The sequence below is a fragment of the Streptomyces sp. NPDC003697 genome, assembly GCF_053587115.1.
This window is the reverse complement of sequence record NZ_JBSFNN010000034.1, coordinates 1-57,297: the sequence shown is the minus strand read 5'-3', so window position 1 is coordinate 57,297 and position 57,297 is coordinate 1. Positions and strand designations below refer to the sequence as shown.

Here is a 57,297-nt window from a genome sequence, read left to right as displayed (position 1 = left end):
TGATGCCGGAGATGGACGGATACGCGACGACCACGGCGATCCGGCGGATGCCGCAGTTCGCCGGGCTGCCGATCATCGCGCTGACCGCCAAGGCGATGAAGGGCGACCGGGAGAAGGCGATCGAGTCGGGCGCCTCCGACTACGTCACCAAGCCCGTCGACCCGGACCATCTGCTCATGGTGATGGAGCAGTGGATGCGGCAGGAGTGAGGAAGGGGTCCGGGGCCCTGGGAGGGGCCTCGGCGGGGCCCTTCCGGGGTGGGGCTCCGGCAGGGTTTCGGAGAGGTCTCTCCGGGGCGGCCGGCGGCCCTGTCCCGAGCCGTCGCCCCGGCGGTCGCGCCGTCCGGACGCCGGCCTCGGACGATCCGGAAGGACCGGGAATGCCGATCGTTTGTGTGCAGTTGCCGAGTGAATATGGCCGAGGCTGTGCGCGAGTACGGTGCGAAGCCGTGTAGAACGACGGGATTCGGGGAACTTTCAGGTCTCCCGCTGCGTTTCCTCTACGTGCACAGTGACATCGCAGTGACAGGGTGTGGCGACGAGCGGGGTACGGCTACGATGACCGGCACAAGGACGGACGACGCAAGGGAGTCGTCCGCTGGGGCGGCACCCGCAAGTGTCGCCCCGGTTCCTGCGGACAGGGGCGGCCCCAAGCCGGGGCGAGGAGGGCGGGCCATGGTGCAGAAGGCCAAGATCCTCCTGGTCGATGACCGGCCGGAGAATCTGTTGGCGCTGGAGGCCATCCTCTCTGCGCTGGATCAGACACTGGTGCGGGCATCGTCCGGGGAGGAAGCGCTCAAGGCGCTGCTCACGGACGACTTCGCGGTGATTCTGCTGGACGTCCAGATGCCGGGCATGGACGGATTCGAGACGGCCGCCCACATCAAGCGGCGGGAGCGGACCCGGGACATCCCGATCATCTTCCTCACCGCGATCAACCACGGTCCCCACCACACCTTCCGGGGCTACGCGGCCGGCGCGGTGGACTACATCTCCAAGCCGTTCGATCCGTGGGTGCTGCGTGCGAAGGTCTCGGTCTTCGTGGACCTGTACATGAAGAACTGCCAGCTGAGGGAGCAGGCGGCCCTGCTGCGGCTGCAACTGGAGGGCGGCGGCAAGGGCGGCGTCGGCGAGGGCAAGGAGTCGGCCGGCCTGCTCGCCGAGCTCTCCGCCCGGCTGGCGGCCGTCGAGGAGCAGGCCGAGGCGCTGTCCAAGCAGCTGGACGACGAGTCGGCGGACGCGGCCGCGGTCGCCACCGCCGCGCACCTGGAACGCAAACTCACCGGGCTGCGGCGGGCGCTGGACGCGCTCGAGCCGGGCGCCGGCAACGCCCCCTCCTCCGTTCCCTCCCAGAACTGACGCCCCGCCGTCCGGCGTTGACGCCCGCGCCGCGGGCCGCGCGGCCGTCGGCCCCTCCGTGACGAAGCGTGATCCGTCGGGTCCTCGACAGGACGCGGGCGTGAGACGGCGTCAGTTCCGTGGTGTCGCACCGGCGACACGAACGGGTGAAGCATGGCGCACACGTGTCCAGAGTGGCCCGCACCGGTAATCTCACATCCATGGCCTCACGTCCCTCCGCAGCCAAGAAGCCGCCCGCGAAGAAGGCGGCCGCTCCCGCGAAGGCTCCGGCGAAGAAGGCCGCTGCGAAGACGGCCCCCTCCAGGAAGGCACCCGCCCGGAAGGCCGCGGTGAAAAGGCCCGCGCCCAGGCCGGCGCCGAGCCCGACCGGTGGCCTCTACCGACTCGTACGCGCCCTCTGGCTCGGCCTCGCGCACGCCGTCGGCGCCGTCTTCAGGGGCATAGGGCAGGGCGCGAGGAATCTCGACCCGGCGCACCGCAAGGACGGCGTCGCGCTGCTGCTGCTGGCCCTCGCCCTGATCGTGGCCGCCGGCACCTGGGCCGACCTGCGCGGCCCCGTGGGTGAACTGGTCGAGATCCTGGTGACCGGTGCCTTCGGACGGCTGGACCTGCTCGCGCCGATCCTGCTCGGGGTGGTCGCCGTGCGTTTCATCCGGCACCCCGAGCAGCCCGAGGCCAACGGCCGTATCGTGATCGGCCTGTCCGCGCTGGTGATCGGCGTCCTCGGCCAGGTCCACATCGCCTGCGGCGCGCCCGCCCGCAGCGACGGGATGCAGGCCATAAGGGACGCCGGCGGCCTCGTCGGCTGGGGCGCGGCCACCCCGCTGACGTACGCCATGGGCGAGATCCTCGCCGTGCCGCTGCTCGTGCTGCTCACCGTCTTCGGCCTGCTGGTGGTCACCGCCACCCCGGTCAACGCGATCCCGCAGCGACTGCGGCTGCTCGGCGTGAGGCTGGGCCTCCTCCCGGACGCGGACGACGTACTGCCCGAGTACGGCGAGTACGTCGAGGACGGCCGGTACGACGAGCGCTACGACGACCAGTGGCGCGAAGCGGGGCCCGCGCGCCCCCGCAGGCGTCAGGACGCCCCGCAGGCCTACGACCCCGACGGCGCGGAGCGGGAGGCCCTCTCCAAGCGCCGTGGCCGCCCGCGGCGTTCGGCGGTGCCGCAGCCGGAGATGGACCGGCGGATGGACGCCGTGGACGTCGCCGCGGCCGCCGCCGCCTCGCTCGACGGAGCCGTTCTGCACGGCATGCCGCCGTCGCCGGTAGTCGCCGACCTCACCCAGGGCGTGAGCGCGGGCGACCGCGCGGAGACGACTCCCACGCCCGTCCCCGCCGCCCGCCCGGGCCGGCAGGACCCGGCGGCGCCGCCCGCGGCGGACACCGCCCCGCCCGTCCGCCCCCGCGGCGACACCGCCCCGGCACCCGTCGCCCAGCCCGGCAGGACGGTGACGGGGGTTCCCGACCTCACCAAGGAGCCACCCTCCGAGCCCCGAGAGCTGCCGGCGCGCGCCGAGCAGCTGCAGCTGTCCGGCGACATCACCTACGCGCTGCCCTCCCTGGACCTGCTGGAGCGCGGCGGGCCCGGGAAGGCGCGCAGCGCCGCCAACGACGCGATCGTGGCAGCGCTCACCACCGTCTTCACCGAGTTCAAGGTCGACGCCCGGGTCACCGGCTTCACCCGGGGCCCGACGGTCACGCGGTACGAGGTGGCGCTCGGCCCCGCCGTGAAGGTGGAGCGGATCACCGCTCTGACGAAGAACATCGCCTACGCCGTCGCCAGCCCGGACGTGCGGATCATCAGCCCGATCCCCGGCAAGTCCGCGGTCGGCATCGAGATCCCGAACACCGACCGGGAGATGGTCAACCTCGGCGACGTGCTGCGTCTGGCGCAGTCCGCGGAGGACGACGACCCGATGCTCGTCGCGTTCGGCAAGGACGTCGAGGGCGGCTATGTGATGCACTCACTGGCGAAGATGCCGCACATGCTGGTCGCCGGCGCCACCGGTTCCGGCAAGTCCTCGTGCATCAACTGCCTGATCACCTCGATCATGATGCGGGCCACGCCCGAGGACGTCCGGATGATCCTGGTCGACCCCAAGCGCGTCGAGCTCACCGCCTACGAGGGCATCCCGCACCTGATCACGCCGATCATCACCAACCCCAAGCGGGCCGCCGAGGCGCTGCAGTGGGTGGTGCGGGAGATGGACCTCAGGTACGACGACCTGGCGGCCTACGGCTACCGGCACATCGACGACTTCAACCGCGCGGTGCGCGAGGGCAAGGTCAGGCCCCCGGAGGGCAGCGAGCGGGAGCTGCAGCCCTACCCGTACCTGCTGGTGATCGTCGACGAGCTCGCGGACCTCATGATGGTCGCCCCGCGCGACGTCGAGGACGCGATCGTGCGCATCACGCAGCTCGCGCGCGCGGCGGGCATCCACCTGGTGCTCGCCACGCAGCGGCCCTCGGTCGACGTCGTCACCGGTCTGATCAAGGCCAACGTGCCCTCCCGGCTCGCCTTCGCCACCTCCTCGCTCGCCGACTCGCGGGTCATCCTGGACCAGCCCGGTGCCGAGAAGCTGATCGGCAAGGGCGACGGCCTGTTCCTGCCGATGGGCGCGAACAAGCCGGTGCGCATGCAGGGCGCGTTCGTGACCGAGGAGGAGGTCGCGGCCGTCGTCCGGCACTGCAAGGACCAGATGGCGCCGGTCTTCCGCGAGGACGTCGTCGTCGGCGGCAAGCAGAAGAAGGAGATCGACGAGGACATCGGCGACGACCTCGATCTGCTGTGCCAGGCGGCCGAGCTGGTCGTCTCCACGCAGTTCGGGTCGACGTCCATGCTCCAGCGCAAGCTGCGGGTGGGCTTCGCCAAGGCCGGCCGGCTGATGGACCTGATGGAGTCGCGCGGCATCGTCGGCCCCAGCGAGGGGTCCAAGGCGCGGGACGTCCTGGTGAAGCCCGACGACCTGGCCGGCGTGCTCGCGGTGTTGCGAGGGGAGTCGGAGGGGTAGCAGTACCGGGAGGGGACGCGCCCGTTCGGCGGATTGTCTTACTGCGGGCGGGTGGGTGGACCGTGATCCACCCGTTAGCCGACGGCGGGCAACCGTTTCCCTTGGGCATACGTCAAGTTGAGCGAAAGGTCGGAAGCCGGTCCCACCATGGGTTTCGGGTCCGGCCGGCCGTCGGTCTGCCCGGCCATTCCGACGGCGTACAAAGTCGTACCGCCGGGTCGCTCCACCCTCTGCCACCCCCCTAGACTGAACGTCCTGCACAGGCGGCTACACGCTCGAAAGGCGCCCCCGTGTCCATCGGCAACTCCCCTGAAGACGAGCGTCCGTTCGAAGACGTTCCCCAGGAAGCCCGCCCCTCCATCGGCCGCGCCCTGCGGCAGGCGCGCCTCGCCGCCGGGCTGACCGTCGACGACGTCAGCAGTGCCACTCGGGTCCGCATCGCCATCGTGCACGCCATCGAGGCCGACGACTTCGCCCCCTGCGGCGGGGACGTGTACGCCCGCGGGCACATCCGGACCCTGGCGCGAGCCGTCCACATCGATCCGGCCCCGCTGCTCGAGCAGTACGACGCCGAGCACGGCGGGCGCCCCGCCCCCACTCCCGCCGCCCCGATGTTCGAGGCGGAACGCATCCGCCCCGAACGGCGCGGGCCCAACTGGACCGCGGCCATGGTCGCCGCGATCGTCGCCGTGGTCGGCTTCGTCGGCTTCACGGCCTTCAAGGGCGGCGACGACGGCCGGACACAGATCGCCGAGGACGCCGCGCCCACGACCAGCAAGCCGGCCGCGCCGACGCCCGGCAGCAGCAAGCCCACCGACCAGAAGCCCGAACCGTCCGACAGCGCCATCGCCGCCGCTCCGCAGGACAAGGTGACCGTCCAGGTCAGCGCGCCCAACGGACAGAGCTGGATCTCGGCCAAGGACCACAACGGCCGGGTGCTGTTCGACGGGCTGCTGAAGAAGGGCGAGTCCAAGACCTTCCAGGACAGCGACAAGGTCAACCTGATCCTCGGCGACGCCGGCGCGATCCAGCTGTACGTCAACGGCAAGAAGATCGAGGACCAGTTCCAGCCCGGCTCCGTGGAACGCCTCACGTACACCAAGGGCGACCCGCAGGTGGGGTAACCGCTCCCAACAGGCACGCAGCGACGGGGTTGGCCGTGTTCGGCCAACCCCGTCGGCGTGGGCCGTCGCCGGGACAAAGTAGTCTTGAGCCCATGCCTGAACGCCGTACCGTCGCACTGGTCACTCTTGGCTGCGCCCGTAACGAGGTGGACTCGGAGGAGCTCGCAGGCCGTTTGGAGGCGGACGGCTGGCACCTCGTGGAGGACGCCGCGGACGCGGACGTCGCCGTCGTCAACACCTGCGGCTTCGTGGAAGCCGCCAAGAAGGACTCCGTCGACGCCCTGCTGGAGGCGAACGACCTCAAGGGGCACGGCAGAACACAGGCCGTCGTCGCCGTCGGCTGCATGGCCGAGCGGTACGGCAAGGAACTGGCCGAGGCCCTCCCCGAGGCCGACGGCGTGCTCGGTTTCGACGACTACGCGGACATCTCCGACCGCCTGCAGACGATCCTCAGCGGCGGCATCCACGCCGCGCACACGCCGCGTGACCGGCGCAGGCTGCTGCCGATCAGCCCGGCCGAGCGGCAGGCCGCCACCGAGGTGGCCCTGCCCGGACACGGCGCCCCGGCGGACCTCCCCGAGGGCGTGGCCCCCCGGTCGGGCCCGCGCGCACCCCTGCGCCGCCGCCTGGACGGTTCCCCGGTCGCCTCGGTCAAGCTGGCTTCCGGCTGCGACCGGCGCTGCTCGTTCTGCGCCATCCCGTCTTTCCGCGGCTCCTTCATCTCCCGCCGTCCGAGCGACGTGCTGAACGAGACGCGGTGGCTGGCCGAGCAGGGCGTGAAGGAGATCATGCTGGTCTCCGAGAACAACACCTCCTACGGCAAGGACCTGGGCGACATCCGCCTGCTGGAGTCCCTGCTGCCCGAGCTCGCCGGCATCGACGGCATCGAGCGGGTCCGCGTCAGCTATCTCCAGCCGGCCGAGATGCGGCCGGGCCTGATCGACGTGCTGACCTCCACCCCCAAGGTCGCGCCCTACTTCGACCTGTCCTTCCAGCACTCCGCACCCGGCGTGCTGCGCGCCATGCGCCGGTTCGGCGACACCGACCGCTTTCTCGAACTGCTGGACACCATCCGCGCCAAGGCGCCCCAGGCGGGCGTCCGCTCCAACTTCATCGTCGGCTTCCCCGGCGAGAGCGAGGCCGACCTGGCCGAGCTGGAGCGCTTCCTGAACGGCGCGCGGCTGGACGCCATCGGCGTCTTCGGCTACTCCGACGAGGAGGGCACCGAGGCGGCGACCTACGACGGCAAGCTCGACGAGGACGTAGTGGCGGAGCGTCTGGCGCGGGTCTCCCGGCTGGCCGAGGAACTCGTCTCGCAGCGGGCCGAGGAGCGCGTCGGCGAGACCGTGCGTGTCCTCGTCGAGTCGGTCGACGACGAGGAGGGCGTCCACGGCCGTGCGGCGCACCAGGCCCCGGAGACGGACGGCCAGGTGCTGCTCACGAGCGGCGAGGGGCTCGGCGTGGGCCGTATCGTCGAGGCCAAGGTGGTCGGTACCGAAGGGGTCGACCTGGTGGCGGAGCCGCTGCCGGGCGCGTCCGCGTGGAGCGAGGAGGCGGGCAGATGACCGGAGTCCCGGCGTCCGCGGCGGGCGGCTCCTCCGGCGCGCGGGGGGCGCCCGCGGGGGCGGCTTCGAGCCGTGCGGACGCGGGTGGGACCTCCGGTCGCGCCGCCGGCGCGGTGTCCGGTGGCGCAGGCGCCGCGGTGCCGGGGGGCGTCGGTGCCGTGTCCGACGGGCCGGGCGGGGCCAGGCCGCCGCGCGGCGGGAAGATCGCGGCCGCGGCGGTCAACCAGGCCAGTGTGTGGAACGTCGCCAATCTGCTGACGATGCTCCGGCTGCTCCTCGTGCCGGGCTTCGTGATGCTGATGCTGGCCGACGGCGGCTACGACCCGGCGTGGCGCTCGCTGGCCTGGGCGGCCTTCGCCATCGCCATGATCACCGACCTGTTCGACGGCCATCTGGCGCGGACGTACGACCTGGTCACCGACTTCGGTAAGATCGCCGATCCCATCGCCGACAAGGCGATCATGGGAGCGGCGCTGATCTGCCTCTCCGGCCTGGGTGACCTGCCCTGGTGGGTGACCGCGGTGATCCTCGGCCGGGAACTCGGGATCACGCTGCTGCGCTTCCTCGTCATCCGCTACGGCGTCATCCCCGCCAGCCGCGGCGGCAAGCTCAAGACGCTCACCCAGGGCGTGGCCGTCGGGATGTACGTGCTGGCGCTGACGGGCTGGCTGGCCACGCTGCGGTTCTGGGTGATGGCGGCGGCGGTCGTCCTGACCGTGGTGACGGGGCTGGACTATGTCAGACAGGCCGTCGTGCTGCGCCGGCGGGGAATCGCCGAGCGCCGGGCAGCGTTGGAGGAGACGGAAGCGTGAATGCGCCGGCCGCCGACGTCGTGAGGCTGCTCGCGGGAAGGGGCGAGACCGTCGCCGTCGCCGAGTCGCTGACCGGCGGCCTGGTCGCGGCGGAGATCACGTCCGTCCCGGGGGCCTCGAAGGTCTTCCGCGGGTCGGTCACCGCCTACGCGACGGAGCTCAAGCACCTGCTGCTGGGCGTCGACGCCACGCTGCTGGCGGAGCACGGAGCGGTGCACCCGCAGGTGGCGGCCCAGATGGCCGCCGGAGTGCGGCGGGCGCTGGGAACCGACTGGGGCATCGCGACCACGGGCGTCGCCGGCCCCGACCCCCAGGACGGACAGCCCGTCGGGACGGTTTTCGTGGCCGTGGACGGGCCCCGCACGGCGGGCTTCGGCGCCGCTCACGGCGGGAAAACGGCCTCGCTGCGGTTGAACGGCGAGCGGGCGGAAATTCGTATGGAGACTGTACAGAGCGTGCTCGCGCTGCTCATCGAGCAGATCGCGGGCGAACAGACCGGGAATGAGTGGGCACAGGATACGGAACGGAACGGGGGGTTTTGATGTTTGCAGCCCTGAGTGAACACGACATCGCTCCCCGCACGGCCGCGGCGCGAGGCGGTACGGTGGGGCGTGAAGGATGCGGCTACGCGGTCCGAGGAGGGAGCCACCGATGATTCTGCTCCGTCGCCTGCTGGGTGACGTGCTGCGTCGGCAGCGCCAACGCCAGGGCCGTACTCTGCGCGAAGTCTCCTCGTCCGCCCGAGTCTCGCTCGGCTATCTCTCCGAGGTGGAGCGGGGGCAGAAGGAGGCTTCCTCCGAGCTGCTCGCCGCCATCTGCGACGCGCTGGACGTACGGATGTCCGAGCTCATGCGGGAAGTGAGCGACGAGCTCGCCCTCGCGGAGCTGGCCCAGTCTGCTGCTGCCACCGAGCGCGTCCCCGCACCGGTTCGTCCGATGCTGGGTTCCGTGTCGGTGACCGGCGTGCCACCGGAACGGGTGACCATCAAGGCGCCCGCCGAAGCGGTGGACGTGGTCGCCGCGTGATCTTCGCGCACTCGCGTGCGTGAGCCCACGAAAACGTCGTAAGGCCCCGGCCGGGGCTTCTCCGGAGATCATCCGGAGGAGGGCGGCCGGGGCCTTTCGCATGCGTCCGGAGCCTTGCACTTCGGTCCGCGCCCGCGGCGCCGCCCCGTCACGGACGGGGTCGGCGAACAGGGGGTGCGCCGTCGATTCCGGACCCGTTTGCCGGTGGGGGCCCGTGCGGTCAAGGTGGAAGGCGGGCTGTCCTCGGGTGACCGGCGCCGAACGGTGCCGGTGGCGCCTCCCCGTGCCCCGGTGCGCCCTCCTGCGCGTCCGGGCGGCGTTCTAGCGTCGGGCTGGAGGTGGGTGCGATGGCGGGGCCGGTGCGCTGGGGACTCCTCCTGGGAGTGGGAGCCGTGTGGTGGTGGGCCGTCCTGCGGCTCGCGCTGACCGACGACGCGGGGGTGGTGGAGGGGGCGGTCGCCGCCGGAGGGTGGGGGCTGAGCCTGCTGCCCGTGCACTGCGCGGCGGCTCCGGAGTCCCTCCTGAAGGCGGGACGCCGGGGGCGTGCGGTCCGGGGCCGGGTGCCGGCCGCGGCCGGTCCACGGGTCGGCCGCCTCGGTGGCGGGAAGCGGCCGTGGGAATCCGCGGACCCCGGTGGGCCGCGGTCCGGGGCGGGCGAGGCGGCGGCGTCCGGGGACGGCGACGGGCAGGCCGGGCCGTTGTGAACGCCGGGTCGGCGTGAGCGACGGGGCGGTGGGGACAGCGGGCCTGTGGTGGACGCCCGCGGAAGGCGAGCGCCCGTCGTGGCTCGGGAGGTGCGTGGACGGCCGGTGTCCGTCGCGGCGGGCCCGGGAGGCCCGCGGAAGGCGAGCGCCCGTCGCAGCGGTCCACTGGTGCGCGCGATGGGCGCCCGTCGCGGCCCGCTACGTGGTGGACCGGTAACGCTCCCGCCACCGCTGCGGGGAACCCGCTGCCGGAGCGGGGCCCGCCTGGCAGGTGGGGCACCAGTACGTGGGGCGCTCCTGGGAGCCGTCGCCCTGGTCGGCGACGCGGACGGGCGTGTGGCAGCGCAGGCACGGGCGGGCGGCGCGGCCGTAGACGAACAGGTCGGGCCGGCGCAGGCCGGTGGTGTTGCGGACCGGGCGGTCGCGGTTGGCCTCCAGGACCTTCTGGGCGAGGCCGGGCAGCTTCGCGGTCCGGCCGGCGGGCACCGCACCGACGGGAAGCCACGGGGTGACCCCGAGCAGGAAGCAGAGCTCGCTCTTGTAGATGTTCCCGATCCCGGCCAGATTGCGCTGGTCCAGCAGGGCCTCGCCGAGGGGGCGGGCGGGGTCCGTCCGGAGGTTGGCCAGCGCCAGCTCGGGGCTCCAGTCCGGGCCGAGCAGGTCGGGGCCGAGGTGACCGACGGCGCGGGACTCCTCACCGGTGCGCAGCAGCTCCAGCACCTGCAGGCGGTAGCCGACGGCCGTGCGGTCGGCCGTGTCGAGGACGATCCGGATCTGGTGGGCCGGGCCGCCCCTCCAGCGCTCACCGCTGCCGAACACCTTCCAGGCGCCGTCCATCAGCAGGTGCGTGTGCAGGGTCACACCGCCCTCGATGCGGGTGAGCAGGTGTTTGCCGCGCGGGATGACGTTGAGGACCGTCCGGCCGGACAGGTCGACCGTGGCGTACTGGGGGACCCGGAAGTCGCTGCGGGTCAGCACCTTGCCCGCGAGGGCGTCGTGCAGCCGTCGCGTGGCCTGCCAGACCGTGTCACCTTCAGGCATGGCTCAAGGGTGACACGGGCGGGTGACTTTCCGCGGACCGCTCCCGGACCGCGCCGCCGGGCGGCGTCGTCCACAGGCCGCGGGGAGACCCATCGGCCGGTGATCGTCCTGGTCCGTGGCCGTCGGCCGTCCCCGCGGCGCCCGCCGGCCGGTCCCGGCTCACGCCCGCAGCCGCAGTCCGCGGGGCGTCGCCACGAAACCCGCCTGCTCCAGCAGCGCGCCGATGGGAGACGTCAGCGCGGCGGCGCCGTTGACGCGTTCCACCGTGATCGTGCCGAGGGAGCCCGCGCGCGCGGCCGCCGCGAGCGCCTCGACCGCCATCTGCAGGCGTGGGTCGTGGTCGGCCGGGCCGTCCGGCTCGGTCGGCCAGGCCAGCACCGTCTTGCCACCGCGCTCCACGTAGAGCGTCAACTCGCCCTCGACCAGCACCACCAGGGAGCCCGCCTTGCGCCCCGGCTTGTGCCCGGCGCCCGTGGGCGGCTCGGGCCAGGACAGGGCAGCGCCGTAGGCGTTCGCGGGGTCCGCCGCCGCGAGGACGACCGCCCGGGAGTCGGCGGACGAGGACGTGCGGGAGCGGGGGCCGCGGTCCGCGGCACCGCGGCCGCCCGCGCCGTACCCGCCGCCTCGGGGACCGCCGGCGCCGGGCGCGCCGAAGTCGCGGGGCGAGACGTAGTCGCCGGGGGAGGCGGGGAGGTGGAGCGGCCAGTCGCCGGCGGGTTCCGCGTCGCCCCACGGGTCCGTCCGGCCGACAGGGTGGTCGCCCGGGGCACCGCCGGTCTCCCCGAAGCCGGGCACCGGCGAGAAGCCGTCGTAGCCGTCGGAGCCGCTGGTCGGGGCGAAGTCGCCGGGCGGGCCGAAACCGTTGCCGGAACCGCTTCCCGGGTCCCGGGCCGGCAGAGTCTCGCCCCGCTCGCGGGCGTTGGCGATGGCGCGCAGGCGGTCGACCGCGCCGTCCATCGCGAACTGGGCGGCGCCCAGTCCCTCGACGATGTAGCCGCGCCGTGCCTGTCCGCTTTCCTCGAAGGCGGACAGCACCCGGTACACGGCCGAGAAGCCGCCCTCGACGCCCTCCGCGGACACCGCGCCCCGGGTCACCACGCCGTGCCGGTCAAGGAGCGTGCGGGCCAGGGCGTGGGCCCGCACCGTCGGGTCGGCCTCCAGTCCGGGCAGCAGCGACCAGCGGCCGGCGACGGTCGGCGGGCCGCTGCGGGACGCCGTGCGGACCGCGGCCGTCAGCGAGCCGTAGCGCCCGCGCGGGACGGCGCGCCTGGCACGGTGCGCCGTCGACCCCGCGGTGCGGCCCGAGCCGAGGAGGGACCGCATCGGGGCGAGCGTGTCGTTGGTGAGCCGTCCGGACCAGGCCAGGTCCCACAAGACGTCGGCCAGTTGCGGATCGGTCACCTCCGGGTGCGTGGTGGCGCGGACCTGGTCGGCGATCTGACGGAAGAACAGGCCGTACCCGCCGGAGAGGGTGTCGAGGACCGACTGGTGCAGTGGGGTCGGCTCCAGCGGAAGGGGCGGCCGCAGGAGCAGCGGGGCCGCGTCCGCCAGGTACAGCGAGACCCAGCCGTCCTTCCCGGGCAGCGGGCCCGCGCCGGCCCACACCACCTCGCCGGCGGCGGTGAGTTCGTCGAGCATGGCGGGTTGGTAGCCGGCGACGCGGGCCGGCAGGACCAGCTTCTCCAGCGCCGACGCGGGCACGGACGCGCCCTGCAACTGCTCCACGGCTCGCACCAGTCCGTCGATGCCGCGCAGCCCGTGGCCCCTGCCGACGTGCTGCCACTGCGGCAGGAACTGGGCCAGGGCGGCCGGCGGGACCGGCTCCATCTCGTGCCGCAGCGCCGCCAGCGAACGGCGGCGCAGGCGGCGCAGCACGGCCGCGTCGCACCACTCCTGGCCGACGCCCGCCGGGTGGAACTCGCCCTGCACGATCCGGCCGTTGCCGGCGAGCCGCTGCAGCGCGCCCACCGTGACCGCCACGCCGAGGCCGAAGCGGGCCGCCGCTCCGGCCGACGTGAACGGGCCGTGCGTCCGCGCGTAGCGGGCGAGCAGGTCACCGAGCGGATCCTTGACCGGTTCGGTGAACGCCTCCGGAACGCCCACCGGCAGTGCCGTGCCGAGCGCGTCGCGCAACCGGCCCGCGTCCTCGATCGCGGCCCAGTGGTCGACTCCGGCGATGCGGACCCGGATGGCCCGGCGGGCGGCGGCCAGTTCCCCCGCCCACTGCGGTTCGGCACCGCGCTCGGCCAGTTCGGCGTCCGTGAGCGGACCGAGCACCCGCAGGACGTCCGCCACCCCCTCGACGTCCTTGATGCGGCGGTCCTCGGTCAGCCACTGAAGCTCCTGCTCCAGCTCGGCCAGCACCTCCGCGTCCAGCAGCTCGCGCAGTTCCGCCTGGCCCAGCAGCTCGGCCAGCAGCCGCGAGTCCAGGGACAGCGCCGCGGCGCGGCGCTCGGCGAGCGGGGAGTCTCCCTCGTAGAGGAACTGGGCGACGTACCCGAAGAGCAGGGAGCGGGCGAAGGGGGACGGCTCCGGCGTGGTGACCTCCACCAAGCGCACCCTGCGGGACTCGATGTCCCCCATCAGCTCGACCAGACCGGGCACGTCGAAGACGTCCTGGAGGCACTCGCGGACCGCCTCCAGGACGATCGGGAACGAACCGAACTCGCTCGCCACCTGCAGCAGCTGCGCGGCGCGCTGGCGCTGCTGCCACAGCGGGGTGCGCTTGCCCGGGGTGCGGCGCGGCAGCAGCAGGGCGCGGGCGGCGCACTCGCGGAAGCGGGACGCGAACAGGGCCGAGCCGCCCACCTGGTCGGTGACGAGCTGCTCGACCTCCCCCTTGTCGAAGGCGACGTCGGCCGCGCCGACGGGAGCCTGGTCGAGGTCGGCCGACGTGTGCAGGGCTGCGTCCGCCGTCAGCGGCTCCTGGTCCAGCAGGTCCAGACCCATCAGGTCCGCGTCCGGCAGCCGCAGCACGATCCCGTCGTCGGCGTGCATGACCTGCGCGTCCATGCCGTACCGCTCGGACAGTCGGGCGGCGAGGGCCAACGCCCACGGTGCGTGCACCTGCGCGCCGAACGGGGAGTGCACCACGACCCGCCAGTCGCCCAGCTCGTCGCGGAAGCGCTCCACGACGATGGTGCGGTCGTCCGGGACGTGGCCACAGGACTGGCGCTGCTCGTCCAGGTAGGACAGGACGTTTCCGGCGGCCCACGCGTCGAGCCCCGCGGCCAGGAGACGCAGGCGGGCGTCGTCCCGGGGCAGGGAGCCGACCTCGCGCAGGAACGCGCCGACCGCGCGGCCCAGCTCCAGCGGGCGGCCCAGCTGGTCGCCCTTCCAGAAGGGCAGCCGGCCCGGAACGCCCGGCGCGGGTGAGACGAGGACCCGGTCGCGGGTGATGTCCTCGATGCGCCAGGAGCTCGTGCCCAGCGTGAAGACGTCGCCGACGCGGGACTCGTAGACCATCTCCTCGTCCAGCTCGCCGACGCGGCCGCCGCCCTTCTTGGGGTCGGAACCGACGAGGAAGACGCCGAACAGTCCCCGGTCGGGGATCGTGCCCCCGGAGGTGACAGCGAGGCGCTGCGCGCCCGGGCGGCCGGTGACCGTCCCGGTGACGCGGTCCCACACCACGCGCGGACGCAGCTCCGCGAACGCGTCGGAGGGGTAGCGGCCGGCGAGCATGTCCAGCACCGCGGTGAACGCCGACTCCGGCAGGGAGGCGAACGGGGCGGCCCGGCGGACCATGGCGAGCAGGTCGTCGACCTGCCAGGTGTCCATCGCCGTCATCGCGACGAGCTGCTGGGCGAGGACGTCCAGCGGGTTCGCGGGGACCTTCAGGGACTCGATGGCGCCCGTGCGCATCCGCTCGGTGACGACGGCGGCCTGCACGAGGTCGCCGCGGTACTTCGGGAAGACCACGCCGGTGGAGACGGCACCGACCTGGTGTCCGGCGCGGCCGACGCGCTGGAGACCGGAGGCCACGGACGGCGGGGACTCGACCTGCACGACCAGGTCGACGGCGCCCATGTCGATGCCGAGCTCCAGGCTGGAGGTGGCGACCACGGCGGGCAGACGTCCCGCCTTGAGGTCCTCCTCGACCAGGGCACGCTGCTCCTTGGAGACCGAGCCGTGGTGGGCGCGGGCGATGACGGCGGGCGCGCCGTGCGCCGCGCCGGAGCCGCCCATCAGCTCGGCGGGGGAGTGGTGCTCGTCCAGGGACTCGCCGGTGGCACGCTCGTAGGCGATCTCGTTGAGCCGGTTGCACAGGCGCTCGGCCAGGCGCCGGGAGTTGGCGAACACGATCGTCGAGCGGTGCGCCTGGACCAGGTCGGTGATGCGCTCCTCGACGTGCGGCCAGATCGACGGCCGCTCGGCGCCGTCTTTGCCGTCGGCGACCGGGGAGCCGCCGAGTTCGCCCAGGTCCTCCACGGGAACCACGACGGAGAGGTCGAACTCCTTGCCGGACTCCGGCTGGACGATCTCCACCTTGCGGCGCGGCGACAGGTAGCGCGCGATCTCGTCGACCGGGCGGACGGTCGCGGACAGGCCTATGCGGCGGGCCGGCTTCGGCAGCAGCTCGTCCAGCCGCTCCAGGGAGAGCGCGAGGTGGGCGCCGCGCTTGGTGCCGGCGACCGCGTGCACCTCGTCGAGGATCACCGTCTCGATGCCGGTCAGCGCGTCACGCGTGGCCGAGGTGAGCATCAGGAACAGCGACTCGGGGGTGGTGATGAGGATGTCCGGCGGGCGGGTGGACAGGGCGCGGCGCTCGGCGGGCGGGGTGTCGCCCGAGCGGATGCCGACCTTGACCTCCGGCTCGGGCAGGCCGAGCCGGAGCGATTCGTGGCGGATGCCGGTCAGGGGACTGCGGAGGTTGCGCTCGACGTCGACGGCGAGGGCCTTGAGCGGGGAGACGTAGAGGACGCGGCAGCGCTTCTTCGGATCGGCGGGGGGTGGGGTGGAGGCGAGCTGGTCGAGGGCGGCAAGAAAGGCGGCCAGGGTCTTGCCCGAGCCGGTCGGGGCGACCACCAGCACGTCCGAGCCCTCGTTGATGGCCTGCCACGCGCCCGCCTGGGCGGCGGTGGGCGCGGAGAAGGCACCCGTGAACCAGCTGCGGGTCGCGGGGGAGAAGCCGTCGAGGGCCCGATGTCCGGAACTGACCATGCCTCTATCGTGCACCTGCGGACTGACAATGTGGCTGACCTGCGGTTTCTGTATCGCATCAGGCGGTCGGGGCGCCGAGCCCGCGCGAGGGCCGGTCGGCGTGGCGGTGGGGGCGGGTGTGCGCCGGTGCCGCCGCGGTGCGTCCACCGGCCCCGTCGGCGGGGGCCGGAAGCACTGGGCGCCTCCCGGATGACGGAAAATGGGGGTATGGGTGAGGAGCGGGCACGGCATTGGCGGTACGCGGAGCTGCCGGGTGTCGACCTCCTGCGCGCCCGCTACATACGCAAGGAGTTCGTCCGGCACACGCACGAGCACTTCGTGATCGCCGCCATCGCCGACGGCGTCGAGGTCTTCCAGCACCGCGGGTCCGACCAGTACGCCGGTTCGGGGGCACTGGCGCTCGTGAACCCCGACACACCCCACACGGGACGCGCGGGCGTGCCCGAGGGCTGGCGCTACGGAGCCGTCTACCCGTCGCCGGAACTGGTGGCCGAGATCGCCGCCGAGACCACGGCGCTGCGCGGCACCCCCGGCTTCGTCGAACCCGTCCTCGACGACCCCTACGCCGTGGGGCTGGTCCACCGGGTGCTGCGGGCCGCGGAGGAGGGCAACGCCCTGGCCGCCGACACCTTGCTGCGGGTCGCGGTGACCCGGCTGCTGCGGCTGAACGGAGGGCCGCTGCCGCAGCGGCAGGTGCGCACGGCGGGTTCCCGGACCGCGGCCCGCGCCCGTGCCGTGCTGGAGGAGCGGATGGCCGACCCGCCGACGCTGGAGCGGCTGGCGGCCGACCTCGGCACCAGCCCGTTCGCGCTGCTGCGGGCGTTCCGCGACGTCTACGGAATGCCGCCGCACACCTGGCTGACCGACGCCCGGGTGCGCCGGGCCCTGCGGTTGCTGGACGCCGGCGCCGCCCCCGCGGATGCGGCCGTCGCCGTGGGCTTCGCCGACCAGTCGCACCTCAGCCGGCACTTCTCCCGGATCGTGGGCGTGCCCCCCGGCGCGTACCGGCGCGAGCGCAAGAACGTACAAGACGCACGATCGCGGCTCGTCCTACCGTCCACGGTGTGGCAGAACAGACAGCACTCGCAGACATACGCACCGAGCCCGGAGGAAAACCGGACGCCGCCGTCGTACGGGACGCCCTCGGAGTCGGGGTCGCCGTAGGACTGTCGGGGTTCGCGTTCGGCGTGACCTCGGCCGGCAGCGGGCTCACGCTGACGCAGACGTGTGTGCTGAGCCTGCTGGTGTTCACCGGCGCGTCCCAGTTCGCGCTGGTGGGGGCGCTGGCAGCAGGCGGCAGTCCCTTCACGGCGGCGGCGGGCGCCTTCTTCCTCGGGGTGCGCAACGCCTTCTACGGACTGCGTCTGTCGCAGGTGCTGGCCCTGCCGCGCCGGGTCCGCCCGTTCGCCGCGCAGTGGGTCATCGACGAGACCACCGCGGTCTCGCTCGCCCAGCCCACCCGGCGCAGCGCGCGCCTGGGCTTCACCGTCACCGGGCTCAGCCTGTACCTGCTGTGGAACCTCACCACCCTGCTCGGCGCACTGGGCGCCAAGGCCATCGGGGACACCGACGCCTGGGGGCTCGACGCGGCCGGACCCGCCGTGTTCCTGGCGCTGCTCGCGCCGATGCTGCGGACCGCCACCGAGCGGGCCGTCGCCGGCCTCGCCGTCCTGCTGGGACTCGGCCTGCTGCCCCTCGCCCCGGCCGGTGTGCCGGTCCTGGTGGCCGGGCTCGCGGCGCCGGCCGTGCTGTACCTGGAGGGCCGCCGCGGGGGCGGTGTGCGCGACGACGCCCGGGAGGAGGAGCGTTGAACACCTGGATCGCGGTCGCCGCGACCGCCCTCGGCTGCTACGCCGTCAAGCTCGCCGGCCTGCTCGTCCCGGCTGACGCTCTGGAGCGCCCGCTGGTGAAGCGGCTCGCCGCGCTGCTGCCGGTCGCCCTGCTGGCCGCGCTCACCGCCCAGCAGACCTTCGCCGACGGACACACGCTCGTGCTGGACGCGCGGGCCGCGGGACTCGGGGCGGCCGCCATGGCGCTGGTGCTGCGGGCGCCGTTCCTGCTCGTCGTCGCGGCCGCCGTCGTGGTGACGGCCGGGGTGCGCGCGCTGGGCGGGTGAACCGGCGGACGCGCGCCCGCGGACCGGCCGTGGCGGTGCGGCCCAGCCGGCGCGCACGGGCAGGCCTGCCTGAGCGGCCGCTCCCCGCTGTGCCGGGTGGTTCAGGCGATGGCCGATTTCCGGCCATGATCAGATTCTCGGTCGGGGGCGCTGCCCCGGCAGGCGGTCACGGCTCCGGTTCATCCCTCCGGGCGGGATACTGGTGTCATGCGGTTGACGGTCTTCTGGGAGCGGATGGCGGAGCACTTCGGTGCGGGGTACGCCGAAACCTTCGCGCGCGACCACGTGATGTCGGAGCTCGGCGGGCGCACGGTCCAGGAGGCGCTGGCCGCGGGCTGGGACGCGAAGGAGGTGTGGCGCGTGGTCTGCGAGGTCATGAACGTCCCGGCGCAGCGGCGCTGACCGGTCACGAACATCGAGGGACGGGTACGGACGGCCTGCGGCGTGGGCGAGACTTGCACCGTGGCATCCACTGACGAGGCCGGGCAGACGGCCGAGCACGCATCCCCGTCCGGTACGACGCCGTCCGCCCGGTCCCCGGCCGACGGCGCCGCCGGGCCGCGCGCCCGTATGCCGCGCTGGCTGCCGCGCGCCATGGTGCTCGCCCTCGCGCTCGTCGCCGTCTTCCAGCTGGGGAGCTGGGCCTTCCACCAGCTGACGGGCCTGCTGATCAACGTACTCATCGCGTTCTTCCTGGCCCTCGCCGTCGAGCCCGCGGTGAGCCGGATGGCCGCCCGCGGCATGCGCAGGGGCCTGGCGACCTTCCTGGTCTTCCTCGGCCTGACGGTCGTCACGGCGGGATTCGTCACCCTGCTCGGCTCGATGCTCGCCGGCCAGATCATCAAGATGGTCGAGGGCTTCCCGGAGTACCTCGACTCCGTCATCCACTGGGTCAACACGACGTTCCGCACGGAACTCAGACGTGTGGACATCCAGGAGGGGCTGCTCCACTCCGACTGGCTGCGCAAGTACGCGCAGAACAGCGCCGCGGGCGTGCTCGACGTGTCCACCCAGGTGCTCGGCGGCCTGTTCCGGCTGCTGACGATCGGACTGTTCTCCTTCTACTTCGCCGCCGACGGGCCGCGGCTGCGCCGAGCCCTGTGCTCCGTGCTGCCGCCCGCGCGCCAGGCCGAGGTGCTGCGCGCCTGGGAGATCGCCGTCGCCAAGACGGGCGGCTACCTGTACTCGCGCGGTCTGATGGCGCTCATCTCGGGCATCGCCCACTACGTCCTGCTCCAGACCCTGGGCGTGCCGTACGCGCCCGTGCTGGGCGTCTGGGTGGGGCTGGTCTCCCAGTTCATCCCCACCATCGGCACCTATCTCGCGGGGGCACTGCCGATGCTGATCGCGTTCACGGTCGCCCCTTGGTACGCGGTGTGGGTGCTGGGCTTCGTGGTGATCTACCAGCAGTTCGAGAACTACGTGCTGCAGCCCAAGCTGACCTCGAAGACCGTGGACATCCACCCCGCGGTCGCCTTCGGATCGGTCATCGCGGGCACCGCACTCCTCGGCGCCGTCGGCGCGCTGGTCGCCATCCCCGCGGTGGCCACCCTGCAGGCCTTCCTGGGGGCGTACGTGAAGCGGTACGCCGTCACGGACGACCCCCGGGTCCAAGGGCACCGGCGACGGGGGCAGGGCCCGGGCCTGCTCGCCCGTGCGCGCGGGCTGTGGGGGCCGCGGCCGGCGGGCGGGGAGGGCGGCCCCGAGGCGCGGCCGTGTCCGGGGGAGGAACCGGTCCGGCAGGGGCGGTGAGGGGCCGGTCCGGCGGACGGATCGGCCGGTCCGACACACGGGGGCCGGTCCGGCGGGTGGGGAGCCGGTCCGGCAGGCCAGGGGCCGGTTCAGGAGGTGAGGACCGCCCAGACGCCGGCACCGGCGACGGCGGCCGCGTAGCAGCCGACGGCGGCGCGGACGATCCGCTCCCGGACCCGCTCGTCCCAGCGCGTGCGGGACAGCAGCCAGGCCAGCGCGGGCAGGAGCAGCACGGCGTGCAGACTCAGCCCGTGCAGCGGCTTGAGCGGGGCCGTCGAGTGGTATGCGGCCTGCTGGTGACCGGTCCGGACGAGCAGCACCCCGCGGGCGATCATCGCGGCGCCCGACGCCAGGGCGACGAGCAGGACGGCGAACCCGGAGCGCACCGCCAGGGCCATCCCGGGGGGCCCGGCCGGCCGGTGCCGGAAGGACGCGACGGCGAACACGGTGAGCACGAGTACGAGGACGCCGCCACCGGCCGCGAGGGTCATCGACACCGCGGTGTCGAACGGCGTCTCCATGTCGAGGTGCGAGGGCGCCCGCCGCCACGCCTGGAGGGTGATGCCGCCGACCTCGACCACGCAGTCGACGGCGAACAGGGCGAGCAGCCCGGAGCGGGTGCGGCGGCCGACGCGCAGATACGACGTGACCCAGGTGACCGCGATCAGCGTCACGCCGAAGGACAGCCCGAACGTGACGGGCTTGCGCCAGGAGACGGGCCCGTCCCAGGGGCCGCCGTCGACCGCGAACACCACCAGGTGCGCCAGGCCGGACAGGACGAGGAGGAGACCCGTCGCGTGGCACAGCCGGCTGATGGGGCCCACCCCGGGTGCGCCGGGCGGTGCGGTCCGCGGGGGGTGCGGTGTGGCGTCCGGAACGGGACGGGTGATCCTCGGCGAAGACATGGGACGAGGGTCCCGGGCGCACCCCCGGCCCGTCGTCGTCCGGCCGGAGACAACCGCCGTACACCGGTGGGAGCACGCGGCGTGGCGAGCTTGACACCAAAATCGAACATCTATTCTTATTGAGGCTCCGGAGCGGCTCGGCGATGGGCATTTCGACCCGGTTCGCGGGGAGAAGTACCCGAGTTGTCCACAGGCCGGACGGACGTCGGGGCGCATTGTCAGTGGCAGGCGTTAGCGTCTTTGACGTGAAGCGATCGACTCAAGCAAACCGGGTGGAACCCATGGCAGGAACCGACCGCGAGAAGGCGCTCGACGCCGCGCTCGCACAGATTGAACGGCAATTCGGCAAGGGCGCGGTCATGCGCATGGGCGAGCGGTCGAGGGAGCCCATCGAGGTCATCCCGACCGGGTCGACCGCACTCGACGTGGCCCTCGGTGTCGGCGGCCTGCCGCGCGGCCGAGTGGTCGAGATCTACGGCCCGGAGTCCTCCGGTAAGACCACGCTGACCCTGCACGCCGTGGCCAACGCGCAGAAGGCCGGCGGTCAGGTCGCCTTCGTGGACGCCGAGCACGCCCTCGACCCGGAGTACGCGCGCAAGCTCGGCGTCGACATCGACAACCTGATCCTGTCCCAGCCCGACAACGGCGAGCAGGCCCTGGAGATCGTGGACATGCTGGTCCGCTCCGGCGCCCTCGACCTCATCGTCATCGACTCCGTCGCCGCGCTCGTCCCGCGCGCGGAGATCGAGGGCGAGATGGGCGACAGCCACGTGGGTCTGCAGGCCCGTCTGATGAGCCAGGCCCTGCGGAAGATCACCAGCGCGCTCAACCAGTCCAAGACCACGGCGATCTTCATCAACCAGCTGCGCGAGAAGATCGGCGTGATGTTCGGCTCGCCGGAGACCACGACCGGTGGCCGGGCACTGAAGTTCTACGCCTCGGTGCGCATCGACATCCGCCGTATCGAGACCCTGAAGGACGGCACGGAGGCGGTCGGCAACCGCACCCGCTGCAAGGTCGTCAAGAACAAGGTCGCGCCGCCCTTCAAGCAGGCCGAGTTCGACATCCTCTACGGCCAGGGCATCAGCCGCGAGGGCGGCCTGATCGACATGGGCGTGGAGCACGGCTTCGTGCGCAAGGCCGGCGCCTGGTACACGTACGAGGGCGACCAGCTCGGCCAGGGCAAGGAGAACGCACGCAACTTCCTGAAGGACAACCCCGACCTGGCCAACGAGATCGAGAAGAAGATCAAGGAGAAGCTGGGCGTCGGCGTGCGCCCGGAGGAGCCGCCGGCCGAGACGGGTACGGACGCGGCCGCCGCCACCGCCACCGGCGACGCCGCCAAGACGGTGCCCGCCCCCGCGGCCGCCAAGGCCACCAAGCCCAAGGCCGCCCCGGCCAAGAGCTGACCCGTGACACGGCGAACCGACTGGCCCGAGTACGAGTACGACGTTCCGGGTGCCCCACGGGGGAGGGGCACCGGGGCCGGCACGGGCTCCGCGGCGGGCGGTGACGGCGCCCACGGGGGTGAGCAGCCGTATCCACCGGGCGGTGACGAGAACGGCTTCGCGGCCGACGGCCCGGCCGGCGCGTACGGGGGTGGGCCGGGCCACGGCCGGCGTCGTGCGGACGGCGAGCCCCGCGCGGGAGGTTCACGCGCGGGCGGCTCACGCCGGGGCGGCTCGCGTGACGGCGGGGCGACGGGCGGTCGAGGGCGTCGCCGGAGCGGTTCCGGCGAGACGTCCGCCGAGGACGGAGGCACCTCCTCCTTGTCGAGGGCCGAGCAGGAGGCGCCTCCTGGGGACCCGGTGGAGCGGGCGCGTGCGATCTGTCTGCGCCTGCTCACCGGGACCCCGCGCACCCGCAAGCAGCTCGCGGACGCGCTCCGCAAGCGGGAGATCCCGGAAGACGCCGCGGAGGAGGTGCTGAGCAGGTTCGAGGAGGTCGGGCTGATCAACGACAGCGCGTTCGCGGACGCCTGGGTGGAGTCCCGCCACCACGGCCGGGGACTGGCCCGGCGCGCCCTCGCCCGCGAACTGCGCACCAAGGGCGTCGACGGCGCGACGATCGACGAGGCCGTCGCCCAGCTCGACTCCGAGCAGGAGGAGGCCACCGCGCGCGAGCTCGTCGCCCGCAGACTGCGGTCCACCCGGGGCCTAGACCGCGACAGACGTCTGCGCCGTCTCGCCGGCATGCTGGCCCGCAAGGGCTACCCCGAGGGCATGGCCCTGCGGGTGGTCCGGCAGGCGCTGGAGCAAGAGGGCGAGGACACGGAGTTCCTCGACGAGGACGGCTTCTGAGGCCGGGCCACGGGTGCGGGCTCGGCCGTGTGCTTCCGGAGGGACGGGTGCGGGCGGCCGGGCAACCGAAGCGCCGCCGTCGTCCGGTGCCCTACCGGGGGCCGAACGGAGGCGCCGCCGTCGTCCGGTGCCCCCTATGGCGCCAGGCGGTCCCGCGAGGGCTACGAGATCACCGGCAGTCCGGACGCCCTCCATGCCTGGAAGCCGCCGATCAGATCGGTCGCCCGGTGCAGGCCCAGCTGGTGCAGCGAGGCGGCGGCCAGACTGGACGCGTAGCCCTCGTTGCAGACGACGACGATCCGCAGGTCATGACCGGTGGCCTCGGGGACGCGGTGGCTGCCCAGGGGGTCCAGCCGCCACTCGAGTTCGTTGCGCTCGATGACCAGGGCCCCGGGGATCAGGCCGTCCCGGTCGCGCAGCGCCGCGTAGCGGATGTCCACCAGGAGGGCGTCCCCGGCCTCGGCGGCGGCGTGCGCCGCACGGGCCTCCGTCCGCTCGTAGCCCCGCCGTACCCGCTCCAGCAGTTCGTCGATGCCGGTCGGTGCGCTCACTGCCAGTCCTCCGGACGTTCGACCTGCTCCAGGCGCAGCACCTGGCCGGTCCGACTGTAACGGCGGATCCGCGGCAGCGGCGGGAAGTAGGCGTGCACGGAGACCGCGTGCCGGTCGGTGGACTCGTTGAGGACCTCGTGCACATGGTGGCGGCCGAAGGCGCGGCCCCGGCCGGCCGGCAGCCGCCGGTCGCGGTCGACACCGTCGGTGAGCTCAAGCGTCCGCCAGCCGTCGCCGGGCAGCCGGGCGGCCAGTGAGTGCTCCCTCAGCTCGCCGGAGGCGGTGAGGAAGGCGCCGACGGAGTCGGCGTGGTCGTGCCAGCCGGTGCCGGTGCCGGGCGGCCAGCCGATCAGCCACACCTCGCTGCCGCCGGGCCCCGCCAGACGCACCCAGGTGCGCTCCTGCGGGTCGAGCCGCAGGGAGGCGATCAGCTCGGCGTCCGCGGCGACGCCCCGGACGAAGTCGAGGAGATCCGCTTCCGTGGGCGCCCGGTCGTCGGGTGAGGGGGCCGGCGGCGATGCGGAGACCGGGTCATCGGACACCGGCACCGGGACGGCAGCCGACGGGGGGACGGAAGCCGCCGGAGTGGCGGCGGAGGCGGGCGCCCCCGGGGAAGCGGAGGCAGAAATGGGGGAGGCAGACACGGACACCGTCCTGAAGAACGTTCGCGAAGGGCACGCGGCGGCACAGGGCGGCGCACCCGGGGGGAAGAGGCGAGTTCAGCAGGAGGGACGACACACGCAGCCCGCGTAACGGAGGAGGTCCATATGGACCCTCCGCCACAGGCGCACGTCGCTGTCGGTCACGCTCCGGAGTACACCACGGGGGTACGGCCCGGTCAACTCACGGTCACCATGCGGACCCCTTGAACTCACGGTCACCACGCGGGCCGGTGAGCTCGCCGCCACCGTGCGGCCCGGGGAGCCCGAGATCGCCGTCGCGGCCGGTGGCCGGCACGGCGGGACGACGCCGCTGGGCCGGAGGCCGCACGGCGGGACGACGCCGCCCGAGCCCGCGCCCGCGGCCTCGCCCCCGGGGTCAGCGCGCCCCCGCCTCCGCCTCCGCCCGGGTCTCCGACTGCGCGGGGCCGCCCAGCGCCGCCTCCGCCGCCGTGTACAGGTCAGCCGGGCGCACGCCGCTCAGTGCGGTGACCAGGTGCCCGTCGGGCCGTACCAGGAGCACGGTGTGGGGCGCGGCACCCGGGTAGCTCTCCGCGACCAGCAGCTCGGCATGGTGCGGCAGGGCGGTCACCGCGGCCGCCAGTCGCGGCATGATCCCGGCGGTCATCCAGTGCCGGCGCTCCCACACGACCGTGCCCGGCGCCACCAGCACCACCAGCAGTGCCCCGCGGCCCAACCGGTCCCGCAGCGGCACGAACGAACCGTCCTCCGCGGTGACCGGCACGTCGGCGACCTGCGCGCCGACCGGCGTGTCCACGGCGACCTCCGCGTCGAGGGGCGCGGGAGCGAGCGGGGAGTCGGCGTACGTCCGCGGACCGCCCAGCGCGCCGTGCCCCAGATGCCCGTCGAGGAGCAGCGCATCGTGCCCGCGGGAGGTGCCGGGGAGGAGGGTGCGCAGTCCGCCACCGCCCCGCAGCAGCGGAAGCACCTGGTCCGCGGCGCGCAGCCGGGCGGCGACGACCGCGCGCCGCTCCGTCTGATAGCTGTCCAGCAGCGCCTCGCGCGGCCCGTGGTGCCAGGCCAGCGCCAGCTTCCAGGCGAGGTTGTCGGCGTCCCTGAGTCCCTCGTCCAGCTGCTGTGTGCCGAAGGCGCCGAGCAGGTGAGCCGCGTCCCCGGCGAGGAAGACCCGCCCGGCGCGCCAGCGGCGGGCCAGCCGGTGGTGGACGGTGTGGACGCCGGTGTCCAGCAGCTCGTACACCGGTGTGGCCTCACCGGTCCAGCCGGTGAGGGTCTCCCGGATACGGGCGATCAGCAGCTCCGGCGTGACGAGGTCCTTGCCCGGCGGCAGCAGCCAGTCCAGCCGCCACACGCCGTGCGGAAGCGGGCGCGCGGCGATCTCTCCCGCCGAGGGGCCCGACGTGCGCCACGGCGGGTCGCGGTGGAGGAACGCTTCACCGGGCCAGGGCAGGTCGGTGCGCAGCGCGGCGACGGCGTGCCGCTCCACCGCGGTACGGCCGGGGAAGCGGATGTCCGTCAGCTTGCGCACGGTCGAGCGCGGGCCGTCGCAGCCGACCAGGTAACTGCCGCGCCACCAGGTGTCCCGGGGTCCGCGGGTGTGGGCCGCGAGGCCGGACGGTTCCTGCTCGATCGCGTCCAGGCGACTGCCCACGGCGAGCTCGACCAGTTCCTCGTCGACGAGCGCGCAGCGCAGGGCGTCGGTCAGGACGTGCTGGGCGATGTGCAGCGGGGCGGGCTCGGAGTCGTCGAAGACGACCTCGCGCATCACCTGTTTGCGCCGCATCGACCGCCAGCCGGACCAGTGCAGCCCCGCCTCGCCGAGCCGGAAGCCGGTGAGCCGTTCCAGCAGCGCGGCGGTGTCCTCGCGCAGGACGACGGTGCGCGCGGCGCGCTGCGCGTCCCGTCCCGGGCCCTCGTCGAGGACGACCGAGGGCACCTCCTGACGCGCCAGCGCCAGGGCGAGCGTGAGCCCGACGGGCCCCGCTCCGACGATGATCACCGGATCCACGGCGCGGCGCCCCCTGCCCGCAGCGATGTCCAGACGGACGGTGGTGAACACAGGGTTGGAGCAGGGTGCACGATCACAGAACGTATGCAACCCACTGCCGCAGCCTGCGTCAAGCGACGGAGGCAGTGGTGATCACACCACTGCCTCCGGATTGCTCCTGCCGGCTGAGCGGCCGTCAGGCAGCGGCGCCTGTGCCCGCCGTGCCCGCGATGTCGGCCACGGCCGACGGCGGGACCACCGCGCCGCCGGACTTCTTGCCGCGCCGCAGCCGCCGCTCCAGCCAGCTCGCGAACGACGTCAGGCTGAAGTTGAGCACCACGTAGATCACGGCCACCACGGTGAAGCTGGCGATGGTGTTGGCGCCGTAGTAGGAACTCATGGGGGACACCGACGCCATCAGCTCCGGGTAGGTGAGGATCGCGCCGCCGAGCGCGGTGTCCTTCACGATGACCACCAGCTGGCTGACGATGGCCGGCAGCATGGCGGTGACCGCCTGCGGGAGCAGGATCGAGGTCATGGTCTGGGTCTTGCGCAGACCGATCGCCTGTGCGGCCTCCGCCTGCCCCTTGGGGAGCGACAGGATGCCCGCGCGGACGATCTCCGCGAGGACCGAGGAGTTGTAGAGCACCAGGCCGGTGACGACCGCGTACAGCGGACGGTCGTCGGAACTGAGGTTGCTGTACTCGGCGAACAGCGCCAGCCCGAAGATCATCAGGATCAGCACCGGGATGGCCCGGAAGAACTCCACCACCACGGAGGCCGGGACACGGATCCAGGCGTGGTCGGACAGCCGCGCTATGCCGAACAGGGCGCCCAGCGGGAGCGCGATGATCATCGAAAGGGCGGCGGCGATCAGGGTGTTCTCGATCGCGGGCAGCAGGTACGTGGTCCAGGCCTCGCCGTGGACGAACGGCTGCCACTTCGCCCAGTCCAGCTGGCCCTTGTCGCTCAGCGCCGTGTACACCCACCAGGCGACCGCCGCGAAGACGAGCACGAACAGGACCGTGTAGAGGACGTTGCGCCGCTTGGCCCGGGGGCCCTGGGCGTCGTAGAGCACGGAGGTCATCGCTTCACCGCCACCTTCTTGCCCACCCAGCCGAGGAGCAGGCCGGTCGGCAGCGTCAGGCACACGAAGCCGAACGCGAAGACCGCGGAGATCAGCAGGAGTTGTGCCTCGTTCTCGATCATCTTCTTCATCAGCAGGGCCGCCTCGGCCACACCGATCGCGGCGGCCACCGTGGTGTTCTTGGTGAGCGCGATCAGCACGTTGGCGAGCGGGCCGACGACCGAGCGGAACGCCTGCGGCAGTACCACCAGCGTCAGAACCTGGGTGAAGCTGAGCCCGATGGCCCGGGCCGCCTCCGCCTGGCCGACCGGCACCGTGTTGATGCCGGAGCGCAGCGCCTCGCAGACGAACGCCGAGGTGTACGCGATCAGACCGAGGACGGCGAGCCGGAAGTTGATCTGGTCGAAGTTGTGCCCGCCGAGGTTGACGCTCAGCGTCTGGCTCAGGCCGAGCGAGGTGAAGAGGATGATCACCGTCAGCGGGATGTTCCGCACGATGTTGACGTAGGCGGCACCGAAGCCGCGCATCAGGGGCACCGGGCCGACGCGCATGGCGGCCAGGAGGGTGCCCCAGACCAGGGAGCCGACGGCCGAGAGCAGCGTGAGCTGCACGGTCACCCAGAAGGCACCCAGCACGTCGTAGCCTTCAAGAAAGTCGAACACGATCTCCCGTGCTTCCGCGTGTGGTGGGCCCCGGTGCGCCGCCCCCGCGTGGGCGGCGCACCCGACGGACGCTGACTCAGCTCTTGATGTCGCCGATCTTCGGCGCGCGCTCGTTCTGGTAGTGCGCGGGACCGAAGTTGGCCTTCACGGCCTTGTCCCAGGAACCGTCGGCGACCATGTCCTCGAGGGCCTTGTTGATCTTGTCCTTGAGGTCGCTGCCCTTCTTGACGCCGATGCCGTAGTTCTCATTGGTCATCTTCAGACCGCCCAGCTTGAACTTGCCCTTGAACTGCGACTGGGCGGCGTAGCCGGCGAGGATCGAGTCGTCGGTCGTCAGCGCGTCGACGGCCTTGTTCTGCAGACCGCCCAGGCAGGCCGAGTACGTCGGGTACTGCTGCAGGTCGGCCTTGGGCGCCAGCTTGTCGTGGACGTTCTGCGCCGAGGTCGAACCGGTCACCGAGCACAGCTTCTTGCTGTTGAGGTCGGACGGCGTCTTGATCGAGTCGTCGTCGGCGCGGATCAGGACGTCCTGGTGGGCCAGCAGGTACGGGCCGGCGAAGTCGACCTTCTGCTGGCGTGCCGGGGTGATCGAGTACGAGGCGGCGATGAAGTCGACGTCACCGCGCTGCAGCATGGTCTCGCGGTCGGCGCTCTTCGCCTCCTTCCACTGGATGTGGTCCTTGTCGTAACCGAGCTTCTTCGCGACGTAGGTGGCGACGTCGACGTCGAAGCCGGAGTAGCCCTGCGGGGTCTTCTGACCGATGCCGGGCTGGTCGAACTTGATGCCGATGTTGATCGTCTTGCCGCCGCCGGACGACCCGCTGTCCTTGCCGTCGCTCGAACCGCACGCCGTCGCGGTGACGGCGAGGGCGAGCACGGCGGCCGAGGCGGCGGTGACCTTGAGAAGCTTCATGGTGCACATCCTTCGAATGGTGGGAAGACGGAGGCGTCGGTGGCGGACGACGAGGCCGCCGGGGCCGGAGCCGCGGAGGGCGGACCGGGTTCGCTGACGGCCGGGGGCGGCGCGGCCGTCAGTGGTGCAGGATCTTCGACAGGAAGTCCTTGGCCCGGTCACTGCGCGGGTTGCTGAAGAACTGGTCGGGGGTGGCCTGCTCGACGATCCGGCCGTCGGCCATGAAGACCACGCGGTTGGCGGCCGACCGGGCGAAACCCATCTCGTGCGTGACGACGATCATGGTCATGCCGTCCCGGGCGAGCTGCTGCATGACCTCCAGGACCTCGTTGATCATCTCCGGGTCCAGGGCGGAGGTCGGCTCGTCGAACAGCATGACCTTCGGGTCCATGGCCAGGGCCCGTGCGATGGCGACACGCTGCTGCTGACCGCCGGAGAGCTGCGCGGGGTACTTGTCGGCCTGCGCGCCCACGCCGACCCGGTCGAGCAGGGCCCGGGCCCGCTCCTCCGCCTTCCTCCGGTCGGACCGGCGGACCTTGACCTGGCCCAGAGTCACGTTCTCCAGCACGGTCTTGTGCGCGAAGAGATTGAAGGACTGGAAGACCATGCCGACGTCGGCCCGCAACCGGGCCAGCGCCTTGCCCTCCTGGGGCAGCGGCTTGCCGTCGATCGTGATCGCGCCCGAGTCGATGGTCTCCAGGCGGTTGATGGTGCGGCACAGGGTGGACTTGCCGGACCCGGAGGGCCCGATGACCACGACGACCTCGCCGCGGGCGATCGTCAGATCGATGTCCTGGAGCACGTGCAACGCGCCGAAGTGCTTGTTGACGCTCTTCAGGACGACCAGATCGCCGGTCGAGGCCACGTCCTGCTTGGCCACCGATACTTCGGTCATCGCTATCGGGCTCCGTCCTCCTCGGTTTCGGAGGACAGTAGATTCCCCGTGCGACCAGCGTCATTACATCTGAGGGGAACTTGAGCATCACGATCCGATAGCAATCGGACACCCGTCGTAGTACGGACGTCCCGGTGCGTACCGGCTGCGTAACGGAAGCGGTGTGCGGGAGCCACCCCCTTGACGGCGTCGCCGTCCATCGGCGTGACTGCCTTCACGCACACGCGCGGGTGCGTCGTCTGCACAGCGGAATCGTACGACCGATGAACCGGAGGGGGCCGGGATGAGACTGCTCCTCGTCGAGGACGACAACCACGTGGCGGCCGCCTTGTCCGCGGTGCTGGCCCGGCACGGTTTCGACGTCACGCACGCCCGCAGCGGCGAGGAGGCGCTGCGGGCGCTCGTCCCGGAGAGCGCCTGCTTCGGGGTGGTCCTGCTCGACCTGGGCCTGCCCGACCAGGACGGGTACGAGGTCTGCGGCAAGATCCGCAAGCGCACCAGCACTCCGGTGATCATGGTCACCGCCCGCTCCGACGTCCGCTCCCGCATCCACGGCCTCAACCTCGGCGCCGACGACTACGTCGTGAAGCCGTACGACACCGGGGAACTGCTCGCTCGCATCCACGCCGTCAGCCGGCGCGCCGCGCACGAGGACGCGGGCGGCGGTGGCGACAGCGTGCTGCGTCTGGGCCCCGTCCACATCGAGCTGCCCACCCGGCAGGTCAGTGTGGGCGGCACGGTCGTCCCGCTGACGCGCAAGGAGTTCGACCTCCTCGCACTGCTCGCCCAGCGCCCCGGTGTGGTCTTCCGCCGGGAGCAGATCATCAGCGAGGTCTGGCGCACGAGCTGGGAGGGCACCGGCCGCACCCTGGAGGTGCACGTGGCGTCCCTGCGGTCCAAGCTGCGGATGCCGGCGCTGATCGAGACCGTGCGCGGCGTCGGCTACCGCCTCGTCGCCCCGGCCGCGTAGCGGGCACGGGTGCGCGCGCGTCTCCTGCCGCTGCTCATCGTCCTCATGGCGGCGGTGCTGCTGGCCCTCGGCATCCCGCTCGCCATCAGCGTGGCCGCGGGCCGGCAGCAGCGGGTGGTCGTCGACCGGATCGACGACACGGCACGCTTCGCCGCCCTCGCCCAGTTCGTCGCCGACCGGCCGACCGGTTCCGAGTCGGTGGTCCCGGACGAGCGCCGCGAGACCCTCGGCCGTGAACTCGCCAGCTACCACGAGGTCTACGGCATTCGGGCCGGCGTCTTCTACCGCACCGGTACCCCCATGGCCAACGCGCCGGCGAACTGGGTCCTCCCGCAGGAGGGCGAGGTGCGGGCCGCTTTCGACGAGGCACTGCTCAGCCGGCGCAGTCACGACCCCGAGCAGGTCTGGCCCTGGCAGCGGCGGCGCCTCGTCGTCGCCTCCCCCGTCATCCGGGACGGCGACGTCGTCGCGGTCGTCGTCACCGACTCGCCGACCGGGGAGCTGCGGTCGCGGACGCTGCACGGCTGGCTGGTCATCGGCGCGGGCGAGATCGCCGCGATGCTGCTCGCCGTCGGCGCGGCGCTGCGCCTGACCGGCTGGGTGCTGCGGCCCGTGCGCATCCTCGACGCCACCACCCACGACATCGCCACCGGCCGCCTGAAGTCCCGGGTGGCGGTGGCCGGCGGACCGCCGGAACTGCGCAGGCTCGCCCGGTCGTTCAACGAGATGGCGGACCATGTCGAGGACGTGCTGGAACAGCAGCGCGCCTTCGTCGCCGACGCCTCGCACCAGCTGCGCAACCCGCTGTCGGCCCTGCTCCTGCGCATCGAGCTCCTCGCCCTGGAACTGCCGCAGGACAACGCGGAGATCGCCTCCGTGCGCACCGAGGGCAAGCGGCTCGCGCAGGTCCTGGACGACCTGCTCGACCTGGCACTCGCCGAGCACGCCGAGGCGGACCTGGGGCTGACGGACGTCGGCGCCCTGGTCGAGGAGCGGGTGGCGGCCTGGGCGCCCAGCGCCCGGGCCAAGGGGGTCCGGCTGGTGGGCGCCTGCCCGGCCACCACGGCGTGGGCCGACCCCGTGGCGCTGTCGTCCGCGCTGGACGCCGTGATCGACAACGCCGTGAAGTTCACGCCGAAGGGCGAGTGCGTGAAGGTGACGGTCTCCTCCAACGGCGACACCTCCACGGTCGTCGTGGCCGACCGCGGCCCCGGGCTCACCGACGAGGAACTCGCGCGCGTCGGGGACCGCTTCTGGCGCAGCGGCCGCCATCAGAACGTCAAGGGCTCCGGCCTCGGCCTGTCCATCTCCCGGGCCCTGCTCGCGGCGGGCGGGGGCTCGGTCGTCTTCGGCCACCACGAGCCGCACGGCCTGAAGGTGACGGTGACGGTGCCGCGGTCGGGACCGGGAACGTCCTGAGCCGCACCGGCCCGGCCGGGACCCGTCGAGCCCGGTCGGGACCTGTCGCGCCCGGCCGGGAGCCGTCGCGTCCTCTCTACGGCTTGACCGAGCGGTAGTAGCGCCTCGCGCCCTCGTGCAGGGTCAGCGGGTCGGTGTAGATCGCGGTGCTCAGATCGACCAGCTGGGCGGAGTGCACGTGGGCGCCGATGCCGTCACGGCTCTTGATCACGGTTCGGGTGATCCACTCGGTGAGCCTCGGGTCCACGTCCTCGCGGGTCACCAGCACGTTGGAGACGGCGATGGTCGGCACGGTCAGGCCGTTCTGGACGGTGGGGTAGGCGGACTCGGGCATGTTGGTGGCGCGGTAGTAGCGCGTGGCGCCGCCCGTGGCGTGCAGCCGGGCCACGAGACCGGCCTCGATCGGCACGAACCGGATACGGAACCTCGAGGCCAGTTCCTTGATGCCGTCCGTCGGCAGCCCGCCCGACCAGAAGAACGCGTCCAGCTCGCCGCGCCGCAGCAGCCCCGGTGCGGTGTCTATGCCGTCGGGCATGGGCCGTATGTCCCTCTCGGGGTCGATGCCGGCCGTCCTCAGCACCCGTTCGGCGATGAGCCGCACGCCCGACTCCGGCGGCCCGATCGCCACCCGCTTGCCCCGCAGGTCCGCGACGGAGCGCACGCCGGCGTCGCGCGGCGCCACGATCTGCACGTAGTCGTCGTAGAGCCGGGCGACACCGCGCAGCCGGGTGGCACCCGCCTGGCCGTTCAGCTCGTAGGTCTCCACGGCGTCGGCTGCGGCGATGGTGAAGTCGGCCTGGCCGGTCGCCACCCGTGTGACGTTCTCCTGCGATCCGTCGCTGGGCCGCATCCGCACGTTCAGATGTGGCATGTCCTTGCCGAACTCGGTGCGCAGGAGACTGGCGTACTCCTGGTAGACGCCGCGCGGTGCCCCCGTGCTGAAGGTGATCGTCCCGGCGGGCGGGTCCTCGCCCAACGGCAGCAGCCACCACAGCAGCAACCCGAGGGCCACGACGCCGGCGGCCGCACCCTGCAGGGCGCGGCGCCCGCGGGTACGGGGGAGCAGCTTGGACATGCGCGCGATCCTGCCAGCCGGGAGGCGGGCTGGCCAGCGCCGGACGCGGGCGGTTATCTGCCGGTGACGGAGGCGGGATCCGGCCACGAGGATGCGGTGACCGGCGGCCGACCGGCCCGGGCCCGTCCGAGCCGGTCGCTACAGTCGCCGCATGAGTTCTTCCCCCGCCGACCTCGTCCGTGAGTTCCACCGCGTCTTCGGGCTCGACGCCCGCAGCACACCGGCGCGGGTGTCGCCGGAACTCGCCGCGCACCGAGGTGAGCTGCTCGCCGAGGAGGCCGCGGAGGTTGCCGAGGTCTCCGTCACCGGCCCGCTCGACCGGCTGGCCCACGAACTGGCGGACGTCGTCTACGTGGCCTACGGCACGGCTCTGGTGCACGGGATCGACCTCGACGAGGTGATCGCCGAGATCCACCGCTCGAACATGACCAAGCTCGGCCCCGGCGGCCGGGTCGCCCGCCGGGCCGACGGCAAGGTGCTCAAGGGTGAGCACTACCGCGCGCCGGACGTGTCGGCGGTGCTGCGCCGCCAGGGGTGGGCACCGGAGGGCGGCTGAACACCCTCGCGCCGCCCGCGCCGCCGGGGGGGCGCGCGGACCTCGGACCCGCCTGTCGCACAACCGGCCTCGCGGCCAGGAGGGCGGCCCGCGCGGCGGAGGCCGCTTCAGCAGCGGGTCAGGGCGGAGGCGGCCCACCGGACGGTGTCCGCTCAGCCGTGGCGGGCTTCCGGGCACACCGCACGGCCAGGGCCGCCGCGAGGACGGTCAGGGTGAACGCGTCCTTGAACGCCCTGCGCGTCGACGCCTCCAGATGGGGGAACGCGAACTCCGGGACCTGCGGGACGAGCGCGGTCCAGAACCACGGCGACCGCGCCACCGAACCCGGCTCCAGGGCACCGGCCAGCAGCAGCGGGACGACGGCGACCAGGTAGTGCTCGTAGGACGGGCGGGACACCAGGTAGGACGCCAGCATGAGCATCGCCGCCGTGTCCGCGAGCCGCGCCGGACCGCGGTCGGCGCGCTGCCAGCGCAGCCAGGCACAGACCACGCCGGCCGCCGCCGCTGCCAGGCCCACCAGCTGCGCGAGGGCCGGCGGCACCCCGAGACGCGGCAGCACCGCGGGCAGGGAGCAGTCGAACGGCCGCATCAGCGTGTCGCCGCCCTTGAGCAGGAAGGGCAGCGTCCGGGTGAGGAAACCGCCCGGGTCCGGCATCAGCAGGGCCATCCCCGCGGAGAGCGCCGCCGGCAGCGCCACCATCCAGGCCACGGCGCGCCAGCGCCGGGCCAGGAGGAGCAGCAGGACGAGCGGGAGCAGCAGCGGCTTCACCGCCACGGACAGCCCGAGAACCGCCCCAGCGGCGTCCCAGCGCCCCCGGTCCGCCAGCAGCAGCGCCAGCGGCAGGGCGAGGGCGCCGACCGCGGTCCAGTTCCCCAGGGTCAGCAGATGGCCCACCGGCGCCCACACCAGCACCAGGCCCAGCAGGCCCAGCACCCCGAACCGGCTGCGCGCCGGCACGCGGAACAGCCGCACGGCACACCACCAGCCGCCGGTGACCAGGGCCGCGCACACCGCCGGCGCGGCCACGCGCAGCACGAGCGGGGGCAGCGCCGCCTGGGCCGCGGCGAACAGCACGGCACTCGGGAAGTACAGGAAGCGCCGGTCCGCGTACGGGGCGCCGCCGTCCAGCCAGACCTGCCCGGCGCGCACCACGAAGGCGTTGTCCATGCCTCCCTGCCGGAAGGCCACGGCCACGTACGCGGCCCGGGCCAGCAGGACGCAGACGAGCGCCCCGACCGCGACCGGCCCGGCCGGGTGCAGCAGCCACGCGCGCAGCGCCGTCGCCGGGGGCGTGTCCGGGGCCGTCGTGCGGAAGGCGTCACGCAGCTGCATCACACGTACCTTCCCGGGAGGGGGTGCGGTGTGCGGAGCGACGCCACCGGCCTGGTGCGGCACCATTTTGAGGTCTGGGTCCCGGCAGGGAAGTCAGGGCGGAGCCGACGGACGCTCGTGTCGCGGATGCGGGCAGCGCCTGCCCGGGGCCGGGAGCGAACGGACGCGGCACGTTCGCACCCCGCCCGGCGGACCGTCACCTGCCGGCGGGCCGCCGTCCTGGGCCGTCCGGGGACTGGGGAGGACTGGCGCCTGCGTGGATTCCGGGGACGGCCGGCGGCGGGCCCGTGCGGTGGATGCGGTGGATACGGCGGACAACGGCACAGCCGGTCGTGGCGGCGTCCGCGCGGCCGTCCCGCGGGCCGGGCTATGAGTCCAGCAGACAGCCCAGCAGACAGCATCGAGCCCTTCCGCCTCGACATCCCCCAGGCCGACCTGGACGACCTCCACGAACGCCTGGACCGCACCCGGTGGCCGGACGAACTGCCCGGCGCGGGCTGGGACTACGGAGTGCCGCTCGCCCACCTCAAGGACCTGCCGCACCCGCGCCGAGGTCGTCGGCGTCCACCTGAACCTGCTCCCCAACGGCTACGTGGCGCAGGAGCCCGGCGACCTCTCCGCACTCCCGCCGGAGGAGGCCGAGCGCACCCGCCGGTCCTGGGCCCGCTTCCAGGACTGGGTGCGCGACCGGCAGGGATACGCGGACATCCAGTCCACACGGCCCCAGACCCTCGCCTACGGGCTGACCGACTCACCCGTCGGCCAGCTCGCCTGGATCGCGGAGAAGTGGGAGGAGTGGAGCGAGCGGCCCGTGGACCGCGACCTGCTGCTCACCAACGTCACGCTGTACTGGCTGACCGCCACGGCGGGGTCCTCCGCGCGCCTCTACTACGAGCGCGCCCACGCCGACTACTGGGGCAAGCCGCCCGAGGCGTCCGCGGCACCGACTGCCGTGGCCCACTTCCCGCACGACAACTTCGTCCTCCTGCGGCACATCGCCGAGAGGTCGAACAACATCGTCCAGTGGACCGACCACGACCGCGGCGGCCACTTCCCGGCGATGGAACAGCCCGGCCTGCTCGTCGACGACATCCGCGCGTTCTTCCGCGCGCTGAGCGACGCCGGGGGGTGAGCACCCCCCGGCCGGGGACGTGCGGGGGCCCCTCAGGGACCGCCTACCCTTGAGCCATGACCAGCAGCAGCGACCGGAGCCCCGCAGTGGACACCCCCTCGTCTAAGACCTACGAGATCCGTACCTACGGGTGCCAGATGAACGTCCACGACTCCGAGCGGCTGGCCGGGCTGCTCGAGGATGCGGGCTACGTGCGCGCGCCCGAGGGAGCGGACGGCGACGCCGACGTCGTCGTCTTCAACACCTGCGCCGTGCGGGAGAACGCCGACAACCGGCTCTACGGCAACCTCGGCCGCCTCGCGCCGCGGAAGGCGCAGCGACCCGGCATGCAGATCGCGGTCGGCGGCTGCCTCGCGCAGAAGGACCGCGACACCATCGTGAAGAGGGCGCCCTGGGTGGACGTCGTCTTCGGTACGCACAACATCGGCAAGCTGCCGGTCCTGCTGGAGCGCGCCCGCGTCCAGGAGGAGGCGCAGGTCGAGATCGCCGAGTCCCTGGAGGCCTTCCCGTCCACGCTCCCGACGCGGCGCGAGAGCGCGTACGCGGCGTGGGTCTCCATCTCCGTGGGCTGCAACAACACCTGCACCTTCTGCATCGTCCCCGCGCTGCGCGGCAAGGAGAAGGACCGCCGCCCCGGCGACATCCTCGCCGAGGTCGAGGCGCTGGTCGCCGAGGGCGTCTCCGAGATCACCCTGCTCGGGCAGAACGTCAACGCCTACGGCTCCGACATCGGCGACCGCGAGGCGTTCAGCAAGCTGCTGCGGGCCTGCGGAAAGATCGAGGGCTTGGAGCGTGTCCGCTTCACCTCGCCGCACCCGCGCGATTTCACGGACGACGTGATCGCGGCCATGGCGGAGACCTCGAACGCCATGCCGCAGCTGCACATGCCGCTGCAGTCCGGCTCGGACACCGTCCTGAAGGCGATGCGCCGCTCCTACCGGCAGGAGCGCTACCTCGGCATCATCGAGAAGGTGCGGGCGGCCATCCCGCACGCGGCGATCACCACCGACATCATCGTGGGCTTCCCCGGCGAGACCGAGGAGGACTTCGAGCAGACCCTGCACGTGGTCCGCGAGGCCCGGTTCGCGCAGGCGTTCACCTTCCAGTACTCCAAGCGGCCCGGCACCCCGGCCGCCGAGATGGACGGCCAGATCCCCAAGGAGGTCGTGCAGGCCCGCTACGAGCGGCTCGTCGCCCTCCAGGAGGAGATCTCCTGGGAGGAGAACAAGAAGCAGGTCGGCCGCAGGCTGGACCTCATGGTCGCCGAGGGCGAGGGCCGCAAGGACGGCGCCACGCATCGCCTCTCCGGCCGTGCCCCCGACAACCGCCTCGTCCACTTCACCAAGCCGGAGCAGGAGGTCCGCCCCGGCGACGTGGTCACGGTCGAGGTCACCTACGCCGCGCCGCACCACCTCCTCGCCGAGGGGCCGGTGCTCGACGTGCGCCGGACCCGCGCGGGCGACGCGTGGGAGCAGCGCAACGCCGCCGAGGCGGCCAAGCCGGCGGGCGTGATGCTGGGCCTGCCGAAGATCGGCGTCCCCGAGCCGCTGCCTGTCGCCGCGGCCCCCGCCTGCGGCTGCGACTGAGCCGCTGACCCCGGCAGGCACCGGGCGGGATGCCGGCGCCTCGGTGGGGCCTTCGTCCGGTCACCGGTGAGGGGGTGTGCCGCGCGCACGGCGGGGGCGTGCCGCCGGTGCCGCGCGGCGTTACGCTGCCGATCATGCTTGTCGCCGCCGCAGTCTGTCCCTGCCCGCCCCTCCTCGTGCCCGAGGTCGCCGCAGGCGCGGCTCCCGAACTGGACGCCGCGCGGGCAGCGTGCGCGGACGCGGTGGGCGTGCTCGCCGCCGCCCGCCCCGACCGGCTGATCGTGGTCGGCCCGGCCGAAGGGTCGGGGCGGGGCCCGCACCCGGAGGGCACCCGGGGGTCGTTCCGCGGCTTCGGCGTGGACCTGGAGGTACGCCTGGGTCGGGACACCGGCCGGGGCGGCCCAGACGCCGGGCATGCGCTGCCCCCCTCGCTCGCCGTCGCCGCGTGGCTGCTCCAGCGGGTCGACTGGTGCGACGCCCCCGTCGAGGGACTCGGCGTGGAGGAATCGCTGGCACCGGAGCGGTGCGGGGAGGCCGGGCGGTCCCTCGCCGCACGGGCCGGCCGCGTGGCGATGCTGGTGACGGGCGACGGCAGCGCCTGCCGGACGCTCAAGGCGCCGGGCTACCTCGACGAGCGGGCGGCACCCTACGACGCGACGGTCGCGCGGGCGCTCGCGGGGGCGGACGTGGCCGCCCTCGCGGCGCTGGAACCGGAGCCGGCGCACGAACTGCAGGTGTCGGGCCGGGCACCCTGGCAGGTCCTCGCGGGCGCCGCCGAGAACGCCGCCCTCTCCGGCGCCCTCCTGTACGACGACGCCCCGTACGGAGTGGGATACATGGTCGCGGCGTGGTCCTGACGGCGGTGTGCGAGACCAACCGTCAGGGGTGGCGCGCACGGTCGGTCCGGCGCGGTCGGACGGCGGGTCCTCGGGACTGTTTCGCCAGGGAGCGGCGCGCAGTTGTTGCGGCGTGGTCCTGACGGCGGCGTGCGCGGCGACCGTCGGGGGTGGCGCGTACGGCGACCGTCAGGGGTGGCGCGCACGGTCGGTCCGGCGCGGTCCTGACGGCGGGTCCTCGGGACTGTTTCGCCAGGGAGCGGCGCGCAGTTGTTGCGGCGTGGTCCTGACGGCGGCGTGCGCGGCGACCGTCGGGGGTGGCGCGTACGGCGACCGTCAGGGGTGGCGCGCACGGTCGGTCCGGCGCGGTCCTGACGGCGGGCCACGAACTACGTCTTGGGGCGCAGCGCGCGGATGGCCGACGCGGCGTGGTCCTGACGGTGGGGCCAACGGCGCCCGTCACCGGGACGGGCGGGCAGTCCTGCCGGTGTTCGCGAGGTCGGTCCCGGCGGGGCCCGGCGTGTCTCCGCGCGGCGCACGGCCGGGAGCAGGCGCTCCCGGCCGTCCACCGTGAGCCGTGCCGTGCGCCGCGCCGAGCATTCGGACGCCCCTCACCCGGCGGGCGGCGTCGGGCCCGGACCGCCACCCGGTGTGGTCCCGCTGCCCGGGCCACCCCGGTGGGCGAACCGGTCCACGGCCGCCTTCGCCTTGTCCGTGCCCGCCCGCACCGTCCCGCGGTACTTGCCCTTGGTCTTGTCGTCGACGAGTCGCGCGGCCCGGTCGAGCCCGTGCTCGATCCGGCCCCCGTGCTGCCGGGCGAAGCCCGACACCGTGTCCCTGGCCGGACCCAGCCCGGCCTTCAGTCGGTGCATCACACCCATGATCGGCCCTTCCTCGCGCAGGGTTACCTGCGGGCGCCTTCACCCGTCTCGTGCCCGGCCGCGTCCTCGGCGGACTGCTGCCTCGGGATCTCGACCGCGTCGGCATCCGGGTCGGCACCCCCTACGGCGCCGTCGCCGCGCACCGCATCGGCTTCACTCGCCGACCCGGCCTCCTCCGCCGCCCGAGCCGCCTTCGCCGACTCCGCCGACTCCTCCGTGCCGTCCCCGGCGTCCGAGCTCCCCGCGGCACCGCTCGCCACGCCGGCCTCATCGGCGGCTTCCGACGCTTCGGCCGACGTCCCGGCACCGCCCGTCACCGCGCCGCCCCGCTCCCCGACGGCCGACGTCCCCTCCGCAGCCTTGGACCTCCGGAAGAACCGTGCAAAAACGCCCATTTCTGCTCCATACGTTACTCGTGCGGGCGAAGCCCCGCCTGATGCGGGCGCGTCCGCCGGCAACCCCCGGACCACGACCTGACGGCATCCGGCCGCAGGACCCTTGCAACGGGGAACGACCCCGCACACGGGCCGTCACGTAACTCGTTCGAGGCATCAGCGGGACGTTTGGGAGACTGGTGCGGTGAGCAGCGCACCCTCCGCCCCCCGCGTCATCGCCGTCGTCGGTCCCACCGCGGCCGGCAAGTCCGATCTCGCCGTCTTCCTGGCCCAGCAGCTCGGAGGCGAGGTCGTCAACGCCGACTCCATGCAGCTCTACCGAGGGATGGACATCGGCACCGCCAAGCTGACGCCCGAGGAACGCGGCGGCGTCCCGCACCACCTCCTCGACGTCTGGGACGTGACCGTCACGGCGTCGGTCGCCGAGTACCAGCGCCTGGCCCGGGAGCGCATCGACACGCTGCTCGCCGAGGGACGCTGGCCGGTCCTGGTCGGCGGCTCGGGTCTGTACGTCCGCGGCGCGGTCGACAACCTGGAATTCCCCGGCACCGACCCCGAGGTCCGGACCCGCCTGGAGGAGGAGCTGGCGCTGCGCGGCTCCGGGGCGCTGCACGCCCGGCTGGCCGCCGCCGACCCCGGGGCCGCACGGGCGATCCTGCCGGGCAACGGCCGCCGCATCGTGCGTGCCCTGGAGGTCATCGAGATCACCGGCAGGCCGTTCACCGCCAATCTGCCCGGCCACGACTCCGTCTACGACACCGTCCAGATCGGCGTCGACGTGGCGCGCCCCGAGCTCGACGAGCGCATCGCGCGCCGGGTCGACCGGATGTGGGAGGCCGGGCTCGTGGACGAGGTGCGGGCGCTGGAGGCGCGGGGCCTGCGTGAGGGGCGCACGGCCTCCCGCGCGCTCGGCTACCAGCAGATCCTCGCGGCGCTCGCCGGGGAGTGCACGCTCGAAGAGGCGCGCGTGGAGACGGTACGCGCCACCAAGCGCTTCGCACGCCGGCAGGACTCCTGGTTCCGGCGGGATCCGCGAGTGCGCTGGCTGAGCGGGGCCGCGGCGGATGTCACAGAACTTCCCCGCCTCGCGATGGCGTTGGTCGAACGACCGGTTACAGCCTGATCACGTGATGGCATCGGGACGCCCAGCCCGTCATCGGCGCCTCCGGCGCCGTGCCATCATCGAGCTTCGATCGACCAAGTGGAGTCCGAGTGGGGAGGGCGCGTGGCGATGGAGGCCGGCCCTCGTGACACCGCGGAAGGCACCGAGCACCTGACCGCCGAGCGTGACGGCGGGGATCCGGACGAGGGCTCGCTGAGTCCCGACGGACCCGACGAGGAACAGGGCGGTGTGACCGCGGACGGACCCGCGCCCGAGGAGATGTTCGCCGGGCCCGAGGTCGAGGTCGAGCTGCGTCCGCAGCGGCGGCTGCGCGTCTGGCAGCTCGCGCCCATCGTGGCCCTGGCCGCGGTCGGCTCCCTGATGTTCGCCTTCCCGCTGGCCTTCGACTTCGGCGACAGCGGCGCCGTGATCGCCATGCTCGGGCTGCTGATCTGCTCCTGCGCGGCCGGCTGGGGCATGATGGCCGCCCGCCGGGTGGGCCACACCTGGCCCGGACTCCCGCCGCGGGCCTCCGGGCGGCGCCGCGACTGGCGGGTCGTCGCCGCGTACGGGCTTGTGGTGGTCCTGGTCGTCGTCCTCGCCGTCTGGCGCGTGGCCCGTCTCCGCTGAGCGGCTCCGCCGACCGGGGCCGGTACGGGGGCGGCCGCCGGTGCGGGCCGGCGGGCGGCTCGGGTGTCCCGACCGCGCCGTGAGCGCCGGGACGGCGGACGGCGGCACCGCCCGGCGGATGGCACGCCCCCCGCGCCGACGGGCGTGAGGACCGCCCCGCCCGATGGCCCGGTGCCCGCCGAGACGGGCCGGACCACAGCCGTCGTGATCGCCGGGGCGTCGTGGTGACCCCGTACGATCGAGGAATGAGCACGCGGATCGCCTTCCTCAAGGGTCACGGCACCGAGAACGACTTCGTCATCGTCCCGGACCCGGACAACTCCGTCGACCTGTCCCCGGCCGCCGTCGCCGCGCTGTGCGACCGGCGCGCGGGCATCGGCGGGGACGGCGTGCTGCACGTCGTGCGGTCGGCCGCGCACCCGGAGGCCCGGGCGATGGCCGACGAGGCCGAGTGGTTCATGGACTACCGCAACGGCGACGGCTCCGTCGCGGAGATGTGCGGCAACGGCGTGCGGGTCTTCGTCCGCTATCTCCAGCACGCCGGGCACGTCACCGAGGGCGACGTCAGGATCGCCACCCGCGCGGGCGTGAAGAGCGCGCACCTCGACAAGGACGGCGACATCACCGTCGGCATGGGTCGGGCGCGGCTGCCCGAGGTGACCGTCGAGGTGAGCGTCGGCGAGCGCAGCTGGCCCGCGCGGAACGTGAACATGGGCAACCCGCACGCGGTCGCCTTCGTCGACGACCTCACGCACGCCGGCGACCTGCTCGCCCCGCCGCCCTTCAGCCCCGCCTCCGCCTACCCCGACGGCGTGAACGTCGAGTTCGTCGTCGACCGCGGCCCCCGCCACGTGGCGATGCGCGTGCACGAGCGCGGTTCCGGCGAGACCCGCTCCTGCGGCACCGGCGCGTGCGCCGTCGCCGTGGCGGCCGCCCGGCGCGACGGCGCCGACCCCGCCGCCACCGGAACCCCGGCGACGTACACGGTGGACGTGCCCGGCGGAACCCTCGTGATCACCGAGCGGGCGGACGGTGAGGTCGAGATGACCGGTCCCGCCGTGATCGTGGCCGAGGGCGAGATCGACGCGCAGTGGCTGGAAGACGCGCTCCGCTGACGGGGGACGGGCAGCGGAATCCATGGTCCGGGCCCGCCGGGACGGGAACACCCACGATCGACGGCCCCGTGCGAGCCGGATTCGACGGCCGACCGTACGCCGGGTGACCGAAAACCCTTAAACCTCCTATCCATCGCTCGAATGGGTGATCCGTTTCACGCTCTCCGAGAGGCGGTCGGCCGCGGGTGGTGGGCTGGGTAGCATCAAGCACCGGCCCGGACGGGGGATCCGTCACCACGACCCCTGTGCCGCGCACAGCCTGGGGCACCCGTCCGCCGGTCCACGCAGCCGGAGGTGCCCATGAGTGCGGATGCCACGAACCCTGCGGCGCCCGGCGCCGTAGTACCCACAACGGCCCGCAGGCGGGCCCGCCCCCGGATCGACCTGCGCCGCCTCGGCCGGGCCGCGCTGCTCGGGCCCACGGCCCGCGACCGGCTGCCCGACGCGATCGGCCATGTCGCCGAGGCCCACCGGGCCCACTTCCCCGACGCCGACCTCGAACCGCTCCGCCGCGCATACGTCCTGGCCGAGTCCTCGCATCGCGGCCAGATGCGCAAGAGCGGCGAGCCCTACATCACCCATCCGCTGGCGGTGACCCTCATCCTCGCCGAACTCGGCGCGGAGACCACGACGTTGACCGCCTCCCTGCTGCACGACACCGTCGAGGACACGGACGTGACGCTGGACCAGGTGCGCGAGGAGTTCGGCGAGGAGGTGTGCTACCTCGTCGACGGCGTCACCAAGCTGGAGAAGGTCGAGTACGGCGCCGCCGCCGAACCCGAGACGTTCCGCAAGATGCTCGTCGCCACCGGCAACGACGTCCGCGTCATGTCGATCAAGCTCGCCGACCGGCTGCACAACATGCGCACCCTCGGCGTGATGCGGCCGGAGAAGCAGGCCCGCATCGCCGGGGTGACCCGGGACGTCCTCATCCCGCTCGCCGAACGGCTCGGTGTCCAGGCGCTCAAGACGGAGCTGGAGGACCTCGTCTTCGCGATCCTGCGCCCCGGGGAGTACGAGCACACACGGGAGTTGATCGCCGAGAACGCCGCCCGCGCCGACGACCCGCTGGCCGAGGTCGCCGAGCGGGTCCGCGGTGTGCTGCGCGAGGCCGGCATCCCCGCCGAGGTCCTCATCCGGCCGCGCCACTTCGTCTCCGTGCACCGCGTCGCCCGCAAGCGCGGCCGGCTGCGCGGGTGCGACTTCGGCCGCCTGCTGGTGCTGGTCGGCGAGGACGCCGACTGCTACGCGGTCCTCGGTGAACTGCACACCTGCCTCACGCCGGTCGTCTCGGAGTTCAAGGACTTCATCGCCGTCCCCAAGTTCAACCTGTACCAGTCGCTGCACACCGCCGTCGCCCTGCCCGCCGCCCCCGCCGACGAGCCGGGGAGCGGCTCCCCGGACGGCCAGGTCGTCGAAGTCCTCATCCGCACCCACCAGATGCACAAGGTCGCCGAGGCCGGTGTCGTCGCGCTCGGCAACCCCTACGCACCGCCGGCGACCGACGACCCGGCGGACGGCGAGCGCGCCGACCCCACCCGTCCCGGGTGGCTCTCCCGCCTCCTGGACTGGCAGCGGGCCGCACCCGACCCCGACACGTTCTGGTCCACGCTGCGCGCGGACCTCGCCCAGGACCGCGAGATCACCGTCTTCCGGCCCGACGGGGGCACACTCGGCCTGCCCGAGGGCGCCACCTGCGTGGACGCCGCCTACGCCCAGTACGGCGAGGACGCCCACGCGTGCATCGGCGCCCGCGTCAACGGCCGCCTCGCGACGCTGAGCACCGTCCTGCGGGACGGCGACACCGTCCAGCTCCTCATGGGCCAGGACCCGGCCTCCGAGCCCTCCCGGGAGTGGCTGGACCACGCGCACACCCCGGCCGCCCGGATCGCCATCCAGCGGTGGCTGGCGACGCACCCGGCACCCGCCGGCGGCGAGGCCGCGGGCGAACGCGGCGGGACGTCCGGCGACGGGTCCCGCGCGTCGGACGGCGGCGCGGGAGCCGGCACCGCCGGCCGCCCGGCCGACAGCTCCGCCCAGGCACGGCCCACCCCGCGGCCCGGCACGGCGAGCGTGGTGGTCGACGACCGGCCCCGCGCCGCCGTCCGGCTCGCGGGCTGCTGTACGCCGGTGCCGCCCGACGAGGTCACCGGCTTCCCCGTCCGCGGGGGAGTGGTCACCGTGCACCGCGTCGAGTGCGGCGCGGTGGCGCGGATGCGCGAGGCGGGGCGTGCGGAGGCCGGCGTGCGCTGGGGCGACACCGCGGAGTGCCGGGTCACGCTGCTCGCCGAATCGTTCGGCCGCCCGCATCTGCTGGCCGATCTCACCGAGGCCATCGCCCTCGAGGACGTCGAGATCATCTCGGCGACGGTCGCACCGCCCGCCCAGCAGCGGGTCCGCCACACCTACACCCTCCGGCTCCCGGACGCGGCCCGGCTTCCCGCCCTGATGCGGGCCATGCGGAACGTGCCGGGCGTCTACGACGTCAGCCGCACCCAGCCACCCCCGCAGAGCGGCTGACGCGACCCCCGCCCCCACGACGGGCGCGGCCCTCGGCGCGTACCCGGCAACCGGTCCGGCCCGCGCGGGCACGTCTGCCCCGCCCCGCAGGCACCCGGCGCACGCCTGCCCCGCTCCGTGCCCGTGCCCGGGGCGGGCCACGCCACCCGTGCCCCGGATCGCGCCACGCCCCCGTGCGCCGCCCGCCGAAGCGTGGTCACCCCCGTACCCCGTATGGCCCCGTTCGGGTGGCACCGGTGCGCGTCGTCGCCGTACAGTGCGCCGCCGCTGATAGCGGTGGCTGCATGCCGCTCACCCTCCGCCGGTCCCAGCAGGCCGGCCCCAGCACCCAGTCGCCCGTCTCCCGCCTTCTCCCGCCGCCGGCGCGAGCCTCCCGGGCCCGTTTCGCGACCCGCCGCCTGCGGGCAGGGCTCCTCGCCTCCGCCGTCTCCGTCTGCCTGGTCGCCGCGAGCGCGCCGGCGGAACCCCTGGGCGTCGGTGACCGCCTCTTCCCGTACCTCGGGAACCCCGGGTACGACGTGGCGTCGTACGACCTGTCCTTCGCCTACTCCGGCAGCAACAACGAGCCGCTCCGGGCCGTCACCACGATCGACGCCCTGACCACCCGGCGACTGGACCGCCTCAACCTCGACTTCGCGCACGGCACGGTGCAGTCGGTGACCGTCGACGGCCGGCCCGCGAGGTTCACCAGCGCCGGCGAGGACCTGGTCGTCACCCCCGGCACGCCGCTGCCGCGGGGCGGCCGGACCCGCATCACCGTGCGCCACACCAGCGACCCCCGTCCCGCCGGGGGCCGGGACGGCGGCTGGGTGCGCACCGGCGACGGCCTCGCCATGGCCAACCAGGCCGACGCCGCCCATCTGGTGTTCCCCTGCAACGACCACCCCTCCGACAAGGCGCTGTTCACCATCCGCGTCACCACGCCCGACGGCTACACGGCCGTGGCCAACGGTCTGCCGGCGGGCGTCGACCGGACGAGCGGGGCGACGACGTGGACATACCGCACCCGGTACCCCATGGCGACCGAACTGGCCCAGCTGTCCGTGGGCCGCTCCACGGTGCTGCACCGCACCGGACCGCACGGGCTGCCCGTGCGCGACGTCGTCCCCACCGCCGACCGCGCGGCGCTCGAACCGTGGCTGGCCAGGACGCCCGCTCAGATCGCGTGGATGGAGAACAAGGTCGGGCCGTACCCGTTCGAGACGTACGGCCTGCTCATGACCTCGGCCGCCACCGGCTTCGAGCTGGAGACACAGACCCTCTCCCTCTTCGAGAAGGAGTTGTTCACCAAGCCCGGCTACCCCGCCTGGTACATCCAGTCGATCATGGTGCACGAGCTGTCCCACCAGTGGTTCGGCGACAGCGTCACCCCGCGCACCTGGTCCGACCTGTGGCTCAACGAGGGACACGCCACCTGGTACGAGGCCCTGTACGCCCAGGAGACGGCAGGCAAGTCCCTCCAGGCGCGGATGAAGGCCGCCTACGGTGCCTCCGACGGCTGGCGCGCGGCCGGCGGTCCGCCCGCGCTGCCCAAGCCGCCCCAGCCCGGCAACAAGATCGGCATCTTCCGCCCGAACGTCTACGACGGGGCCGCGCTCGTCCTCTACGCGCTGCGCCAGAAGATCGGCGAAGCCGCCTTCGACCGTCTGGAGCGGACGTGGGTGCGCTCGCACCGGAACGGCACGGCGGGCACGGCCGACTTCGTCCGCCTCGCGTCGGACGTCTCCGGCCGCGACCTGAGCGCCTTCTTCCAGGCCTGGCTCTACGGGACGAAGACCCCGCCGATGCCCGGCCACCCCGACTGGAGGCCGACTGCGGCGAAGGCGGCGGGGAAGCCTCCGCACGGGGCGGCACACCACGGAGGCAGGCGATAACACCGTGGCGAGACGGGCCGTGCCGTGCGACCATCATCAGGTCGGCGCGGCACGGCACACGGGAATGTCCCGGACTGTCCGTGCGTTCTGATCAGTGAACGGCCGGCCAGGCGGGGGCGCTGCTCGCAGCTCCGCCGCCGCGCCACGCCATCCCCAACGACGTAAGGACCCAATGACCTCCTCTTCTTCCTCTTCCCAGGCCACCAAGCGCCTTGTGCACACCCATCCCGAAGGACTTCGGGCCGATGCCCTGATGGAAGAGGACGTCGCCTGGAGCCTCGAGATCGACGGAGACCGGGACGGCGACCAGTTCGACCGCTCCGAGCGTGCCGCCCTGCGCCGTGTCGCGGGCCTCTCCACCGAGCTCGAGGACGTCACCGAGGTCGAGTACCGGCAGCTCCGCCTGGAGCGCGTCGTGCTCGTCGGCGTCTGGACCTCGGGGACCGTACGGGACGCGGAGAACTCCCTCGCCGAGCTCGCCGCCCTCGCGGAGACCGCGGGCGCGGTCGTGCTCGACGGTGTGATCCAGCGCCGCGACAAGCCCGACGCGGCGACCTACATCGGTTCCGGCAAGGCCGAGGAGCTGCGCGACATCGTCCTGGAGACGGGCGCGGACACCGTCATCTGTGACGGTGAGCTCAGCCCCGGCCAGCTCATCCACCTCGAGGACGTCGTCAAGGTCAAGGTCATCGACCGTACGGCGCTCATCCTGGACATCTTCGCCCAGCACGCCAAGTCCCGTGAGGGCAAGGCGCAGGTCGCGCTCGCGCAGATGCAGTACATGCTGCCGCGGCTGCGTGGCTGGGGTCAGTCGCTGTCCCGGCAGATGGGCGGTGGCAGCGGCGGCCTCGCGACGCGTGGTCCCGGTGAGACCAAGATCGAGACGGACCGGCGCCGGATCCGCGAGAAGATGGCGAAGATGCGCCGGGAGATCGCGGACATGAAGACCGGCCGCGAGATCAAGCGCCAGGAGCGGCGCCGCAACAAGGTGCCGTCCGTCGCCATTGCCGGCTACACCAACGCCGGCAAGTCCTCCCTGCTCAACCGCCTCACGGGCGCGGGCGTACTGGTCGAGAACGCCCTGTTCGCGACCCTCGACCCGACCGTGCGCCGGGCCGAGACCCCGAGCGGCCGGCTCTACACGCTGGCCGACACGGTCGGCTTCGTCCGGCACCTGCCGCACCACCTGGTCGAGGCGTTCCGCTCCACCATGGAGGAGGTCGGCGACTCCGACCTGATCCTGCACGTGGTGGACGGTTCGCACCCGGACCCGGAGGAGCAGCTGGCCTCCGTGCGCGAGGTGATCAGGGACGTCGGCGCCACCGACGTGCCCGAGATCGTCGTGATCAACAAGGCGGACGCGGCCGACCCGCTGGTCCTCCAGCGGCTGCTGCGGATCGAGAAGCGCTCCATCGCCGTCTCGGCCCGCACGGGCCGGGGTATCGCGGAGCTGCTCGCGCTCATCGACGACGAGCTGCCGCGACCGTCCGTGGAGATCGAGGCGCTCGTGCCGTACACGCACGGCAGGCTCGTCGCCCGTGCCCACACCGAGGGCGAGGTGATCTCCGAGGAGCACACCGCGGAGGGCACGCTGCTCAAGGCGCGGGTGCACGAGGAGCTGGCCTCCGACCTCTCGCCGTACGTACCCGCCGCCGCGCTCTGACCGACGGCACGAAGGCCCGTCCCCATCACAGGGGGCGGGCCTTCGGCATGCCGCCGTCAGCGGGCGGCGTCTCCGTCCGGCGGGGTGCGACGGTCCACGCCGGCGCGGACCCCCCGCCGCCCGGTGGTCACTGCCCGGCGAACTTCCCGCTGACGGACTCGTACACGCCCTTGGCCACCGGGCCCAGGCGCGGACCCGCGAGCCAGCCCGCCGTGACCGGTCCGATCGAGGTGTTGGAGACCAGTGCCGGCCTGCCGTCCTGTCCGGCCGTCACCCAGCCGCCGCCGGAGGAACCGCCGGTCATGGTGCAGCCGATGCGGTACATCGTCGGCGCCGCCGTCTCGATGGACAGCCGTCCCGGCTTGTCCTGGCACCGGTACAGCCGCTGGCCGTCGTACGGCGGTGCGGCCGGGTAGCCGGTCGCGGTGACGCTCTCCAGCTTCGGCACGGCCGGGGCGTCGAAGTCGACCGGCAGCGCCGCGCCGACCGTCTCCTCCAGCGACGTGCCCGCGCCGCCCTTCTCCGGCGTCACATGGATGACGGCGAAGTCGTAGGCGGCGCCGTCGCCGCCGGTCGAACCGCCCTGCTCGATCCACTGCTCCGAGGTCTGCGCCCAGTCGCCCCACCACACGCCGTACGGAGCGACCTCGTCGCGGTCGGCGTCCTGCACCTCGGCGGCGCTCAGGCCGGCGTCGTTGTACGACGGGACGAAGGCGATGTTGCGGTACCAGCCGCCCTTCCTGCCGGCGTGCACGCAGTGGCCGGCCGTCCACACGAGGTTCGACCTGCCCGGGTGGGCCGGGTCCTTCACGACCGTCGCCGAGCAGACCATCGTGCCCTCGGGGGAGTCGAAGAAGACCTTGCCCGCCGTCGCCGCGTTGGCGTGGTACGTGGGCGGTACGGACTGCGCCCTCACCGGCGCCGGCGTCGGATCGGTGACGCCCTGGTCACCGGAGAGGTCGCTCGCGTCGACGCCCCGGTCCGGTTCCTCGGCCCGGCGCATGCGCTCCGGGTCCCACAGGCCCTTGATGATGGGGTTGATGAACTCGTCGGCCTCGCGCAGCCAGTCGTCCCGGTCCCACTTCTTCCAGGCGCCGTGCTTCCACTTGTCGATGTCGATCCCGCGGTCCCTGAGCTTCTGCCTCAGGTCGTCCGGGATCCTGATCTTCCCGTCACCGGTGGCGCCTGCGGTCGCGGAGGCGGTGGCCTTGCCGTCCGCCTCGGCTCCGCCCGAGTCGCACGCGGTGGCGGTGAGCGCCAGTGCCGAGGCCACAGCGACGGCCGTCAGCACGCGGGAGGCCCCGTGGCGCGCGCCCCTTCCTCGGCGTGCGGCGAAGAACGGGCGTATCGGGCGCATGGTCTGACTCCCCCTGAGGTCGGCGAACTGGGTGCCGCGGCCGTGCGCTTCCGCCGGTTCGGGCCGAGCCCGGGCGGTGTCCACGGCAAGCGGGAACGGCATCACACCCTATGTGCTCGCTGTGGGGGAGTTCCGACGGAACGGCAACGGTTGCGTCACGGCAAGGATCTTGGAGCGACCCGTAACCGTGCGGGCGGCCCGCGGTTGTAGCGGTGGGGGTCCCGCTGCCCGCGTGCGGACTCCTGCACCGATGGCGGCAACTCGCCCTTGGAGAGCCGGAGGACAGGGAGCCGTGACCGTGACGGAGTCTTCGCCCGACGGGTGTGCGCCCACGGGGGCGCGCGCCGCACACGAGGGCACCCCGCGGCGTCAGCCGGCGCGCGAGCCGGCGGCACGCACCTACGCGCGCGCCCTGCCCATCGTTCCCGTCCGCGCCCGCGGACTGACCATCGAGGGCCCCGACGGCCGCCGTTACCTGGACTGCCTCTCCGGTGCCGGAACCCTCGCACTCGGACACAACCACCCCGTCGTGCTGGAGGCCGTGCGCAGGGTGCTCGACTCCGGCGCACCCCTGCACGCCCTCGACCTTCCCACCCCCGTCCAGGACGCCTTCGTCGCCGAGCTGTGCCGCACCCTGCCGGCCGGGCTCGCCGGCCAGGCGCGCGTGCGCTTCTGCGGACCGACCGCCACGGACGCGGTGGAGACCGCCTTCGCTGTCGTCCGCGCCGCGACCGGCCGCACCGGGATCGTCGCCCTCGCCGGTGCCTCACCGGGGACGACCGCCGAGGTGCTCGCCGCGTCCGGACCGGCCGCCGGCGCAGGGGTCGCCCAACCGCTCTTTCCGCGGGACCACCGCGCCCCCTGGGGCGCCGGCGGGGCCGAGGGCACCCAACTCGCCGCCCGCTGGACCGAGTCCGTCCTCGGCGGCCCCGTGGCGGGCGAGCCGCTGCCCGCCGGGGTGATCCTCGAACCCGTGCGATGCGAGGGCGGGGTGCCCGCCCCGCCCGACGACTGGCTGCGGCGCGTGCGCCGCGTCACGGCGGACCGTTCCGTCCCGCTGATCGCCGACGAGACGGAGACGGGGCTGGGGCGGACGGGCGCCTTCTGGGCGGTGGAACACAGCGGCATCGCACCGGATGTGATGGTGCTGTCGAAGGCCGTCGGCGGCAGCCTGCCGCTGGCCGTGATCGTCCACCGCGACGACCTGGACGTCTGGCGACCCGGCGACCGCGCGGGCGTCTTCCGCGGCAACCAGCTCGCCATGGCCGCGGGCACCGCCACGCTCGTCCACGTCCGCGAGAACCGCCTCGCCGACCGCGCGGCGAGACTCGGTTCCCGCATGCTGTCCCGACTGCGCGCGCTGGCCGGGCAGTTGCCCTGCCTCGGGGACGTGCGGGGCCGCGGCCTGATGATCGGCCTTCACCTGGTGGACCCTCAGGGGGAGCCCGAGCGGTCGCCCGGCTCCGGTGACGGCGGGGACGCCGCACCGGCGGCCGCGCGTGCGCAACCCCGTCCCACTGCAACCCAACTCGCGGCCGCCGTGCAGCGGGAGTGCCTGCGGCGGGGCCTCCTCGTCGACCTCGGTGGCCGCCACGCCGGCGTCGTACGGCTGCTTCCGCCGCTGACGATCAGTGACGACCAGGCGGAGGCGGTGCTCGACCGGCTGGCCGACGCGGTCGAGGCCGTGGCCCGCGCCCCCCTCGTGCACGCCGGCCGGGAGCGGCCGTCCCGCCGGCCGGGACGCCGCCCGGGAGCCGGGTAGCGACGGCCGGCGACAGCCCGGCGCGCCGCGGAGCACAGGCGAGCAACCGCACGCGCGGAACCGGTGCCGCCGGACCACCGTGCGGCGGCGACACGCGAGCGGCGACCAGCAGGGCGCCGGGACGCGCAGGCTCCGCGGAGCCGGGACCGGGCCTGAGACACGGTGGGCACCGCCTGAACCTCGCGCCCCCCGAGCGACCTGCCGCCTTGTGCCGTCGCGCAGCCCCCTCGAACCAGCCACCACGCCGCAGAAGGGCCCGACCCCGCACCTGAGCCCCCACCCGTACCGGTCCGTCCCCAGCCGGACCGCGAGGACCGAACGACCCGCGAGGAACCGTCTTGAACGTCACCCCCACACCCGACGGCCGCTCCCACGCCCATGACGTGACGGCCGAACACCTCCCGGCACAGCGGACCCGAGCCGCGGACACGGAACGGGCGGACGGTCTCCGCGGTGACCCGCTGGAGCATCCCGACCCGCACACCGCCGCCCAGGCCGCGACCGTGGAGAACCTGCTGCGCTGCTGGGTCCGGGAGACCGGCACCGCCCCGCCCGGCAGCACCAGCCTGCGCATCCCCGTGCCGGCCGCCGGCACGGCCCTGCTCGTCCCCGTCCTTTACTGGTCACCGACGGGCTGGCACCGGTTCGGCCCGCCCCGCCTGGCCGACGCACCCGAGGACGCCCCGCCCGCCGACGCCGTGACGGTCGCGGCGCTGCTCACACGGGAGGTGCCGGGGACCACCGCCCCGGCACCGTCGGCCACCCGCGTTCCGCCGGAGGACCCTCCACACGAAGCGCCCCCCGCTCCCGCCCACGCCACCGACCTGGTCGCCCGGGTCGCCGACTCCGTCCGCCGCACGGCCGTCTTCCTCGGCGACCGCCGGACCCACCCCGCCGACGGCCCCGATCTCTTCCTCTCCGCCGAGCAGGCCCTCCTTCTCGGCCACCCACTGCACCCCACCCCCAAGAGCCGGGAGGGTCTGACAGAGGCCGAAGCCCGCGCCTACTCGCCGGAGTCGCGCGGTTCCTTCCCGCTGCACTGGGTGGCCGTCGCCCGCTCCCTGATCGCCGCCGACTCGGCCTGGACCGAGCGCGGCCGGCCCATGCCCGCCGACCGGCTCACAGCCCGGCTCGCCGGACCCGGACTGCCGCTGCCCGACGGACACGCGGCCCTGCCCCTGCACCCCTGGCAGCTGCGCGACGTGCGCCACCGTGCCGGCACCGAGGCGCTGTTCGAGGCCGGGCTGCTCCGCGACCTCGGGCCCCACGGCCCGTTCTGGCACCCCACGTCCTCCGTGCGCACCGTGCACCGATCCGGCGCCCCCGCCATGCTCAAGCTGTCGCTCGGCCTGCGCATCACGAACTCGCGGCGGGAGAACCTCCGCAAGGAGCTGCACCGGGGCGTCGAGGTGCACCGCCTGCTGCGCACCGGCCTTGCGGGGGAATGGCGGTCCGCGCACCCCACCTTCGACATCGTCCGCGATCCGGCCTGGCTCGCCGTCGACGGCCCGGACGGCGCCCCCGTGCCCGGCCTGGACGTGGTGATCCGGCACAACCCGTTCGGTCCCTCGGACGACGTCTCCTGCGTCGCCGGACTCGTCGCGCCCCGCCCGCGCCCCGGCCGGGGCGCCGCCCCGGTCATGCGGTCGCGTCTGTCCGAGGTCGTCACACGCCTCGCCGCCCGCGCCGGGTGCCCGCGGGGAGCCGTCGTGGCCGAGTGGTTCCTGCGCTACCTCGAACAGGTGGTGCGCCCCGTGCTCTGGCTGGACGGCGCGGCGGGGATCGCACTGGAGGCCCACCAGCAGAACACGCTGGTCCTGCTGGACCGTGACGGCTGGCCCGTGGGCGGCCGGTACCGCGACAACCAGGGCTACTACTTCCGCGCGTCCCGGCGGGCGGAACTCGAGGGCCGGCTGCCCGGGATCGGTCGGCACAGCGACACCTTCGTGCCCGACGAGGTCACCGACGAACGGTTCGCCTACTACCTGGCCGTCAACAACGTCCTCGGCCTCATCGGCGCCTTGGGCGCGCAGCGGCTGGCCGACGAACGGCTCCTGCTGGCCGCCTTCCGCCGCTTCCTCACGGACGCCGCCTCGAGCCCCGCCCCCATCCGCTCCCCGCTGCCGGCCCGCCTCCTGGAGTCACCGGTCCTGCGCTGCAAGGCCAACCTGCTGACCCGGCTGCACGGCCTGGACGAACTCGTCGGCCCGGTGGACACCCAGTCCGTCTACGTCACCATCGCCAACCCCCTGTACCGCTGACCGCCCCCTCCGCTGCCCACCGCTTCCCCCGCCCTCGTCCGTCCCCGCCGAGGGCCACGCCCCATCCGTCTCCTGAGAGGAGCGCCATGCCTCCCTCCGACACAGGCGCCGGCCACGCCCCCACCTCCGGAACCGCTCCCACGAGCACAGCCGGTGCCCTTCCCGGCAGCGCCCCGAACGAGGACGGCACCGCCCGCCCCACCGACCCGGACCCGACGGCCGCGGCGCTCCTCGCCGCCCCGGACACAGCCGGCGCGCCCCCGGACGCCGGCCGCGCCGCGCCCGAAGCGCCCTCAGCCGGCGAGCAGGGCGACGGGGACGGTGACGACGATGGCGAGGACACGCTCGACCTGCATCTGCCCGACGATTTCGTCGCGCTCTTCAGGGGGCCGACCGGGCCGACGCGGACCGGCACCGATCCCCGGACCGATCCAGAACGTCTCGCCGCCGTCCCGGCCCCCGCACGCACCGGCGCCCCGTCCGGAAGCGACGGGGACACGCTCCCGCCGCACTCCGCACCCCCCCACGCGGTCACCCGCACCCCCGTCATGGACGACCTCCTCGACGGCGTGGGCGGCTGGGGGCCCGTCGACACGCCCGCCGGCGTGTTCGAACTCGTCCCCGTTCGCCTCGACCGCGACCTGCCGGTCGTCAGCCGCTGGATGAACGACCCCGCCGTCGCGGCCTTCTGGCGGCTGGCCGGACCCCGGGGCGTGGCCGAGGCCCACCTGCGCGCCCAACTCGACGGCGACGGACGCAGCGTTCCCTGCCTCGGCCTCATCGGGGGCGCCCCGATGAGCTACTGGGAGATCTACCGGGCCGACCTCGACCCGCTCGCCCGGCGTTACCCGGCCCGGCCGCACGACACCGGAGTCCACCTCCTCCTCGGCCGCGTCGCCGACCGGGGCCGCGGAGTGGGCAGCATCCTGCTCAGAGCCGTGGCCGACCTGGTGCTGGACAAGCGCGTCACCTGCGCCCGCGTCGTCGCGGAGCCGGACCTGCGCAACACGCCCTCGGTGGCCGCCTTCCTGAGCGCCGGCTTCCGGTTCTTCGGCGAGGTCGACCTGCCGGCCAAGCGCGCGGCGCTCGTGATCAGGGACCGGTCCCTGCGCCACCGGCTGTGAACCGGTCCGGTCCGTTCCGCTCGATCCTCGCCTCGATAGCCGGTTTGTCAGTCCCGCGCCGTAGGGTGGTCGCGCTATGACGAAGCCCTCACTCCCCGATCTTCTGCACGCCGCCGTCACCTCCGTAGGCGGCACGGAGCGCCCCGGCCAGGTCACCATGGCCCAAGCCGTCGCGGACGCCATCGACGACGGTTCGCACCTCCTGGTCCAGGCCGGTACCGGTACCGGCAAGTCACTGGGCTACCTGGTGCCCGCGCTCGCCCACGGGGAGCCGGTCGTCGTGGCGACCGCCACGCTCGCCCTGCAGCGCCAGCTGGTCGAACGGGACCTGCCGCGCACGGTGGAGGCCCTGTACCCCCTGCTGCGCCGCCGCCCCGAGTTCGCCATGCTCAAGGGCCGGTCGAACTACCTGTGCCTGCACCGCCTGCACGAGGGCATGCCGCAGGACGAGGAGGAGGGCCTGTTCGACCAGTTCGAGGCGGCCGCGCCCACCAGCAAGCTGGGCCAGGACCTGCTGCGCCTGCGTGACTGGGCGGACGAGACGGAGAACGGCGACCGCGACGACCTGACACCCGGCGTGTCCGACCGCGCCTGGGCGCAGGTGTCGGTGTCCTCCCGGGAGTGCCTGGGCGCCTCGAAGTGCGCCTACGGCGCCGAGTGCTTCGCCGAGACGGCCCGCGAGCGCGCCAAGCTCGCCGAGGTCATCGTCACCAATCACGCGCTGCTCGCGATCGACGCCATCGAGGGCGCGCCGGTCCTGCCGCAGCACGAGGTGCTGATCGTCGACGAGGCGCACGAGCTGGTCTCCCGGGTGACCGGGGCCGCCACCGGCGAGCTCACGCCCGGCCAGGTCAACCGCGCGGTGCGCCGTGCGGCGAAGCTGGTCGACGAGAAGGTCGCCGACCAGCTCCAGACCGCGGCCGAGGGCTTCGAGCGGCTGATGGAGCTCGCCCTGCCCGGCCGTCTGGAGGAGATCCCGGAAGACCTCGGCTATGCGCTGCTCGCACTGCGCGACGCCTCCCGTAACGTGATCTCCGCGCTCGGCTCGACCCGTGACAAGTCCGTCCAGGACGAGGACGCGGTCCGCAAGCAGGCACTGGCCTCGGTGGAGACCGTGCACGACGTGGCGGAGCGGATCACCAACGGTTCCGAGTGGGACGTCGTCTGGTACGAGCGCCACGACCGGTTCGGTGCCTCACTGCGCGTCGCCCCGATGTCCGTGTCGGGTCTGTTGCGGGAGAAGCTCTTCGCGGACCGCTCCGTCGTCCTGACCTCCGCGACCCTCAAGCTCGGCGGCGACTTCAACGGCGTCGGCGCCTCCCTGGGCCTCGCCGCGGAGGGCACCGAGGGGGACGACCTGCCGAAGTGGAAGGGCGTGGACGTCGGCTCGCCCTTCGACTACCGCAAGCAGGGCATCCTGTACGTCGCCAAGCACCTGGCCCGTCCGGCGCGGGACGGCGACCGGGCGGACATGCTGGACGAGCTGACGGAACTGATTCAGGCCGCCGGCGGGCGGACGCTGGGCCTGTTCTCGTCGATGCGCGCCGCCCAGCTCGCCGCGGAGGAGCTGCGCACCCGCATTCCCGAGTTCCCGATCCTGCTCCAGGGCGAGGAGACGCTGGGGGAGCTGATCAAGAACTTCGCGGCGGACCCGAGGACGTGCCTGTTCGGCACCCTGTCCCTGTGGCAGGGCGTCGACGTCCCCGGGCCGAGCTGCCAGCTGGTCGTCATGGACAAGATTCCGTTCCCGCGCCCGGACGACCCGCTGATGAGCGCCCGGCAGAAGGCCGTGGAGGACGCGGGCGGCAACGGCTTCATGGCGGTGGCCGCCACGCATGCGGCGCTGCTGATGGCGCAGGGGGCCGGCCGTCTCGTACGGGCCACGGGGGACCGCGGTGTGGTGGCGGTGCTGGACCAGCGGCTGGCGACGGCCCGCTACGGGGGTTTCCTCAAGGCGTCACTGCCCGACTTCTGGTTTACCACGGACCGCAACCAGGTCCGCAGGTCGCTGGCCGCGATCGACGCGGCCGCGCGGCAGGAGGAGGGGGAGAAGTGAGCGTGGGGTGGTGCGTCCTCACCCGTACGGCCGCTCGACC

The 57,297-nt window shown here is 73.5% G+C and carries 48 protein-coding genes and 1 pseudogene (1 of these 49 only partly in view); 33 read left to right on the top strand and 16 right to left on the bottom strand.

Annotated features, from left to right (window positions below):
• From ACWDNY_RS16245 to ACWDNY_RS16205, 9 genes are all read left to right on the top strand, one after another.
• A protein-coding gene (locus ACWDNY_RS16245) for a HAMP domain-containing protein (RefSeq protein WP_451646395.1) crosses the window boundary here: on the top strand, window positions 1-209 show its end. It extends 5,293 nt beyond the left edge of the window; the window shows 209 of its 5,502 coding nt (coding positions 5,294-5,502); its start codon lies off the left edge, out of view; the stop codon is at window positions 207-209.
• Window positions 210-674: 465 nt separating this feature from the next.
• Window positions 675-1,358: a response regulator gene (locus tag ACWDNY_RS16240; RefSeq protein ID WP_451646394.1), complete on the top strand. Its 684-nt coding sequence runs from the start codon at window positions 675-677 to the stop codon at window positions 1,356-1,358.
• Between the two features lie 200 nt (window positions 1,359-1,558).
• Window positions 1,559-4,372 (top strand): DNA translocase FtsK, encoded by a 2,814-nt coding sequence (locus ACWDNY_RS16235; protein ID WP_451646393.1) that lies wholly within the window; start codon window positions 1,559-1,561, stop codon window positions 4,370-4,372.
• A gap of 290 nt (window positions 4,373-4,662) precedes the next feature.
• Window positions 4,663-5,496 (top strand): helix-turn-helix domain-containing protein, encoded by an 834-nt coding sequence (locus ACWDNY_RS16230; RefSeq protein ID WP_451646392.1) that lies wholly within the window; start codon window positions 4,663-4,665, stop codon window positions 5,494-5,496.
• Window positions 5,497-5,588: 92 nt separating this feature from the next.
• The gene (gene rimO, locus ACWDNY_RS16225; RefSeq protein WP_451646391.1) at window positions 5,589-7,061 is read left to right on the top strand and encodes a 30S ribosomal protein S12 methylthiotransferase RimO; all 1,473 of its coding nucleotides are present in this window, start codon (window positions 5,589-5,591) and stop codon (window positions 7,059-7,061) included.
• Window positions 7,058-7,873: a CDP-diacylglycerol--glycerol-3-phosphate 3-phosphatidyltransferase gene (pgsA, locus tag ACWDNY_RS16220; protein WP_451646390.1), complete on the top strand. Its 816-nt coding sequence runs from the start codon at window positions 7,058-7,060 to the stop codon at window positions 7,871-7,873. Before rimO ends, pgsA begins: the two co-directional genes overlap by 4 nt.
• Window positions 7,870-8,415 (top strand): CinA family protein, encoded by a 546-nt coding sequence (locus tag ACWDNY_RS16215; protein ID WP_451646389.1) that lies wholly within the window; start codon window positions 7,870-7,872, stop codon window positions 8,413-8,415. Before pgsA ends, ACWDNY_RS16215 begins: the two co-directional genes overlap by 4 nt.
• A gap of 109 nt (window positions 8,416-8,524) precedes the next feature.
• Window positions 8,525-8,899, top strand: coding sequence for a helix-turn-helix domain-containing protein (locus ACWDNY_RS16210; RefSeq protein WP_451646388.1), 375 nt, complete (start codon window positions 8,525-8,527; stop codon window positions 8,897-8,899).
• Window positions 8,900-9,246: 347 nt separating this feature from the next.
• Window positions 9,247-9,603: a hypothetical protein gene (locus tag ACWDNY_RS16205; RefSeq protein WP_451646387.1), complete on the top strand. Its 357-nt coding sequence runs from the start codon at window positions 9,247-9,249 to the stop codon at window positions 9,601-9,603.
• A 198-nt stretch (window positions 9,604-9,801) separates the two neighbouring features.
• Here the strand turns inward: ACWDNY_RS16205 and ACWDNY_RS16200 are convergent, their stop codons facing one another.
• Entirely contained in the window at window positions 9,802-10,644 is an 843-nt protein-coding gene (locus ACWDNY_RS16200; RefSeq protein ID WP_451646386.1) for a DNA-formamidopyrimidine glycosylase family protein, read from the bottom strand.
• Between the two features lie 159 nt (window positions 10,645-10,803).
• Entirely contained in the window at window positions 10,804-15,804 is a 5,001-nt protein-coding gene (locus ACWDNY_RS16195) for an ATP-dependent helicase (RefSeq protein WP_451646385.1), read from the bottom strand.
• Between the two features lie 207 nt (window positions 15,805-16,011).
• Between ACWDNY_RS16195 and ACWDNY_RS16190 the strand changes: the two genes are divergently transcribed.
• The 5 genes from ACWDNY_RS16190 (at window position 16,012) to ACWDNY_RS16170 (ending at window position 19,672) form a co-directional block, all read left to right on the top strand.
• Window positions 16,012-16,968, top strand: a complete 957-nt coding sequence (locus ACWDNY_RS16190; protein WP_451646384.1) for an AraC family transcriptional regulator — start codon at window positions 16,012-16,014, stop codon at window positions 16,966-16,968.
• Window positions 16,869-17,615 carry an AzlC family ABC transporter permease gene (locus ACWDNY_RS16185; protein ID WP_451646383.1) on the top strand — a complete coding sequence of 249 codons (747 nt, stop codon included), beginning with the start codon at window positions 16,869-16,871 and terminating at the stop codon, window positions 17,613-17,615. Before ACWDNY_RS16190 ends, ACWDNY_RS16185 begins: the two co-directional genes overlap by 100 nt.
• Window positions 17,612-17,920, top strand: coding sequence for an AzlD domain-containing protein (locus ACWDNY_RS16180; RefSeq protein WP_451646382.1), 309 nt, complete (start codon window positions 17,612-17,614; stop codon window positions 17,918-17,920). Before ACWDNY_RS16185 ends, ACWDNY_RS16180 begins: the two co-directional genes overlap by 4 nt.
• A gap of 207 nt (window positions 17,921-18,127) precedes the next feature.
• Entirely contained in the window at window positions 18,128-18,322 is a 195-nt protein-coding gene (locus tag ACWDNY_RS16175; protein ID WP_451646381.1) for a DUF3046 domain-containing protein, read from the top strand.
• A gap of 60 nt (window positions 18,323-18,382) precedes the next feature.
• Window positions 18,383-19,672 (top strand): AI-2E family transporter, encoded by a 1,290-nt coding sequence (locus ACWDNY_RS16170; RefSeq protein WP_451646380.1) that lies wholly within the window; start codon window positions 18,383-18,385, stop codon window positions 19,670-19,672.
• An 89-nt stretch (window positions 19,673-19,761) separates the two neighbouring features.
• Here ACWDNY_RS16170 and ACWDNY_RS16165 read toward each other — a convergent pair whose 3' ends face one another.
• Window positions 19,762-20,577: a hypothetical protein gene (locus ACWDNY_RS16165; RefSeq protein ID WP_451646379.1), complete on the bottom strand. Its 816-nt coding sequence runs from the start codon at window positions 20,575-20,577 to the stop codon at window positions 19,762-19,764.
• 281 nt (window positions 20,578-20,858) lie between these two features.
• Here ACWDNY_RS16165 and recA point away from each other — a divergent pair, with 281 nt between their 5' ends.
• Both recA and recX read left to right on the top strand, forming a co-directional pair.
• On the top strand, window positions 20,859-21,986 hold the full coding sequence (recA, locus tag ACWDNY_RS16160; protein WP_451646378.1) for a recombinase RecA: 1,128 nt from the start codon (window positions 20,859-20,861) through the stop codon (window positions 21,984-21,986).
• 3 nt (window positions 21,987-21,989) lie between these two features.
• Entirely contained in the window at window positions 21,990-22,877 is an 888-nt protein-coding gene (gene recX / locus ACWDNY_RS16155) for a recombination regulator RecX (protein ID WP_451646377.1), read from the top strand.
• Between the two features lie 161 nt (window positions 22,878-23,038).
• Here the strand turns inward: recX and ACWDNY_RS16150 are convergent, their stop codons facing one another.
• The 8 genes from ACWDNY_RS16150 to ACWDNY_RS16115 form a co-directional block, all read right to left on the bottom strand.
• Window positions 23,039-23,434 carry a rhodanese-like domain-containing protein gene (locus ACWDNY_RS16150; protein WP_451646399.1) on the bottom strand — a complete coding sequence of 132 codons (396 nt, stop codon included), beginning with the start codon at window positions 23,432-23,434 and terminating at the stop codon, window positions 23,039-23,041.
• Window positions 23,425-23,970, bottom strand: coding sequence for a cysteine dioxygenase (locus ACWDNY_RS16145; RefSeq protein ID WP_451646376.1), 546 nt, complete (start codon window positions 23,968-23,970; stop codon window positions 23,425-23,427). Before ACWDNY_RS16145 ends, ACWDNY_RS16150 begins: the two co-directional genes overlap by 10 nt.
• 177 nt (window positions 23,971-24,147) lie before the next feature.
• Window positions 24,148-24,219: a putative leader peptide gene (locus ACWDNY_RS16140; protein ID WP_310851512.1), complete on the bottom strand. Its 72-nt coding sequence runs from the start codon at window positions 24,217-24,219 to the stop codon at window positions 24,148-24,150.
• A 247-nt stretch (window positions 24,220-24,466) separates the two neighbouring features.
• On the bottom strand, window positions 24,467-26,074 hold the full coding sequence (locus tag ACWDNY_RS16135; RefSeq protein ID WP_451646398.1) for an FAD-dependent monooxygenase: 1,608 nt from the start codon (window positions 26,072-26,074) through the stop codon (window positions 24,467-24,469).
• A gap of 175 nt (window positions 26,075-26,249) precedes the next feature.
• Window positions 26,250-27,140, bottom strand: coding sequence for an amino acid ABC transporter permease (locus tag ACWDNY_RS16130; RefSeq protein WP_451646375.1), 891 nt, complete (start codon window positions 27,138-27,140; stop codon window positions 26,250-26,252).
• Window positions 27,137-27,802, bottom strand: coding sequence for an amino acid ABC transporter permease (locus tag ACWDNY_RS16125; RefSeq protein ID WP_451646374.1), 666 nt, complete (start codon window positions 27,800-27,802; stop codon window positions 27,137-27,139). Before ACWDNY_RS16125 ends, ACWDNY_RS16130 begins: the two co-directional genes overlap by 4 nt.
• 76 nt (window positions 27,803-27,878) lie before the next feature.
• Complete coding sequence (locus tag ACWDNY_RS16120) at window positions 27,879-28,715, bottom strand: glutamate ABC transporter substrate-binding protein (RefSeq protein WP_451646373.1); 837 nt, start codon at window positions 28,713-28,715, stop codon at window positions 27,879-27,881.
• 118 nt (window positions 28,716-28,833) lie between these two features.
• Complete coding sequence (locus tag ACWDNY_RS16115; RefSeq protein ID WP_451646372.1) at window positions 28,834-29,610, bottom strand: amino acid ABC transporter ATP-binding protein; 777 nt, start codon at window positions 29,608-29,610, stop codon at window positions 28,834-28,836.
• Between the two features lie 283 nt (window positions 29,611-29,893).
• Between ACWDNY_RS16115 and ACWDNY_RS16110 the strand changes: the two genes are divergently transcribed.
• Both ACWDNY_RS16110 and ACWDNY_RS16105 read left to right on the top strand, forming a co-directional pair.
• The gene (locus tag ACWDNY_RS16110) at window positions 29,894-30,580 is read left to right on the top strand and encodes a response regulator transcription factor (RefSeq protein ID WP_451646371.1); all 687 of its coding nucleotides are present in this window, start codon (window positions 29,894-29,896) and stop codon (window positions 30,578-30,580) included.
• A gap of 9 nt (window positions 30,581-30,589) precedes the next feature.
• A complete protein-coding gene (locus tag ACWDNY_RS16105) occupies window positions 30,590-31,999 on the top strand; it encodes an ATP-binding protein (RefSeq protein WP_451646370.1) in 1,410 nt (469 codons plus the stop codon).
• A gap of 76 nt (window positions 32,000-32,075) precedes the next feature.
• Here ACWDNY_RS16105 and ACWDNY_RS16100 read toward each other — a convergent pair whose 3' ends face one another.
• The gene (locus ACWDNY_RS16100; RefSeq protein WP_451646369.1) at window positions 32,076-33,074 is read right to left on the bottom strand and encodes a TAXI family TRAP transporter solute-binding subunit; all 999 of its coding nucleotides are present in this window, start codon (window positions 33,072-33,074) and stop codon (window positions 32,076-32,078) included.
• A gap of 151 nt (window positions 33,075-33,225) precedes the next feature.
• On the opposite strand from ACWDNY_RS16100, the gene ACWDNY_RS16095 reads away from it, so the two are divergent.
• Entirely contained in the window at window positions 33,226-33,630 is a 405-nt protein-coding gene (locus ACWDNY_RS16095) for a pyrophosphohydrolase domain-containing protein (RefSeq protein WP_451646368.1), read from the top strand.
• A gap of 118 nt (window positions 33,631-33,748) precedes the next feature.
• Here ACWDNY_RS16095 and ACWDNY_RS16090 read toward each other — a convergent pair whose 3' ends face one another.
• Window positions 33,749-34,963: a glycosyltransferase 87 family protein gene (locus ACWDNY_RS16090; RefSeq protein WP_451646367.1), complete on the bottom strand. Its 1,215-nt coding sequence runs from the start codon at window positions 34,961-34,963 to the stop codon at window positions 33,749-33,751.
• A 126-nt stretch (window positions 34,964-35,089) separates the two neighbouring features.
• On the opposite strand from ACWDNY_RS16090, the pseudogene ACWDNY_RS16085 reads away from it, so the two are divergent.
• The 4 genes and pseudogenes from ACWDNY_RS16085 to ACWDNY_RS16070 all read left to right on the top strand — a co-directional run.
• Window positions 35,090-35,440 (top strand): annotated as a pseudogene (locus ACWDNY_RS16085) (hypothetical protein); the annotation flags it as partial.
• A gap of 115 nt (window positions 35,441-35,555) precedes the next feature.
• On the top strand, window positions 35,556-36,095 hold the full coding sequence (locus ACWDNY_RS16080) for an alpha/beta fold hydrolase (protein WP_451646366.1): 540 nt from the start codon (window positions 35,556-35,558) through the stop codon (window positions 36,093-36,095).
• Window positions 36,096-36,151: 56 nt separating this feature from the next.
• Window positions 36,152-37,681 (top strand): tRNA (N6-isopentenyl adenosine(37)-C2)-methylthiotransferase MiaB, encoded by a 1,530-nt coding sequence (gene miaB, locus ACWDNY_RS16075; protein WP_451646365.1) that lies wholly within the window; start codon window positions 36,152-36,154, stop codon window positions 37,679-37,681.
• Between the two features lie 134 nt (window positions 37,682-37,815).
• Window positions 37,816-38,538 carry a class III extradiol dioxygenase subunit B-like domain-containing protein gene (locus tag ACWDNY_RS16070; protein WP_451646364.1) on the top strand — a complete coding sequence of 241 codons (723 nt, stop codon included), beginning with the start codon at window positions 37,816-37,818 and terminating at the stop codon, window positions 38,536-38,538.
• 590 nt (window positions 38,539-39,128) lie between these two features.
• Here ACWDNY_RS16070 and ACWDNY_RS16065 read toward each other — a convergent pair.
• Together ACWDNY_RS16065 and ACWDNY_RS16060 are read right to left on the bottom strand one after the other, a co-directional pair.
• Window positions 39,129-39,398 (bottom strand): antitoxin, encoded by a 270-nt coding sequence (locus tag ACWDNY_RS16065; RefSeq protein ID WP_451646363.1) that lies wholly within the window; start codon window positions 39,396-39,398, stop codon window positions 39,129-39,131.
• A gap of 23 nt (window positions 39,399-39,421) precedes the next feature.
• Complete coding sequence (locus ACWDNY_RS16060) at window positions 39,422-39,793, bottom strand: hypothetical protein (RefSeq protein ID WP_451646362.1); 372 nt, start codon at window positions 39,791-39,793, stop codon at window positions 39,422-39,424.
• Between the two features lie 184 nt (window positions 39,794-39,977).
• On the opposite strand from ACWDNY_RS16060, the gene miaA reads away from it, so the two are divergent.
• The 6 genes from miaA to hflX all read left to right on the top strand — a co-directional run bounded on the left by miaA (window position 39,978) and on the right by hflX (window position 48,697).
• Window positions 39,978-40,916 carry a tRNA (adenosine(37)-N6)-dimethylallyltransferase MiaA gene (miaA, locus tag ACWDNY_RS16055; RefSeq protein WP_451646361.1) on the top strand — a complete coding sequence of 313 codons (939 nt, stop codon included), beginning with the start codon at window positions 39,978-39,980 and terminating at the stop codon, window positions 40,914-40,916.
• A 108-nt stretch (window positions 40,917-41,024) separates the two neighbouring features.
• Window positions 41,025-41,525, top strand: coding sequence for a hypothetical protein (locus ACWDNY_RS16050; protein WP_451646397.1), 501 nt, complete (start codon window positions 41,025-41,027; stop codon window positions 41,523-41,525).
• A 245-nt stretch (window positions 41,526-41,770) separates the two neighbouring features.
• A complete protein-coding gene (gene dapF, locus ACWDNY_RS16045; RefSeq protein ID WP_451646360.1) occupies window positions 41,771-42,640 on the top strand; it encodes a diaminopimelate epimerase in 870 nt (289 codons plus the stop codon).
• Window positions 42,641-42,940: 300 nt separating this feature from the next.
• A complete protein-coding gene (locus ACWDNY_RS16040) occupies window positions 42,941-45,160 on the top strand; it encodes a RelA/SpoT family protein (protein WP_451646359.1) in 2,220 nt (739 codons plus the stop codon).
• A gap of 284 nt (window positions 45,161-45,444) precedes the next feature.
• Window positions 45,445-47,034: a M1 family metallopeptidase gene (locus tag ACWDNY_RS16035; protein ID WP_451646358.1), complete on the top strand. Its 1,590-nt coding sequence runs from the start codon at window positions 45,445-45,447 to the stop codon at window positions 47,032-47,034.
• A gap of 172 nt (window positions 47,035-47,206) precedes the next feature.
• Window positions 47,207-48,697: a GTPase HflX gene (gene hflX, locus ACWDNY_RS16030; protein WP_451646357.1), complete on the top strand. Its 1,491-nt coding sequence runs from the start codon at window positions 47,207-47,209 to the stop codon at window positions 48,695-48,697.
• 127 nt (window positions 48,698-48,824) lie between these two features.
• On the opposite strand, the gene ACWDNY_RS16025 is transcribed toward hflX, so the two are convergent.
• Window positions 48,825-50,054, bottom strand: coding sequence for a trypsin-like serine peptidase (locus ACWDNY_RS16025; protein WP_451646356.1), 1,230 nt, complete (start codon window positions 50,052-50,054; stop codon window positions 48,825-48,827).
• A 292-nt stretch (window positions 50,055-50,346) separates the two neighbouring features.
• Here ACWDNY_RS16025 and ACWDNY_RS16020 point away from each other — a divergent pair, with 292 nt between their 5' ends.
• From ACWDNY_RS16020 to ACWDNY_RS16005, 4 genes are all read left to right on the top strand, one after another.
• The gene (locus ACWDNY_RS16020; RefSeq protein WP_451646355.1) at window positions 50,347-51,816 is read left to right on the top strand and encodes an aminotransferase class III-fold pyridoxal phosphate-dependent enzyme; all 1,470 of its coding nucleotides are present in this window, start codon (window positions 50,347-50,349) and stop codon (window positions 51,814-51,816) included.
• Window positions 51,817-52,154: 338 nt separating this feature from the next.
• Window positions 52,155-54,077, top strand: coding sequence for an IucA/IucC family protein (locus tag ACWDNY_RS16015; RefSeq protein ID WP_451646354.1), 1,923 nt, complete (start codon window positions 52,155-52,157; stop codon window positions 54,075-54,077).
• 86 nt (window positions 54,078-54,163) lie between these two features.
• A complete protein-coding gene (locus ACWDNY_RS16010) occupies window positions 54,164-55,201 on the top strand; it encodes a GNAT family N-acetyltransferase (RefSeq protein ID WP_451646353.1) in 1,038 nt (345 codons plus the stop codon).
• Window positions 55,202-55,277: 76 nt separating this feature from the next.
• Complete coding sequence (locus ACWDNY_RS16005; RefSeq protein ID WP_451646352.1) at window positions 55,278-57,257, top strand: ATP-dependent DNA helicase; 1,980 nt, start codon at window positions 55,278-55,280, stop codon at window positions 57,255-57,257.
• Window positions 57,258-57,297: the final 40 nt, after the last annotated feature.

What these genes read in the sequence shown, in the direction of transcription:
- ACWDNY_RS16240 (WP_451646394.1), top strand. Translation starts at nt 675, where the DNA reads ATGGTGCAGAAGGCCAAGATCCTCCTGGTCGATGACCGGCCGGAGAAT.
- ACWDNY_RS16235 (WP_451646393.1), top strand. Translation starts at nt 1,559, where the DNA reads ATGGCCTCACGTCCCTCCGCAGCCAAGAAGCCGCCCGCGAAGAAGGCG.
- rimO (WP_451646391.1), top strand. Translation starts at nt 5,589, where the DNA reads ATGCCTGAACGCCGTACCGTCGCACTGGTCACTCTTGGCTGCGCCCGT.
- pgsA (WP_451646390.1), top strand. Translation starts at nt 7,058, where the DNA reads ATGACCGGAGTCCCGGCGTCCGCGGCGGGCGGCTCCTCCGGCGCGCGG.
- ACWDNY_RS16210 (WP_451646388.1), top strand. Translation starts at nt 8,525, where the DNA reads ATGATTCTGCTCCGTCGCCTGCTGGGTGACGTGCTGCGTCGGCAGCGC.
- ACWDNY_RS16205 (WP_451646387.1), top strand. Translation starts at nt 9,247, where the DNA reads ATGGCGGGGCCGGTGCGCTGGGGACTCCTCCTGGGAGTGGGAGCCGTG.
- ACWDNY_RS16200 (WP_451646386.1), bottom strand. Translation starts at nt 10,644, where the DNA reads ATGCCTGAAGGTGACACGGTCTGGCAGGCCACGCGACGGCTGCACGAC.
- ACWDNY_RS16195 (WP_451646385.1), bottom strand. Translation starts at nt 15,804, where the DNA reads ATGGTCAGTTCCGGACATCGGGCCCTCGACGGCTTCTCCCCCGCGACC.
- ACWDNY_RS16190 (WP_451646384.1), top strand. Translation starts at nt 16,012, where the DNA reads ATGGGTGAGGAGCGGGCACGGCATTGGCGGTACGCGGAGCTGCCGGGT.
- ACWDNY_RS16175 (WP_451646381.1), top strand. Translation starts at nt 18,128, where the DNA reads ATGCGGTTGACGGTCTTCTGGGAGCGGATGGCGGAGCACTTCGGTGCG.
- ACWDNY_RS16165 (WP_451646379.1), bottom strand. Translation starts at nt 20,577, where the DNA reads ATGTCTTCGCCGAGGATCACCCGTCCCGTTCCGGACGCCACACCGCAC.
- recA (WP_451646378.1), top strand. Translation starts at nt 20,859, where the DNA reads ATGGCAGGAACCGACCGCGAGAAGGCGCTCGACGCCGCGCTCGCACAG.
- ACWDNY_RS16130 (WP_451646375.1), bottom strand. Translation starts at nt 27,140, where the DNA reads ATGACCTCCGTGCTCTACGACGCCCAGGGCCCCCGGGCCAAGCGGCGC.
- ACWDNY_RS16120 (WP_451646373.1), bottom strand. Translation starts at nt 28,715, where the DNA reads ATGAAGCTTCTCAAGGTCACCGCCGCCTCGGCCGCCGTGCTCGCCCTC.
- ACWDNY_RS16115 (WP_451646372.1), bottom strand. Translation starts at nt 29,610, where the DNA reads ATGACCGAAGTATCGGTGGCCAAGCAGGACGTGGCCTCGACCGGCGAT.
- ACWDNY_RS16110 (WP_451646371.1), top strand. Translation starts at nt 29,894, where the DNA reads ATGAGACTGCTCCTCGTCGAGGACGACAACCACGTGGCGGCCGCCTTG.
- ACWDNY_RS16100 (WP_451646369.1), bottom strand. Translation starts at nt 33,074, where the DNA reads ATGTCCAAGCTGCTCCCCCGTACCCGCGGGCGCCGCGCCCTGCAGGGT.
- ACWDNY_RS16095 (WP_451646368.1), top strand. Translation starts at nt 33,226, where the DNA reads ATGAGTTCTTCCCCCGCCGACCTCGTCCGTGAGTTCCACCGCGTCTTC.
- ACWDNY_RS16090 (WP_451646367.1), bottom strand. Translation starts at nt 34,963, where the DNA reads ATGCAGCTGCGTGACGCCTTCCGCACGACGGCCCCGGACACGCCCCCG.
- miaB (WP_451646365.1), top strand. Translation starts at nt 36,152, where the DNA reads ATGACCAGCAGCAGCGACCGGAGCCCCGCAGTGGACACCCCCTCGTCT.
- ACWDNY_RS16070 (WP_451646364.1), top strand. Translation starts at nt 37,816, where the DNA reads ATGCTTGTCGCCGCCGCAGTCTGTCCCTGCCCGCCCCTCCTCGTGCCC.
- ACWDNY_RS16065 (WP_451646363.1), bottom strand. Translation starts at nt 39,398, where the DNA reads ATGGGTGTGATGCACCGACTGAAGGCCGGGCTGGGTCCGGCCAGGGAC.
- ACWDNY_RS16060 (WP_451646362.1), bottom strand. Translation starts at nt 39,793, where the DNA reads ATGGGCGTTTTTGCACGGTTCTTCCGGAGGTCCAAGGCTGCGGAGGGG.
- ACWDNY_RS16050 (WP_451646397.1), top strand. Translation starts at nt 41,025, where the DNA reads ATGGAGGCCGGCCCTCGTGACACCGCGGAAGGCACCGAGCACCTGACC.
- dapF (WP_451646360.1), top strand. Translation starts at nt 41,771, where the DNA reads ATGAGCACGCGGATCGCCTTCCTCAAGGGTCACGGCACCGAGAACGAC.
- ACWDNY_RS16040 (WP_451646359.1), top strand. Translation starts at nt 42,941, where the DNA reads ATGAGTGCGGATGCCACGAACCCTGCGGCGCCCGGCGCCGTAGTACCC.
- ACWDNY_RS16035 (WP_451646358.1), top strand. Translation starts at nt 45,445, where the DNA reads ATGCCGCTCACCCTCCGCCGGTCCCAGCAGGCCGGCCCCAGCACCCAG.
- hflX (WP_451646357.1), top strand. Translation starts at nt 47,207, where the DNA reads ATGACCTCCTCTTCTTCCTCTTCCCAGGCCACCAAGCGCCTTGTGCAC.
- ACWDNY_RS16025 (WP_451646356.1), bottom strand. Translation starts at nt 50,054, where the DNA reads ATGCGCCCGATACGCCCGTTCTTCGCCGCACGCCGAGGAAGGGGCGCG.
- ACWDNY_RS16010 (WP_451646353.1), top strand. Translation starts at nt 54,164, where the DNA reads ATGCCTCCCTCCGACACAGGCGCCGGCCACGCCCCCACCTCCGGAACC.
- ACWDNY_RS16005 (WP_451646352.1), top strand. Translation starts at nt 55,278, where the DNA reads ATGACGAAGCCCTCACTCCCCGATCTTCTGCACGCCGCCGTCACCTCC.